54 protein-coding genes (2 of these 54 only partly in view) are annotated in these 55448 nt (G+C 70.6%); 32 read left to right on the top strand and 22 right to left on the bottom strand.

All coding sequences use genetic code 11. The annotated features are described in order from the left end of the window. Positions 1–308, bottom strand: partial view of a PIG-L family deacetylase gene (locus ACWFRJ_RS31605; protein ID WP_453538490.1) — the beginning only. The gene continues 523 nt to the left of window position 1, outside the view; 308 of the gene's 831 nt are visible here — the first part of the coding sequence; the start codon lies at positions 306–308; the stop codon falls past the left edge of the window. Positions 309–753: 445 nt separating this feature from the next. On the opposite strand from ACWFRJ_RS31605, the gene ACWFRJ_RS31600 reads away from it, so the two are divergent. Then, complete coding sequence (locus ACWFRJ_RS31600) at positions 754–1716, top strand: phosphotransferase family protein (RefSeq protein WP_453538487.1); 963 nt, start codon at positions 754–756, stop codon at positions 1714–1716. 117 nt (positions 1717–1833) lie between these two features. Here ACWFRJ_RS31600 and ACWFRJ_RS31595 read toward each other — a convergent pair whose 3' ends face one another. Further along, positions 1834–3114 (bottom strand): YeeE/YedE family protein, encoded by a 1281-nt coding sequence (locus ACWFRJ_RS31595; protein WP_453538484.1) that lies wholly within the window; start codon positions 3112–3114, stop codon positions 1834–1836. A gap of 682 nt (positions 3115–3796) precedes the next feature. Between ACWFRJ_RS31595 and ACWFRJ_RS31590 the strand changes: the two genes are divergently transcribed. The 5 genes from ACWFRJ_RS31590 (at position 3797) to ACWFRJ_RS31570 (ending at position 8884) form a co-directional block, all read left to right on the top strand. Next, a complete protein-coding gene (locus ACWFRJ_RS31590; RefSeq protein WP_202120919.1) occupies positions 3797–3949 on the top strand; it encodes a hypothetical protein in 153 nt (50 codons plus the stop codon). Positions 3950–4028: 79 nt separating this feature from the next. Continuing rightward, the gene (locus tag ACWFRJ_RS31585; protein ID WP_453538481.1) at positions 4029–5255 is read left to right on the top strand and encodes a hypothetical protein; all 1227 of its coding nucleotides are present in this window, start codon (positions 4029–4031) and stop codon (positions 5253–5255) included. Positions 5256–5370: 115 nt separating this feature from the next. Continuing rightward, positions 5371–5919, top strand: coding sequence for a hypothetical protein (locus ACWFRJ_RS31580; protein WP_453538478.1), 549 nt, complete (start codon positions 5371–5373; stop codon positions 5917–5919). Continuing rightward, positions 5916–7190 carry an MFS transporter gene (locus ACWFRJ_RS31575; RefSeq protein ID WP_453538475.1) on the top strand — a complete coding sequence of 425 codons (1275 nt, stop codon included), beginning with the start codon at positions 5916–5918 and terminating at the stop codon, positions 7188–7190. Before ACWFRJ_RS31580 ends, ACWFRJ_RS31575 begins: the two co-directional genes overlap by 4 nt. Positions 7191–7222: 32 nt before the next feature. After that, entirely contained in the window at positions 7223–8884 is a 1662-nt protein-coding gene (locus ACWFRJ_RS31570) for a flavin-containing monooxygenase (protein ID WP_453538473.1), read from the top strand. A 76-nt stretch (positions 8885–8960) separates the two neighbouring features. On the opposite strand, the gene ACWFRJ_RS31565 is transcribed toward ACWFRJ_RS31570, so the two are convergent. Beyond that, positions 8961–9893, bottom strand: a complete 933-nt coding sequence (locus tag ACWFRJ_RS31565) for a hypothetical protein (protein WP_453538470.1) — start codon at positions 9891–9893, stop codon at positions 8961–8963. 280 nt (positions 9894–10173) lie between these two features. Here ACWFRJ_RS31565 and ACWFRJ_RS31560 point away from each other — a divergent pair, with 280 nt between their 5' ends. Further along, positions 10174–11163 carry a helix-turn-helix domain-containing protein gene (locus ACWFRJ_RS31560; protein WP_453538468.1) on the top strand — a complete coding sequence of 330 codons (990 nt, stop codon included), beginning with the start codon at positions 10174–10176 and terminating at the stop codon, positions 11161–11163. A 1-nt stretch (position 11164) separates the two neighbouring features. Here the strand turns inward: ACWFRJ_RS31560 and ACWFRJ_RS31555 are convergent, their stop codons facing one another. The 3 genes from ACWFRJ_RS31555 to ACWFRJ_RS31545 form a co-directional block, all read right to left on the bottom strand. Further along, positions 11165–12496, bottom strand: coding sequence for a phosphatase PAP2 family protein (locus ACWFRJ_RS31555; RefSeq protein WP_453538627.1), 1332 nt, complete (start codon positions 12494–12496; stop codon positions 11165–11167). A gap of 275 nt (positions 12497–12771) precedes the next feature. Beyond that, positions 12772–13431 (bottom strand): fasciclin domain-containing protein, encoded by a 660-nt coding sequence (locus ACWFRJ_RS31550; protein WP_453538625.1) that lies wholly within the window; start codon positions 13429–13431, stop codon positions 12772–12774. Between the two features lie 77 nt (positions 13432–13508). Further along, positions 13509–15164 carry a molybdopterin-dependent oxidoreductase gene (locus ACWFRJ_RS31545; RefSeq protein ID WP_453538466.1) on the bottom strand — a complete coding sequence of 552 codons (1656 nt, stop codon included), beginning with the start codon at positions 15162–15164 and terminating at the stop codon, positions 13509–13511. A gap of 152 nt (positions 15165–15316) precedes the next feature. Here ACWFRJ_RS31545 and ACWFRJ_RS31540 point away from each other — a divergent pair, with 152 nt between their 5' ends. Further along, on the top strand, positions 15317–16012 hold the full coding sequence (locus tag ACWFRJ_RS31540; protein ID WP_453538463.1) for a hypothetical protein: 696 nt from the start codon (positions 15317–15319) through the stop codon (positions 16010–16012). Between the two features lie 27 nt (positions 16013–16039). Here the strand turns inward: ACWFRJ_RS31540 and ACWFRJ_RS31535 are convergent, their stop codons facing one another. Continuing rightward, positions 16040–16804, bottom strand: a complete 765-nt coding sequence (locus tag ACWFRJ_RS31535) for an AraC family transcriptional regulator (protein ID WP_453538460.1) — start codon at positions 16802–16804, stop codon at positions 16040–16042. A gap of 107 nt (positions 16805–16911) precedes the next feature. Between ACWFRJ_RS31535 and ACWFRJ_RS31530 the strand changes: the two genes are divergently transcribed. From ACWFRJ_RS31530 to proP, 4 genes are all read left to right on the top strand, one after another. Further along, positions 16912–18177 (top strand): CynX/NimT family MFS transporter, encoded by a 1266-nt coding sequence (locus tag ACWFRJ_RS31530; protein ID WP_453538457.1) that lies wholly within the window; start codon positions 16912–16914, stop codon positions 18175–18177. A gap of 117 nt (positions 18178–18294) precedes the next feature. Next, complete coding sequence (locus tag ACWFRJ_RS31525) at positions 18295–19407, top strand: ABC transporter substrate-binding protein (protein WP_453538454.1); 1113 nt, start codon at positions 18295–18297, stop codon at positions 19405–19407. A gap of 56 nt (positions 19408–19463) precedes the next feature. Beyond that, positions 19464–20417: a LysR family transcriptional regulator gene (locus ACWFRJ_RS31520; protein ID WP_453538451.1), complete on the top strand. Its 954-nt coding sequence runs from the start codon at positions 19464–19466 to the stop codon at positions 20415–20417. A 222-nt stretch (positions 20418–20639) separates the two neighbouring features. Next, positions 20640–22172, top strand: coding sequence for a glycine betaine/L-proline transporter ProP (gene proP, locus ACWFRJ_RS31515; protein WP_453538448.1), 1533 nt, complete (start codon positions 20640–20642; stop codon positions 22170–22172). Positions 22173–22233: 61 nt separating this feature from the next. Here proP and ACWFRJ_RS31510 read toward each other — a convergent pair whose 3' ends face one another. Next, positions 22234–22746: a carboxymuconolactone decarboxylase family protein gene (locus ACWFRJ_RS31510; protein WP_453538445.1), complete on the bottom strand. Its 513-nt coding sequence runs from the start codon at positions 22744–22746 to the stop codon at positions 22234–22236. Positions 22747–22874: 128 nt separating this feature from the next. On the opposite strand from ACWFRJ_RS31510, the gene ACWFRJ_RS31505 reads away from it, so the two are divergent. Further along, positions 22875–23723: a cyclase family protein gene (locus ACWFRJ_RS31505; RefSeq protein ID WP_453538442.1), complete on the top strand. Its 849-nt coding sequence runs from the start codon at positions 22875–22877 to the stop codon at positions 23721–23723. Continuing rightward, positions 23720–25387: a thiamine pyrophosphate-binding protein gene (locus ACWFRJ_RS31500; protein ID WP_453538439.1), complete on the top strand. Its 1668-nt coding sequence runs from the start codon at positions 23720–23722 to the stop codon at positions 25385–25387. The genes ACWFRJ_RS31505 and ACWFRJ_RS31500 overlap by 4 nt, the downstream gene beginning before the upstream one ends. Positions 25388–25455: 68 nt before the next feature. Here the strand turns inward: ACWFRJ_RS31500 and ACWFRJ_RS31495 are convergent, their stop codons facing one another. Continuing rightward, entirely contained in the window at positions 25456–25908 is a 453-nt protein-coding gene (locus tag ACWFRJ_RS31495; RefSeq protein WP_453538436.1) for a winged helix-turn-helix transcriptional regulator, read from the bottom strand. A 129-nt stretch (positions 25909–26037) separates the two neighbouring features. Here ACWFRJ_RS31495 and ACWFRJ_RS31490 point away from each other — a divergent pair, with 129 nt between their 5' ends. Next, on the top strand, positions 26038–27279 hold the full coding sequence (locus tag ACWFRJ_RS31490; protein ID WP_453538622.1) for an MFS transporter: 1242 nt from the start codon (positions 26038–26040) through the stop codon (positions 27277–27279). Here ACWFRJ_RS31490 and ACWFRJ_RS31485 read toward each other — a convergent pair. Then, complete coding sequence (locus ACWFRJ_RS31485) at positions 27263–28429, bottom strand: hypothetical protein (RefSeq protein WP_453538434.1); 1167 nt, start codon at positions 28427–28429, stop codon at positions 27263–27265. The genes ACWFRJ_RS31490 and ACWFRJ_RS31485 overlap by 17 nt on opposite strands. After that, on the bottom strand, positions 28429–29502 hold the full coding sequence (locus ACWFRJ_RS31480; RefSeq protein WP_453538431.1) for a hypothetical protein: 1074 nt from the start codon (positions 29500–29502) through the stop codon (positions 28429–28431). The genes ACWFRJ_RS31485 and ACWFRJ_RS31480 overlap by 1 nt, the downstream gene beginning before the upstream one ends. 278 nt (positions 29503–29780) lie before the next feature. Here ACWFRJ_RS31480 and ACWFRJ_RS31475 point away from each other — a divergent pair, with 278 nt between their 5' ends. Continuing rightward, positions 29781–30692 (top strand): LysR family transcriptional regulator, encoded by a 912-nt coding sequence (locus ACWFRJ_RS31475; RefSeq protein WP_453538428.1) that lies wholly within the window; start codon positions 29781–29783, stop codon positions 30690–30692. Positions 30693–30722: 30 nt separating this feature from the next. Here the strand turns inward: ACWFRJ_RS31475 and ACWFRJ_RS31470 are convergent, their stop codons facing one another. Then, on the bottom strand, positions 30723–31838 hold the full coding sequence (locus tag ACWFRJ_RS31470; RefSeq protein WP_453538425.1) for an FAD-dependent oxidoreductase: 1116 nt from the start codon (positions 31836–31838) through the stop codon (positions 30723–30725). A gap of 136 nt (positions 31839–31974) precedes the next feature. Here ACWFRJ_RS31470 and hisD point away from each other — a divergent pair, with 136 nt between their 5' ends. Continuing rightward, complete coding sequence (hisD, locus tag ACWFRJ_RS31465) at positions 31975–33336, top strand: histidinol dehydrogenase (protein WP_453538422.1); 1362 nt, start codon at positions 31975–31977, stop codon at positions 33334–33336. Between the two features lie 180 nt (positions 33337–33516). Continuing rightward, positions 33517–34926: an amino acid permease gene (locus tag ACWFRJ_RS31460; protein ID WP_453538419.1), complete on the top strand. Its 1410-nt coding sequence runs from the start codon at positions 33517–33519 to the stop codon at positions 34924–34926. A gap of 4 nt (positions 34927–34930) precedes the next feature. Here ACWFRJ_RS31460 and ACWFRJ_RS31455 read toward each other — a convergent pair whose 3' ends face one another. After that, a complete protein-coding gene (locus tag ACWFRJ_RS31455) occupies positions 34931–35107 on the bottom strand; it encodes a substrate-binding domain-containing protein (protein ID WP_453538416.1) in 177 nt (58 codons plus the stop codon). 141 nt (positions 35108–35248) lie between these two features. Here ACWFRJ_RS31455 and ACWFRJ_RS31450 point away from each other — a divergent pair, with 141 nt between their 5' ends. Genes ACWFRJ_RS31450 through ACWFRJ_RS31435 form a run of 4 tightly spaced genes read left to right on the top strand, consistent with a single transcriptional unit; the run spans position 35249 to position 38387 of the window. Next, positions 35249–35596 carry a hypothetical protein gene (locus tag ACWFRJ_RS31450; protein ID WP_453538413.1) on the top strand — a complete coding sequence of 116 codons (348 nt, stop codon included), beginning with the start codon at positions 35249–35251 and terminating at the stop codon, positions 35594–35596. Between the two features lie 39 nt (positions 35597–35635). Further along, on the top strand, positions 35636–36214 hold the full coding sequence (locus ACWFRJ_RS31445; RefSeq protein ID WP_453538410.1) for an IS607 family transposase: 579 nt from the start codon (positions 35636–35638) through the stop codon (positions 36212–36214). Next, positions 36207–37847: an IS200/IS605 family accessory protein TnpB-related protein gene (locus tag ACWFRJ_RS31440; protein ID WP_453538407.1), complete on the top strand. Its 1641-nt coding sequence runs from the start codon at positions 36207–36209 to the stop codon at positions 37845–37847. Before ACWFRJ_RS31445 ends, ACWFRJ_RS31440 begins: the two co-directional genes overlap by 8 nt. A gap of 18 nt (positions 37848–37865) precedes the next feature. Next, positions 37866–38387 carry an ester cyclase gene (locus tag ACWFRJ_RS31435; RefSeq protein WP_453538405.1) on the top strand — a complete coding sequence of 174 codons (522 nt, stop codon included), beginning with the start codon at positions 37866–37868 and terminating at the stop codon, positions 38385–38387. Here ACWFRJ_RS31435 and ACWFRJ_RS31430 read toward each other — a convergent pair. Further along, entirely contained in the window at positions 38381–39097 is a 717-nt protein-coding gene (locus ACWFRJ_RS31430; protein WP_453538402.1) for a TetR/AcrR family transcriptional regulator, read from the bottom strand. The genes ACWFRJ_RS31435 and ACWFRJ_RS31430 overlap by 7 nt on opposite strands. Positions 39098–39201: 104 nt before the next feature. Here ACWFRJ_RS31430 and ACWFRJ_RS31425 point away from each other — a divergent pair, with 104 nt between their 5' ends. Next, positions 39202–40320, top strand: a complete 1119-nt coding sequence (locus ACWFRJ_RS31425; protein ID WP_453538400.1) for an FAD-dependent oxidoreductase — start codon at positions 39202–39204, stop codon at positions 40318–40320. A gap of 122 nt (positions 40321–40442) precedes the next feature. After that, positions 40443–40619 carry a hypothetical protein gene (locus ACWFRJ_RS31420; protein WP_453538398.1) on the top strand — a complete coding sequence of 59 codons (177 nt, stop codon included), beginning with the start codon at positions 40443–40445 and terminating at the stop codon, positions 40617–40619. Between the two features lie 27 nt (positions 40620–40646). Here the strand turns inward: ACWFRJ_RS31420 and ACWFRJ_RS31415 are convergent, their stop codons facing one another. Together ACWFRJ_RS31415 and ACWFRJ_RS31410 are read right to left on the bottom strand one after the other, a co-directional pair. Beyond that, the gene (locus tag ACWFRJ_RS31415) at positions 40647–41582 is read right to left on the bottom strand and encodes a M56 family metallopeptidase (RefSeq protein WP_453538395.1); all 936 of its coding nucleotides are present in this window, start codon (positions 41580–41582) and stop codon (positions 40647–40649) included. Next, complete coding sequence (locus ACWFRJ_RS31410) at positions 41579–41968, bottom strand: BlaI/MecI/CopY family transcriptional regulator (protein ID WP_453538392.1); 390 nt, start codon at positions 41966–41968, stop codon at positions 41579–41581. Before ACWFRJ_RS31410 ends, ACWFRJ_RS31415 begins: the two co-directional genes overlap by 4 nt. Positions 41969–42078: 110 nt before the next feature. Between ACWFRJ_RS31410 and ACWFRJ_RS31405 the strand changes: the two genes are divergently transcribed. From ACWFRJ_RS31405 to ACWFRJ_RS31390, 4 genes are read left to right on the top strand one after another with little or no spacing between them, the layout of a single operon-like run. Beyond that, on the top strand, positions 42079–42684 hold the full coding sequence (locus ACWFRJ_RS31405; protein ID WP_453538389.1) for a phosphatase PAP2 family protein: 606 nt from the start codon (positions 42079–42081) through the stop codon (positions 42682–42684). Then, positions 42681–43391 carry a phosphatase PAP2 family protein gene (locus ACWFRJ_RS31400; protein WP_453538386.1) on the top strand — a complete coding sequence of 237 codons (711 nt, stop codon included), beginning with the start codon at positions 42681–42683 and terminating at the stop codon, positions 43389–43391. The genes ACWFRJ_RS31405 and ACWFRJ_RS31400 overlap by 4 nt, the downstream gene beginning before the upstream one ends. Further along, positions 43366–44028: a response regulator transcription factor gene (locus tag ACWFRJ_RS31395; RefSeq protein WP_453538383.1), complete on the top strand. Its 663-nt coding sequence runs from the start codon at positions 43366–43368 to the stop codon at positions 44026–44028. Before ACWFRJ_RS31400 ends, ACWFRJ_RS31395 begins: the two co-directional genes overlap by 26 nt. After that, positions 44025–45383 carry a sensor histidine kinase gene (locus tag ACWFRJ_RS31390; protein ID WP_453538380.1) on the top strand — a complete coding sequence of 453 codons (1359 nt, stop codon included), beginning with the start codon at positions 44025–44027 and terminating at the stop codon, positions 45381–45383. Before ACWFRJ_RS31395 ends, ACWFRJ_RS31390 begins: the two co-directional genes overlap by 4 nt. Here ACWFRJ_RS31390 and ACWFRJ_RS31385 read toward each other — a convergent pair. Continuing rightward, positions 45361–46179, bottom strand: coding sequence for a COG4705 family protein (locus tag ACWFRJ_RS31385; protein ID WP_453538377.1), 819 nt, complete (start codon positions 46177–46179; stop codon positions 45361–45363). The two genes, ACWFRJ_RS31390 and ACWFRJ_RS31385, sit on opposite strands and share 23 nt — an antisense overlap. A 92-nt stretch (positions 46180–46271) precedes the next feature. Here ACWFRJ_RS31385 and ACWFRJ_RS31380 point away from each other — a divergent pair, with 92 nt between their 5' ends. Further along, on the top strand, positions 46272–47327 hold the full coding sequence (locus ACWFRJ_RS31380; RefSeq protein WP_453538374.1) for a sodium-dependent transporter: 1056 nt from the start codon (positions 46272–46274) through the stop codon (positions 47325–47327). Here the strand turns inward: ACWFRJ_RS31380 and ACWFRJ_RS31375 are convergent, their stop codons facing one another. Both ACWFRJ_RS31375 and ACWFRJ_RS31370 read right to left on the bottom strand, forming a co-directional pair. Further along, complete coding sequence (locus tag ACWFRJ_RS31375) at positions 47328–48734, bottom strand: ATP-binding protein (RefSeq protein WP_453538371.1); 1407 nt, start codon at positions 48732–48734, stop codon at positions 47328–47330. Position 48735: 1 nt separating this feature from the next. After that, a complete protein-coding gene (locus ACWFRJ_RS31370) occupies positions 48736–49431 on the bottom strand; it encodes a response regulator transcription factor (protein ID WP_453538368.1) in 696 nt (231 codons plus the stop codon). Between the two features lie 160 nt (positions 49432–49591). Here ACWFRJ_RS31370 and ACWFRJ_RS31365 point away from each other — a divergent pair, with 160 nt between their 5' ends. Then, on the top strand, positions 49592–50845 hold the full coding sequence (locus ACWFRJ_RS31365) for a glycosyltransferase family 4 protein (protein ID WP_453538365.1): 1254 nt from the start codon (positions 49592–49594) through the stop codon (positions 50843–50845). A 65-nt stretch (positions 50846–50910) separates the two neighbouring features. Here the strand turns inward: ACWFRJ_RS31365 and ACWFRJ_RS31360 are convergent, their stop codons facing one another. Continuing rightward, positions 50911–52296 (bottom strand): hypothetical protein, encoded by a 1386-nt coding sequence (locus ACWFRJ_RS31360; protein WP_453538362.1) that lies wholly within the window; start codon positions 52294–52296, stop codon positions 50911–50913. A 113-nt stretch (positions 52297–52409) separates the two neighbouring features. Between ACWFRJ_RS31360 and ACWFRJ_RS31355 the strand changes: the two genes are divergently transcribed. Both ACWFRJ_RS31355 and ACWFRJ_RS31350 read left to right on the top strand, forming a co-directional pair. Beyond that, the gene (locus ACWFRJ_RS31355; RefSeq protein WP_453538359.1) at positions 52410–53681 is read left to right on the top strand and encodes a molybdopterin-dependent oxidoreductase; all 1272 of its coding nucleotides are present in this window, start codon (positions 52410–52412) and stop codon (positions 53679–53681) included. Then, on the top strand, positions 53681–54160 hold the full coding sequence (locus ACWFRJ_RS31350) for a hypothetical protein (protein ID WP_453538357.1): 480 nt from the start codon (positions 53681–53683) through the stop codon (positions 54158–54160). The genes ACWFRJ_RS31355 and ACWFRJ_RS31350 overlap by 1 nt, the downstream gene beginning before the upstream one ends. On the opposite strand, the gene ACWFRJ_RS31345 is transcribed toward ACWFRJ_RS31350, so the two are convergent. Together ACWFRJ_RS31345 and ACWFRJ_RS31340 are read right to left on the bottom strand one after the other, a co-directional pair. Then, complete coding sequence (locus ACWFRJ_RS31345; RefSeq protein ID WP_453538354.1) at positions 54112–54795, bottom strand: class I SAM-dependent methyltransferase; 684 nt, start codon at positions 54793–54795, stop codon at positions 54112–54114. The genes ACWFRJ_RS31350 and ACWFRJ_RS31345 overlap by 49 nt on opposite strands. After that, positions 54792–55448: the 3' portion of a TIGR04282 family arsenosugar biosynthesis glycosyltransferase gene (locus tag ACWFRJ_RS31340; RefSeq protein ID WP_453538351.1), read on the bottom strand. 18 nt of this gene lie beyond the right edge of the window; 657 of the gene's 675 nt are visible here — the last part of the coding sequence; the start codon falls outside the window, past its right edge; it ends in the stop codon at positions 54792–54794. The genes ACWFRJ_RS31345 and ACWFRJ_RS31340 overlap by 4 nt, the downstream gene beginning before the upstream one ends.

Below are 55448 nucleotides of genomic sequence, written 5' to 3'. Positions count from 1 at the left end.
GCGTCGTTGCTCGGCCAGCCGATCATCCCGGAGTCGGCATAGTCCAGCATCTCCAGATCGCTGACCTTCAGGACCTCACAGCTGGCCTCGAGTTCCTGACGGCGCATCAAGGCGACGGCCGCCGGATCATGGCCCGGCTCGCCCGGCTTGACACCCCCCGGTCCGTCACCGCAACCGCCGTCGGTACACGTCACGAGAACCGTGCGGACGCCTTCCGCCGCGTACCGCGCGAGGATCCCTCCGGTTCCGGTGGCCTCGTCGTCGGGGTGGGCGTGTACTGCCATGAGCGTCAAGGGCCGGTCGGTCATAAAACAGTCCTCCTGCGGGAATACGTCTTGGTCCGAGTGCGCGGCGGGCGTACCGCGCTTCCGAGAGCCCGGATCCTGGCGGGCGGACGACCTTGTGGTCTCCGTCTTCCCGTCCGTGTGGCGCCGGTGCCTCGGTCGATGCAACCGTGCAGGCCGGACCGGATGTTCCCGGCGCGGCCGCTTGGTTTTGCCCGGCCACCGCACGCGCCGTGCAGGACGGGCCCCGGCCTGTCTCTCCTCCACGTACGTGGAGACCACGACGTAGGCATCCCGCCCCCCGGGTGTCGACACGCGGGCCGAGGCGTACGGGATGTCCCGCCGGTCGTCAGGGACGTACCAGATCGCCACGACCACCACCGCCCGCACCCGGTCCACCTGCCCGGGGCTCGGCCACCGCCTCCCAAATGACTTTCGCGCGCAGTTGTCCGGATGATGAGGTGGCGCCATGAGCAACCACGATGAGGCGGTGGCTGTCCGGCCGTTGACCCTGGCTTGGGTGAGCCGGCACCTGGAGGCCGGTGAACGGGTCGTCAGAACCGAGGCGCTGCACGGAGGCATCACCGCCGAAATGCGGCGGCTGACCGTCGGCACGCGGGACGGTGGCACCCGGGACCTGGTGCTGCGGAGCTTCGTCGACCCGTTCTACGTGAGGCAGGCCGAGGACTGGCTGAACCGGGAGGTGGGCGCTCTGACCCTGCTCGCGGGGAGCGGTGTGTCGGCTCCTGGCCTCGTCGCGGTTGATCTGGCCGCCGCGCAGTGCGAGTATCCGTCGCTTCTGATGACACATCTGGAAGGCCGGACGGTCCTTGAGGACGAGGGAGTGGAGACGCGCGTTCCTGCGCTGGCTCGTCAGCTCGTGGCGATCCACGCGCTGCGGCCCGCCGTGCGGCCCCGGAAGTATGTGGCGTTGACGACTGCCGACACGGTCGTGGTTCCGAAGGGCGCCGACGCGGCGGCATGGGCCGCGGCGATCGATGTGATCCGTAAGCCCACGCCGCCCTACGAAGGGCGATTCCTGCACCGGGACTTCCAGCCCGGCAATGTGCTGTTCGACGTGCCGCCTTCAGGGCCGGGTGGTGCCCGGATCGCCGGAGTCGTCGACTGGGCGGCGACCTCCTGGGGCCCCGCGGATCTCGATGTGGCGCACTGCTCGACCAATCTGGCGCTGCTGCACGGTCCGGCGTGGGGTCTGCGGTTCGCTGAGGCGTACGAGGAGGCCGGCGGGGTGCTGGCCGCGGCCGTGAGCGAGCGGCTGTACTGGCAGGTGCGGGACGCGTTGGCGTTCTCGGAGGAAGTGCAGTGGGTGGCGCGGCCGTGGCGGGAGGCAGGCAGGACAGAGCTGACGACACACGCCGTGGGGGAGCGGCTGGACGCCTATGTCATCGCTCTGCTGGACGCGCTGGGCTGAGCCGAGGTGAGTGGTCCGGGTCGTCGCTCGATCCCACGGCCTGGTCCACCGCGTACCGCGTACGTACTCAGCCCCGTCCACCGCCTACGCCCCCACGAGGCGGGGTGCGTCGAAGAGTCAGCAGACGCTGTCCGTCGGCTTCGGGTTGCCCAGGCCGAACAGCGGGCGCAGGCGCAGGCCGGCCCAGGTGCCGAGGATGGCTACGACGGCCCAGATCCAGCCGTGCAGGGACCCGGAGGCGATGCCTGCGAGGTAGGCGCCGATGTTGCAGCCGCCCGCGAGACGGGCGCCGACGCCCATCAGGATGCCGCCGATGACGGCGGCGAGCGCGGTGCGGGCGGGGATGTTGCGGTGCAGCTGCCAGACGCCACCGGCTGCCGCGGCGACGGCCGCGCCGACCATGATGCCGATGTCGGTGAGGCTGTTCTTGTCGGCGAGCACCGGCCCCGACAGCTGGGCCGCGCTGTCGGGCTGTTGCCAGAAGGCCCAGGCCTCAGGCGCGCCGCCGAGTACGCCCACGACCTTCGAGCCCCACAGGGCGAACGCGCTGGTGACGCCCCACGCGCCGCCCGAGACGAGCAGCACGCCGGCGCCGAGCACCGCGAGGACCAAGGCACCGGCGGCCAGCGGCCAGGAGCCCCGCACCGTACGGCGCAGGGCACCGCGCGCCGATGGCGGGGTGCCGACCGGCGGGGGAGTGCGGCGGGCCTGCACGGCGCGGGCGATGAACCAGATCGCGGCGAGAGCCACGATCGTCACCGCCCAGGAGCCGAACCAGCCGACGTGATCGGACAGCACATACGGGTCGAGCGCGGGCAGATTGTTCCAGAGGCCGAACTGCCAGGCGGCGAGCGTGGAGCCGGTGATGAAGCCGAGGAGGGTGAGCACGATGGTGCCCTGGCCGGAACCGACGGCGAAGAGGGTCCCGGAGGCGCAGGCACCGCCGAGCTGCATGCCGATGGCGAAGAGGAAGGCGCCGATGAGCAGCGCCACTCCGACCGGCCCCGCACTGGGTGCGGGCACCGAACCGAACAGGCCGCTTCCGGTGCCGATGATCAGGGCGAAGAGCGTCGCGGTGGTGCCGAGCAGCAGGGTGTGGGCGCGCAGCCCGGTGCCGTTGCCGACGGCCACCAGCTGCCGCCAGGCGGAGGTGAAGCCGAACCGGGAGTGGAACAGGGCGAACCCGAGTCCGATGCCGAGCAGCAGCAGGACGCCGGGCTTGGCCCCGTGCTCCGCGAAGACGTAGCCGGTGAGCGCGACACCGATGGCGCCGGCGACCGCCAGCGGTACCCGCCGGACCGGTGGCAAGGCCTCGGTCGCAGGGGCCGGGGCGGAGGTGGGGGAAGGGGCGAGCAGGGCGGACCGGGGCGGCGCCCCTGCATCGGCAGCGGTGGTCAAGGGGGTCTCCGGGAACGGCAGAGGGGATCGGACGGGCGGTGCTCGCGTGAGCGCGGAGCGAGGCGTCAGCGGCGACAGAGCGCGTCGTCGACGCTCCACGGCGTGGCCGCGAAGAGCGCGAGAGCGAGCTGACGAGCGGGTCCGAACATGCGCCTCACCTTAGGCATCCCGTACAGATCCTGGAACGCCGTCTCACATAGAGAGCACGCGAACGAGACGGCGGCGGGGTGGATCGGATCGGCCTCCGGGCCGGGCGGGAGCCTGAGATCCGCCTGAGAGCCGTGGTGACGAGAGCCCGGTCAGGCGACGCGGGTCAGGCGACACAGGCTCTGCCGACGTGCGTACCGGCCCGGTGCTCGCCGCTGCCCGTCCGGCGGCCGGAGGCGGGGAGTCAAGCCACGTCGAGCCGGCGGAACAATTCGACGGAAGGCGCGCACCGATCTCAGGAGTGCCGCACTCCGGAGTGCGAAATCGCAGGTGAAGGGCCTGTCGGGAGGTCGCTCGCGACGGATCGCTTCGCCGTTCCGCTATCCGTTCGAGTGATACGGGTACCCATTTCGAGCCACCCAGCTTGACCATCCCTTGACATGCGATTGACCATGTCTTTACCTTCGATCGGCGGTCGATGAAGATCCATTTCGTTGCCCGTTCCGCAATTCCCCGGCACTCGAGGAGGTCCGTCATGGACAAGCTCATCAAGCAGATGACCCAGGACACCAACTGGTCGAAGTGGGTGGCCGCCAACTCGGCGCAGGGCGCCAAGGACGGCTGCATCAGCGCCACCCCGAAGGCCGGCTGCATCAGCGTCGCCGGCAAGAGCGGCTGTATCTCCTGACCCTCATCCCCCCACGCCGGGGTCGCCGCCGTCCCTTCTCGGCGGCGGCCCCGGCCCTCCAGCCCCCCATGGAGAACACATGAGCCCGCTGCCAAGCCCGCACGTCGTCGACCGGGTCCGGGACATCCCGATCTACCGCGCGTCCGTCGCCCGGCGGGACTTCCCGATCCTGGAGAAGCCCGAGATCGCCCGTGGCTTCCCGGACAACTGGATGACGCCCCACCTCGCCGCGGCGCTGGAGTCGGGCGAGGCGGAGTTCGTCCTGTCGACCGGCACCAACCACGCCAGGATGCAGCTGATCCGGCCGCCGTACTTCCTGCTCCGCTCCTACTACCGGCTCTGGAGCGAACACCCCGACCTGCGCGCCACCTGGGAGGCGGGCGCCAAGCGCATCTCCCTGACCACCGTGCTCGCCACCGAGCACGTCGCCCGCGTCAACGCCAAGAACCCGGGCGCCACCCCGGGAGAGCGCTGGCTCGACGACCGCACGCTCTACCTCAACAACACCCTCGACCCGGCCGACTGGGACCGGGCGGAGGTCCGCCGCATGCTCGCCGAGATCCGTGGGATCAGCGACGCCCACCCCACCGGCACCTACCATCTGGACTGCTCGGGCTACCACCTCGCCCACCTCGTACAGAAGGTGGACGCCTGGGGCCTCTGGGACGAGTTCCCGCAGCCGGGCAGCATCGTCCACGCCTACGAGTACACCCCGCTGAACGTACGCGCCCTGCTGCACCGGCACTTCGACTGCCCCGTCGTCGACCTCTTCGGCAGCACCGAACTGGGCTATCTCTACTCCAGCGACCCCGAGACCGGCCGCTACCGGCCGCACCTGGACGACATGAGCGTCGAGCTCATCCCCGTAGCCCCCGGCAGCGGCATCCACTGCCTCATCGTCACCAGCCTGCGCAACCCCTTCATGCCGCTCGTGCGCTACCGCTCCGGCGACTGCGTGCGCACCTTCGACGGCTCCACCGACCCCGAGCGCATCGCGGCCTTCTGCGGCAGGGAGAAGGAGCTGCTCGACGCGCCGGGCGGACCCGTCGCCCAAGCCGACCTCGACGCCCGCGTCCACGACGCCTCCGACCGTGTCTTCCTCGCCCAACTGCGCCTGTCCGAGACGTCCGACGACGTCACCCTGCGCTACTCGACCTTCGACGGCAGCCCGCTCGACGCGGCACCGGCCGAGCACCTCGAAGGGCTCGTCGCCGAACTCACCGGCCGCCCCTGCGCCCTGGAGCACCGGAGCGACCTGCCGATCGGCCGCTCCGGCAAATATGTCTGGCTGGCGCGTCCCTCCTGACCGGCGCCGGACAGGAGGGACGCGGTGCGGCCGCCCGCACCGGGCAGCCCCGCCCCTCCTCCTATCCGCCTTCGCCGACCCTCGTCCCCCTCACGCCCGAACAGGACCCCGCATCGTGACCACCTCAGCCACGTCAGCAGTCCCCGCCCCCACCGCTGAAGACCTCCTGGGCAGCGCGCTGCACGGGGAGGTCGTCGCGTACTTCACCGCGAAGACGGAGCACGACCGCGCCCATGTCGAGCACCAGGTGCGCGAATGCCTGCGCTACCTGTACCTGGTCTCCCGCCACCCCGACCGGCTCGGCGGACTGTTCCTGCCGGTGGAGCAGGAGATCGACGAGATCTGGCACTTCCTCATCCTGCAGACCCGCGAATACCGGGAGCTGTGCGAACAGCGCCTGCCCGGCGGGGACTTCATCCACCACCGCAGCATCGCCTACACCGACTACCAGGACGGTGACCAGGGCGACGCACGGGCCGACGAGGGACGCCGGGTCGCGGCAGAGGAGGCCCTGCGCTGGATCCCGTTCTACGCCGCCGCGTTCGGCCCGTTCGACGAGGACGCGCTCCCGCACTGGACCATCGTCCGCTTCCTCCACCAGGAGATGGACATGAGCCTGGCCGAGATCTCCGCCCTTGACCCCTCCGACGGGCCCACCGCGTGACATCGGAGGCCCGCACCCCGCAGTTCGCAGGACCCGGGGTGCAACGCCGCATCCTGACCGTGCTCGTCGCCTCGCAGGCGCTCGGCGGCGCCGGAATGGCCGCGGGCATCACCGTCGGCGCGCTGCTCGCACAGGACCTCCTCGGCTCCACCGGCCTCGCCGGACTGCCCGTGGCCCTGTTCACCGCGGGAGGCGCACTCGGCGCCCTGCTCATCGGCCGGATCTCCGAGCGGTGGGGCCGCCGCCCCGGGCTCGCCCTCGGGCACGCGACCGCCGCCCTCGGCAGCATCGGCGTGATCGTCGCCGCCTGGTCCCGCACCGTGCCCCTGCTCCTGACCGCCCTCTTCGTGTACGGCGCAGGCACGGTCACCGGCCTGCTCGCCCGGTACGCCGGAACCGACCTCGCACCGCCCGAGAAACGCGGCCGCGCCACCGGCACCGTGCTCCTGGCCACCACGCTCGGCGCGGTGGCCGGGCCCGCCCTGGTCGGCCCCACCGGAACCCTGGCCGACTCCCTCGGCCTGCCCCGCCTCACCGGCCCTTTCCTCCTTGCCGCCGTCGCCTACACGGCCGCCGCCCTCGTCATCGCCCTCTGGCTGCGCCCCGACCCGCTCCTGCTCGCCCGGAGCCGCCACCACCAGGACGCCGCAGGGCCGAAGGCAGGCGAGCAGCGCGTACGCCGTATCGGACCCGGGGTCGTCACCGGAGCGGCCGTGATGATCAGTGGGCAGCTCGTGATGATCGCCATCATGACGATGACCCCGGTGCACCTCACCCACCACGGGCACAGCACACAGCTGGCCGGGGTCGTGATCGGCCTGCACGTGGGCGCCATGTTCCTGCCCTCACCCCTGACCGGCCTCGTGGTGGACCGGATCGGCAGCCTGCCCGTGGCCGCGTCCTCCGGAGGCGTACTGCTCACCGCCGGGCTCCTCGCCGCCCTCGCACCGCCCACCGGAGCCGTGGGAACCGGCCTGCTCGCCACCGCGATGGTGCTGCTCGGCATCGGCTGGAACATGGCGCTCGTCAGCGGCACCGCGATGGTCGCGGAGGCCGCCCCCGCCGAGGCGCGCGCCTCCACGCAAGGTCTGGTCGACGTGGGGATGTCGCTCGCCGGAGCCACCGGCGGCATGGTCTCCGGCCTCGTCGTGGCAGGGGGCAGCTACCCGCTCCTTGCCGTCTGCGGGGGAGTGCTCGCGCTCACCGTCATCCCCCTCACGGTCCGCGCCGCCCGCCCTCGGCACACCGCCCCACGCCCGACCGCGAGTTGACGCACCCTTCAGCGACCCGTCAGGAGAACGGCATGCCCAGCGTCCCTCCGCCCCTCACGCCTCCGCCCATCACGCCACCGTCCACCGCCCCGCAGCTCGACGCCGTCGTGGTCGGGGCGGGCTTCTCCGGCCTCTACCAGCTGTATCGCCTGCGTGAACTGGGCCTGTCGGTCCGCGTCATCGAGGCGTGCGACGACATCGGCGGTACGTGGCACCGCAACCGCTACCCCGGCGCGCGCTGCGACGTCGAGAGCACCTCGTACTCCTACTCCTTCTCGCCCGACCTCGACCAGGAGTGGGAGTGGAGCGAGCGGTACGCGACGCAGCCGGAGCTCCTGCGCTACCTCCACCACGTCGCCGACCGCTTCGGGCTGCGTGCGGACATCACGCTGCGCACCCGCGTGACACGTGCGGAGTACGACGAGGACGACCATCTCTGGCAGGTCACCACCGACACCGGGGAGACGCTCACCACCCGGTTCGTCATCCTGGCCACCGGCTGCATGTCGGCCGTCAAGGCGCCGGACATCCCCGGCGCCGCCGCCTTCGAGGGCCGGGCCCTGCACACCGCCGACTGGCCGCACGAGGGCGTCGACCTCACCGGCAGGCGGGTCGCGGTCATCGGCACCGGCTGCTCCGGCGTCCAGGCCATCCCGCTCTTCGCCGAGCAGGCCGCCGCCGTCACCGTCTTCCAGCGGACCCCGGTGTACGCGCTCCCCGCCCACAACCGTCCGCTGTCCGCCGAGGAGAACGCCGAACTGAAGGCACGCTACCCGCAGTTCCGGACCGCCCAGCGGCAGTCCAGGGGCGGCACCGTCTTCGAGCCGCCCACCCGGTCCGCCCTGGACGCCGCCGACGCCGAGCGCACCGCCACCTATGCGTCGGCCTGGGAGTCGGGCCTGCTCAGCGGCCTGCTGCGGACGTACAACGACATCCTCGTGGACGCGGACGCCAACGAGACCGTCGCCGAGTTCGTCCGCTCCAAGATCCGCACGATCGTCACCGACCCCGAGACAGCGGAGACGCTGTCACCGCGCGGCCTGCCCTACGGCACCAAACGTCCCTGCCTGGACACCGGTTACTACGCCACGTACAACAAGCCGCACGTCAGCGTCGTGGACCTCGCCAAGACCCCGATCGTGGGGATCACACCGAGCGGCATCAGGACCTCGGAGCGGGACCACGCCGTCGACGTGATCGTCTTCGCCACCGGCTTCGACGCCATGACCGGCTCACAGATCGCCATCGACATCGTCGGCAAGGGCGGCACGACACTTCGGGAGAAGTGGGCCGATGGACCGCGCAATCACCTCGGCCTCCTGTCGTCCGGCTTCCCCAACCTCTTCACCGTGATCGGCCCGCTGAGTCCGTCCGTGCTGAGCAACGCGGTGGTGGCCATCGAGCAGCACGTGGAGTGGATCACCGACTGCGTCGCACACCTGCGAGAGGGCGGCCTGACCGAGATCGACGCCACCGCGGACGCCGAGGAGAAGTGGTGCGCCCACGTCGCCGACCTCGCCGATCTGACGCTCTACCCGGCCGTCGCCTCCTGGTACACGGGAGCGAACGTGCCGGGCAAACCCCGGGTGTTCCTCGCCTACACCGGAGGCCTGGACCGGTACCGGGCGCAGTGCGACGCCGCCGCCCAGGACGGATACCGAGGGTTCGTCCTGACCGGCTCAGGGGTTCGTTAGCTCCGCGTGGGTCGCATGCGTGTCCCCGTCGTCGTCGGCGCGTTTCGCTAATAACAAGCCCTTCGGGTCGCTCGGATCAGGGCCGGGCTCCGGCCGCCGCGGCGGTGGGCGGGGTCTCGGCGATGACCGCGCGGCGCAGCTGTTCCGGCTTCGGTGGGAGCAGGCGGGTGAGGTCGTAGTGGGTGCGGCCGCGGCGGTAGCTGGTGATCAGGCCGTTCTCTTCGAGGGGGAGTCCGGCCGGGCGGAGTGTGGCCCGGCCGTCGTCGTCGAGCAGTCCGGTGTGGTTGGGGCGCAGGCTGACCCAGAGTTTCGTGGTGCCGTGGGCGCGTTCGACCAGTTCCCGGCGTAGCGGAAGCCATCGGGTGAGTGCGGCGCGGCTCAGCGGTGACAGGGCGAACCAGTCGCGCTCCGTCGGCCGGCTGCTGCCGTGCTGGGGGTGCCGTTCGATGTACAGCGCGCGGTGGTCCGGGGCGAGGTGGGACAGGCGCAGTGCGACAAGTTCGCCGGAGCGCGGGGCCGTGTCGAGGATGAGGGCGAGCACCGCGGTGAGGCGCGTCTTGCCCGGTGAGAGGTAGCCGGCGAGGTTCTGGTCGAGGTGGTTGCGCAGGGCTGCCAGGTCGCCGAACTCCGGTGTGGGCTGCAGCAGCACCGCGCCGCCGCCGAGGCGCAGTCCGGGCAGGCCGATCGCCTCGCGCAGCATGTCCACGCAGTGCTTACGGGCTTCGTTGGTCGGCTGGGATGTGGGTGGACGCCCGCCTTTGACCAGCCGGGCACGCAGTGCGCCGGATTCCGCGATGCGGAGGTAGGGGCCGAGGGCGTCCTGTTCGAGGAGGCGGCGCAGCGAGCGACGGGCGCCGACGGGAAGCGCGTCACGCGACAGGGCCCGCAGCAGTTCGCCGCGGACCATGCCGAGCTGACGGCGGCGGGCCTCGCCGACGGTCAGGTCGTCGAGGAGCCTGTCCAACGCGGTGATCGAGCGGTACTCCGGCACCCCCCGATTCTCGCCCATGCCCTCCCTGGATCACCCCACATCCGGCAACAGGGCGAGAGTTCACCGAAGGACGTTTCGGCGCCGTCGTGATTCCCCCTCGTAGATCACGACGGCGCCCGATCAGGCACCACAGATACTGCTTCTGGTCGGCGGGCCGGGGCAACGTCATTCGGCTGTCCCGGATGCGGGCGGGCTGTCCGGGCTGGTCGGAACCTTGTCCGGATTACGTCCCGGACAGCGGGGACGCGGCCAGATCCACCGTTCCCTCTTGTGTGCCTCCAGCAGCAACATGATGTTCGTGAGGAATCCAGGGGAGTTGTCGCCGTCCGGAGCCCGTGATGCCGCTGGGCTCGTCCAGTTGATGCGGCAGCTCAAGGAGCGTTCGGGGCTGACGTATCGCGAATTGGAGGAGCGGGCCGCCCGGAGCGGCGACGTGCTGGCGCGCAGCACGCTGGCCGACATCCTGCGACGGACGAGCCTGCCGAGACCCGACGTGCTGGCCGCGTTCGTCCGCGCCTGCGGGGACGGGCAGCGGGTCGGGGCCTGGCTGGAAGCCAGGGACCGGATCGCCGCGTATCCGGATATCGCTCCCGTGCCCGCCACGGACCCCGGTCCGGAGGCTGGGGATCCGCCGCCGCGGACCGTGGGCTCCTGGGGCCGGCGGCCACACTGGACCAGGGGGCGCACGGTCGTACTCGCCCTCTCGCTCACGGTCCCGTTGCTCGCCCTGGTCGCCTGGGGGCTGCTCCCCGGCGGCTCCGGTGATCCGGGTACACCGGCTGCCGCGGCCACCGGCGCGGGCGCTCGTACTCTCGGCGGCTGGGTGACCGTCCGCCCCGTCAGCACGCCGGACCTGTGTCTGACCGACGGCCGTGACCGGGACGGTGCCTATGGCAGCGCCGTCGCTGTCCAGCTCCCTTGTTCCCGGGCCACCGTGCCGCGCACCTACCTCGAACCGGCTGGTGAGGGCCTCTACCGCATCCAGTGGCACCATCCCGAGGAGGGCAAAGGCTGCCTGGCGATCATGCGCTCCGGTCCGGTCAAGGGCATGCTCGAGCCGCGCAACGACTGCGGCCAGGCCACCCTGTTCCGTGCGGAAGCCGTCACAGCTGAAGCAGCCACAACTGAAGTAGCCACAACCGAAGCCGGCGACAAGGTCCGGCTTCGTCCGACCGACAGCAGCAAGTGCGTGGGCATCGCCGACAACGACACCGCCGCGGGAGCCGAAGCGATCGAGGAACGGTGCACCGGCGCGGCAGACCAGCAGTTCCTCATCCGGGCGGGATGACTCAGACCAGTTCGGGTTGTGGTTTCGCCTGGACGGCCGGTGCGGCCTTCGGCTCCCACAGCCTGGTGGTCCGTACGTAGCCGTGGATCACCGAGGCCATCGCCAGCAGGAGAAGTGGCCCGAACACCTCGGGATGCCTGGCCATGTCCATCGGCAGATAGCGGTACGCCACCAGGAGCGCGGCGAAGACCGCCGTGCCGTGGGCGACCAGCTGAATGCCCTGCCGGTCCCAGCCGCGGTCGAACGAGCGCAGGGCCGCCTCGACGGTGAGCGCGAACACCACGCCGACGATGAGGTCCACGCCGTAGTGGTAGCCGAAGCCCAGCGTCGCGCTGAGCGTGGCGATGAGCCAGAACGTCCCCGCGTATCGCAGGAGTCGTGGGCCCTTGCGGGAGTGGATGAAGATCGCGGTAGCCCACGCGGTGTGCAGACTCGGGACGCAGTTGCGAGGGGTGATCCCGTCGTACGGGACGGGGTGCGGGGCGCTGATCGGCAGCGGCGTGTTCGGCCACAGGTCGGCCACCGCCCACTGCAGGCCGCCGGTGCCGGAGGTGCCGGGGCCGTAGGCGAAGATCGGGCCGACCACCGGGAAGATCATGTAGATGGCGGGACCGAGCAGGCCGATCAGCAGAAAGGTGCGCACCAGGTGGTGGCGCGGGAAGCGGCGCTCGGCTGCCACGTTGCGCAGTTGGTACAGGGCGACGGCGATCGCGGCCACCGCGAGTTGGGCGTAGACCAGGTCGAGGACGTGGGTGGTGACCGGTCCGCTGGCCCTGAGTATCCGGCCCGCCAGCCATGAGGGGTTGCCCAGCGCGTGGTCGGCCATGGCCACGTACGGGTCGAGGACGGTCGGGCGGGTCTTCGACGTGATGAGCAGCCAGGTGTCGCCGGTCTTGCGGCCGGCCACGAGGAGCAGGCCGAGGCCGACGCCCTTCAGGAGCAGGACGCGTTCCTGGCCGGTGCGGCGTGTGATCGCGACGACCGCGCAGCCCAGCATCGCCCACAGTGCGCCGTTGCCGAAGAACTGGCCCTCGGGCACCTTGGTGTCCGCCGCCCACCGCACCAGTACGAAGATGATGTCGATGCCGATCGCGGTACCGAGCGCGATGAACCGCTGGCGCCAGGTGAGCACCACCATCATCAGCATCAGGCCGCCGTACAGCGGGCCGGGTTTGGGTGCGAACAGCACCTCGCGCGCCTGGTTGGTGATCGGCCCCGGTACGCCGCCGTAGTGGCGGGCGGCGATCTCGAGGGCGGTGAGGAACCCGAGTGCCACCGTGACGGCCGTGGCCCACAGGATTGCCCGTGGCCGTCGCCACGCGGTGAAGTTGATCGTGCGGTCTATTCGTGAAAGCGCCCGCGAAGCCTTGGATATCAATTGTCTGACCGATTTGGTAGGTGATATTTAGATAGATGCCCCTTCGTGCCACATGGTGTGTTTCCGCTGAAGGAAGGGTGATGGGGCGCTCGTTGCGAGGTCGATCATGCCATCGCAAGGGGTGCGGGTGGATTCACCGCATGCGCATCAGGCCCGCGTGGGCCAGTCCCGCCGCCCCGGGTGCGAGGGGCGGCGTACCCGCCCGGTCGGCCCCTCGCACCCGCCCGTCATTACTTCTTCGGCATCAGGACCGTGTCGATGATGTAGACGTTGGCGTTGGCGGTCTTCACGTTGCCGCAGCCCACGTTGGCGGAGTCGTTGACCTTGTAGGACTCACCCGAACCCGAAGTCGTCAGCTTGGACTTCTCCAGCGTCTCGAACGATCCCTTCTCCAGGTCCTTGGGCGCCAGCTTCTGGCCCACCACGTGGTACGTGAGGACCTTGGTGAGCATGGCCTTGTCGTTCAGGACCTTGTCGAGGTCGGCCTTGGGGATCTTCGCGAAGGCGTCGTTGGTCGGCGCGAAGACCGTGAGGTCCTTGGCGTTGTTCAGGGTGTCGACGAGACCGGCCTTCTTGACGGCGGTCACCAGGGTCGACAGGTCCGGGTTGTTGGACGCGGCGGTGGCGACCGGGTCCTTGGCCATGCCGTCGAAGCTGCCCTTGCCGTCCTTGGGCACCGAGGCACAGGCCGGACCGAACGGCTCGTCCATGCTGCTCGCGTCGCCCGCGCTGTCGTTGCCCTTGTCGGTCGCCTTGTCCGAAGCCGCGGACGACTTGGAGTCCGATGACGCCTTGTCCTTGCTGTCGTCACTGGAGCATGCGGTCAGGGCCAGCGGCAGCATCGCCGCCGCGGCGAGAACGAGGGCTCCACGACGGGTACGGCGGGTGATGGCGTTCATTTCTGCTCCTTGATTGATTTCGTGCAGGTAGGAAGGGGGGAAAGGGGGGGGGAGATCCGGGGCGTCGGTCAGTCCACGGTGACCACCACCGAATGCCAGCCACTGGACCCGTCGGGGATCGTGCGGGTCCGCTTCTGGGTCTGTGTCTCGCCCGTCCGGTCCGTGGCCCGGACCGTCAGGGTGTGGCCGCCGCCGGACGCCGCCTTCCAGGCGAAGGACCACTGGCGCCAGGTGTCCCGGGTGTCCTCGGCGGCCAGATCGGCCTGCTGCCAGGCGCCGTCGTCCACGCGCACCTCGACCTTGTCGATGCCGCGGTGCTGGGCCCAGGCCACTCCCGCGACCATCACGGTGTCGCCGGACTTGGGGCGGGCGAACGGCTTGGGCGTGTCGATCCGGGACTGGGTCTTGATCGGCGCCTTGCGCGCCCAGTCCCGCTTCACCCAGTACGGGTCGTAGTCGTCGAACGTGGTCAGCTCGATGTCCTGGATCCACTTGCAGGCGGACACGAAGCCGTACAGGCCGGGGACCACCATGCGCACCGGGAACCCGTGCGCGAAGGGCAGCGGCTCGCCGTTCATCCCGAGGGCGAGCATCGCGTCGCGGCCGTCCATGACGTCCTCGACGGGGCTGCCGATGGTCATCCCGTCCACGGACCGCGCGACCAACTGGTCAGCGGGACCGCCCTTCGACGGCGGCTTCACGCCGCACTGTGTCAGGAGGTCGGACAGTCGCACGCCGATCCAGCGGGCGTTGCCCACGTACGGGCCGCCCACCTCGTTCGAGACGCAGGCCAGCGTGATGTTCCGCTCGATCAGCGGCATGCGCAGCAGATCCGCGAAGGACAGGGTCGTCTCGCGGGAGACGCCCTTGCCGTGGATCCGCAACCTCCATGCGGTCGCGTCGACTTTGGGCACCACCAGGGCGGTGTCGACCCGGTAGAAGTCCTTGTTGGGCGTCATGAACGGGCTGATGTCCTTGACCCGCAGCGCTGCGCCCTTGGGCGTCGGCGAGACGGGCGAGGCCGGGGCGGGCAGCCTGACCTGATTACGGGAGGCGACGGCGTTCTGGCCCTGAGCACCGTTCAGGGAGCGGCCGAGCAGGCCGGCCCCCGTGGAGGCGGCTGCCGCTGCCGTCGCGGCGACGATGAACCCCCGCCGGTCCCAGCCCGTTTTCTCCTCGCCCGTCTTCTCCTCGGAGGGCTCGGAGGACTCAGAAGTCTGATCCGCGTGTGCGGGGGCCTTCGCTGAGCGCGGGCGCGGGCGCAGGCGTCCGACGAGGTAGTAGAGAAGTCCCGCTCCCACCACCGCACCGGCCACCGACGGCAGCGCGTCCGTGAGGCTCGTGGAGTCGGGCCGGCTCGTGGCGGCGAAGGCCCCGATGACGCCGAACAGGAGGACCCCGGCGGAGCCCGCGCGCCGGTAGCGGGCCGCCAGTGCTCCGAGCACCAGCGCGAGGAGGGTCAGTACGGCGAGGATGCCCAGTTGCAGGACGAGTTTGTCGTTCGTCCCGAACTGCCGGATGGCCCAGTCCTTCACCGCGGGCGGCGTGCGGTCGATCGCCGCCCCGCCCACCGCGATCACCGGGCTGGACTCCGGGCGTACCGCGACTGACACGAGCTCGGCCGTGGCCAGGGCGGAGCAGCCGGCCAGCAGACCGCTCAAGGAGCCGAGTCCGACCAGCCGCCATGTGCCCAAGTGCCTCGATGTTCTCGCTTCTTCACTCACACCCGTGATCCGGAGCGCGGGCAGGGCGCGGATTGGTCCGTCACTCCTTTTGGGGGAGAAAATCTTCTGGACCAATCCAGGAGGGTCACGGATCCGAATGACTTCCCAGGCTCCTGCGGGGCAGACCTCGGGGCGGTATTACGATCTTCGGCATGGCGAAGCGGAAGGTGCGGCGGCGGGCGCGGAAGATTCTCGGTGAGGACCCCGTGGCCCTGGTCTGGTGTGAGATCCACAAGCCGATCCCCGTACCGCCCAAGGACGTTCACCGTGCCGCGGGCAAAGGGCGTCTGAAATCGCGCCACCACTGGTTGATGTATGTGGGCGCCGTGGTGTTCTGTTTCGTGGTCGTGCCGGTGATCCTGATCGACATGCTCGGGCGCCAGGTGGAGAAGTTGCTCTCGCCGGGGCGGCGCAGCCGTGCCGGGCGGACCGGCCCCTCGCGGACCGCACCCGATGCGCGGGGCTCCGGCCGTGGCAGCGAACCTGAGAACGACCGCGGGCAGGACCCCGCCGACGGCGTCTTCGACGGTGACTGGCATCTGACCGCGGGCCAGCTCCTGTTGCGCTGGTACGGGCATTCCCCCAGCCCCCAGCGCCTGGTCATGCTGACTCGCGACCGTATCTGTGTGGCCGCGTCGCCCCGCCGTCGGCTGTCGCCGACCAGGGCCGATGACTTCCGGACCGTCACGGAGTTCACCCTCGACCAGGCCCGTATCGAGGGCGAGGCGGGCCAGCCGTGCGGGTTCGCCACCTTCCGGCTCTGCTTCGCCGACGGTTCCTGGCTGGAGGTGGGCCGACTCGGCGAGGCGGAGGACGCCGACCACTTTCTGCGCACGGTCAGCGGCTGATCGGGCCTTCTCCTGTCAGCTTCCCTGTCAGCGCAGCGAGCGCTGGTACTGGCCGGGTGTCTGTCCGACGAGTGTCGTGAACGCGTCGATGAAGGCGCTCGGATTCGCCCATCCGCAGGCGGTCGCCGTATTGATGACCGAGACCTTGCCGGCGAGCAGCAGAAGCGCGTGGTGAACGCGTAGTTGTGTACGCCACTGGGGGAAGCTCATTCCGGTCTCCTGCTGGAAGAGCCTGCTCAGTGTGCGTTCGCTGGCGCCGACTTGATGGCCCAGCTCGCTGAGCGTGCGAGGGTCCGACATCCCCTCCTCCACGAGGGCGACAACGGCGCGGAGCCGGTCGTCGTGGGGCTCGGGCAGGTGCAGGGGCTGTTCGGGCGCGGTGGTGATGTCGTCGATGACCACCCGGCGCAGACGTGAGCGTGCGCCCGCGGAACGGCGTTCGGGGCCGGTCAAGGTCAAAGTGGCCTCACGCGCGAGCGGCGTCATGACGAGCACCGCGGGATGCGCGGGCAGCAGTACGGCCAGGCTCGGCGCCATGAAGACGATGCGCATGTCGGTCCGGCCGTGCGCGCGATGCTGATGCTCGAAGCCCGCGGGAATCCATACGACCCGATTCGACGGGGCGATCCATGAGCCGAGCGAGGTCACGAGCGAGAGCACGCCGGTAGCGGGGTACACCAGATGCCCGCGCGTGTGCTTGTGCTCGGGAGTGCGTTCGTCGTGCCCGAGCAGGAAGACGTGTTCCCGGAGGACGGGTTCGAGCGGCATCGACTCGTGGCGGGTTTTGGGCATCTTCCGTCAGATTATCAGTTGGCCGCCTAGATCCACTCGGATGAACTGGGGTCGCAGCCCGATGTCGACGATCCCCGGTCGACCGGGGATCGAAAGGAAGACCCAGCGTGACCCAGCTCCTCCAAGAACCGACGCCGCGCACACGGCCCGTCCCAGCCGCTCGCAGCAGGCTCCGTATCGCCGTGTTGGCGGTCGGTCTCCTCACGGCCGCGTTCAACCTGCGCATCGGTGTTGCCTCGGTCGGCCCGGTGCTCTCGGACATCCAGGCGGATCTCGGCCTCCCCGAAGTCGTCGTCAGCCTCCTCACGACCATCCCTGTCGTCGCGTTCGGCGCCTTCGCGTTCGTCACCCCGGCACTGAGCCGCCGCCTGGGTCTGCACCGGCTCCTCGGAGCGACGATGATCGCGCTCGCTGTCGGCATCGCCCTGCGTCTGCAGCCCAGCCTCGTCGGTCTCTTCACCGGCACCGTCGTCGTCGGTGCGTCGATCGCGATCGCCAATGTCATCATGCCCGCCGCGATCAAGCGGGACTTCTCGCGCCATGTCGGCCTGATGATGGGTCTTTACGCGACCGCGCTCTCCGTCGGCGCCGCCTTCGCCGCGGGCGCCACGGTGCCGTTGCTCTCGGTGGTCGGCGGCGGTTGGCGACCCACTCTGGCGCTGTGGGCGATCCCCGCCCTCATCGCCTTCCTCATCCTCGTCCCGCAGTTGCGGCACACTCCCGTCCGCGATCCTCGGACCCACGATGTCGCCGACGCCCCGTCGGATGCGGGCGAGCCCTCCGTCCGCGCTCTGACGCGCGATCCTGTCGCCATCGCCGTGACCGCGCTCATGGGTCTGCAGAGCATGAGCTACTACGCGACCCTGACGTGGGTTCCGACCCTGTTCCAGGACGCGGGTATGGACGCGCACACGGCCGGGTGGATGCTGTCGTACTCGGCCTTCCTCGGCATGGCCGCCTCACTCGTGACGCCCACGATCGCCAGGCGGACCCGTCCGACGTGGCTTCCCGTCGCGGTCGCCGTCGTCCTCACCGGTTCCGCCTTCGTCGGTCTGGCCACGGCCCCCATATCGGCGGCGTACGTGTGGATGACGATGCTCGGGCTCGGCCAAGGGGCTTTCCTCAGCCTGTCCCTGACCTACATCGTCTGGCGCTCGCCCGATGCCAGGCACACCGGCCACGTCTCGATGATGGCCCAGGGACTCGGCTACCTCCTGGCCGGTCTCGGCCCCATCGGCCTCGGCGCACTCCACACCGCGACGGGGGGCTGGAGCATCCCGCTCATGGCGCTCATCGGCCTGCTCGTCCTGCAGATGTGGGCAGGCGCGCTCGCGAGCCGTGAACGCCATGTTCTCGACGGCGGCCACGGCTGAGGGGCGGCTAAGGAAAAGGAAAGAGCGAAGGGAAATCGGTTGCCTGTCGGCGACAGTGGTGGATCAATGTCCCGACATGATCAGCGCACATGATCAGCACACGGGAGACGTCGACACATGAGTACGCCACCATCGCCACCTGGAGCGGGACGGGCTGACGGATCGTCCGTCAGGATCGGCGCGCTCGTTCCGCTGACCCGGCCCGGCTGGGTCGGGGCGGGCCGACACCTGCTCGCTGGAATCGAGTTGGCCGTTCGCGAGGTCAATGACGCGGGCGGGATCGGCGGAAGGCCACTTGAGCTGGTGGTCCGCGACACCGCGGCCGACCCGGAGAAGGCCGCGGCGGCCGTGGACGAACTGGCTGGTCTGGGCGTGGCCGCCGTGGCGGGGGAGTACCACAGCGTCGTCGCTCGCGCCGCTGCCACCAGGGCCGACGCCCTTGGCGTGCCGTTCCTCTGCTCGTCGGCAGTCCTCGACGCGCTCACCGAACAGCCCACGGAGTGGGTCGCGCGCCTTTCCCCGCCGCAGTCCCGCGGCTGGCAGACGTACGCGGACTTCCTCCTCGACGCGGGCCACAGCCGCATAGCCGTAGCGACCCAGCCGAGCGTCTACTGGGCATCGGGGACCCGCATCCTGCGGGACCACCTCGCACCGCGCGGCGGCACCGTCACCGAACTCGACACGAGCGCGCTCAGGCCCACGGCCGTGTGCGACGAACTCGTCGCCAGTGGCGCGAGCGCCCTGCTTCTGCTGGTCGGCCTCCCGGATCCGGCAGTGCCGATCGTCAAGGCCGTCCGCGGCGACAAGCGCCTCGCCGAGACCATGATCGGTGCTCCGGCCGGGCAGCCGGAGCTCGCCGAATGGGCGACGTCGCTGGGTGGCGACGGCGCCGCGATCCCGTTCCTGCGCTACCTGCCCGAGCGCCTCGGCCCACTCGGTGTACGGGTCGAATCGGTCCTCCGAGAGCGGTTGGCCGGGGCGCCCTCCTTCGTCGCCTTCGAGGGTTACGACACGGTCGCCGTCCTCGCCGATGTGTTGCGTGCCCAGGGCCTGGACCGGGCGCGCATCGCCGAATCCTGGCCGGGCGTCGCCGTCGAAGGCACCCGCGGGCAGATCCGGTTCTCCCGTACGCCGGGCAGCAGCGTGTGGCAGTGGGACCGGACGCCGATCCAGGTCGTCGATCGGGACCCGGCGGACCTCGACCGCTTCCGGATCCTGCACACCGGCTGAACAACCGGCTCCCCGGGCAGCCACAACGATCGGTTGGGCACGCATAGCCTTGCTCCATGGACACCGAGGCGGTTCGATCGTTCGTCCGCGCGGCCGAGCTCGGCCAGCTGCAACAGGCGGCTGACGAGCTCGGCGTGACGCAGCAGGCCGTGTCGAAGCGGATCGCGACGCTCGAGCGCGGACTCGACGTCCGGTTGTTCACCCGTACCGCCCGAGGGGTCGAGCTGACACTCGACGGCCAAGCCTTCCTCCCGCACGCCCGGAACATCGTCGCGGGTGCCGATCGCGCCGTCACCGCGATCAGACCGGGCTCGCGGGCCCTTCGGATCGACGTGCTCGGCCTGCGGTCGGCGCAGGCCGTCATCCTGCACGACTACTGGCGAGCGCATCCCGAGACCGACCTCGACGTGGTGACCCTCAGGGTCAACGACCCGCGCGTGGCGGTCGCCGCCGTCCAGGCAGGCGACATCGACGCCACGTTCCGCACGATCACCGACCCGGCCGCGCTGCCGCGCGACATGCGGATGATCCACGCGTTCGACTCCCCGCTGGAACTCCTCGTCGGCCCGAGACATCCGCTCGCCTCCGCACGAACACTGACGCCCGCCCAACTGCGCCGCCACCGGATCTGGGTGCCCGGTATCGCGCCACGCAGCGAATGGTCGGAGTTCTACGACCAGCTCGCCAGCGACTTCGACCTCCGCATCGATGCCGCGGGCCCGAACTTCGGCAACGAGGTACTCCTCGACACCCTCGCCGACTCGGCGGACGTGGCCACCCTCGTAGGCTCGCGCGACCGGTACATCTGGCCGACGAACCACGACATCCGCCGCATCCCGATCGTGGATCCGACGCTGGTGTACCCGATTTCGCTCATCTTCTCCGGGCCGAATCCGCACCCGGGCCTCCGGGCGGTCATCAAACATCTCTCAGGCCTGACGGCGGGACCCGAACCGGCTTGGCTCCCCTCCTGGGCAGTGCCGCGGTCCGACACCGAGCCCCTGGACTAGAGCACCGGCACCCGGCGGCCTCACCGAAATGGCGGCCTCACCGAATGGCGGGCGGACAATTTGCCGGTCGCTCTCGGGCAGCCTAATTTTGCGGCGACACGGCTTTTTCTCAGGCAAGGGGAGAAAAGCTCCATGGTGAAAGGCCTTCCGCACAGAACACCCCGACGGCCCCGAGAGCCGGACACGGAATCGACGCGCACCTCGAGTGCGGCGACCGACCGTATGGCGCGTACGTTGCTGCGCCGCCGCAAGAAGGCACTGAGCGCCGACGACGTGATGGTCTCGGACCGCCCGAAGGTGCGGCGCGCGGTGACGGCTGCCGCGCTCGGGAACACCATGGAGTGGTTCGACTTCGGTGTCTACGCCTATTTGGCGGGCACGATCGGAAAGGTCTTCTTTCCGTCCAGTTCGCCCGGGGCCCAGGTCGTCGCCACCTTCGCCACCTTCGCCGCGGCCTTTCTCGTCCGCCCGCTCGGCGGTCTCGTCTTCGGGCCGTTGGGCGACCGCATCGGCCGCCAGCGCGTGCTCGCCGTAACCATGATCATGATGGCTGCGAGCACCTTCGCCGTCGGGCTGCTGCCGTCGTACGCCTCGATCGGTTTCGCCGCCCCGCTGCTCCTTCTCGTGTGCCGCCTCGTCCAGGGCTTCTCCACGGGCGGCGAGTACGCCGGGGCCACCACCTACATCGCCGAGTACGCCCCCGACCAGCGGCGCGGCTTCCTCGGCAGCTGGCTCGACTTCGGCACCTTCGTGGGCTACTCCCTGGGCTCGGGCCTGGTGACGGTCCTTACGCTGACCCTGGGATCGGACGGCCTGGAGAGCTGGGGCTGGCGCATTCCCTTCTTCATCGCCGGACCGCTCGGGCTCATCGGCCTGTACATGCGGCTGAAGCTGGAGGAGACGCCCGCCTTCCAGCAGGAGACAGCCTCCGCCGCCGCGGAGCGAGGCGAAGGGGACGACGACCCCATCGAGCAAGCCCGCCAGTCGGGCAAGGGGCGGCTCAAGGAGATCTTCACCCGCCACTGGCAGGCGCTGCTGATCCGCATGGGCCTCGTGCTGCTCTACAACGTCACGAACTACATGGTGACGTCGTATCTGCCCACGTTCATGACGGCGACCTTGGGCGAGAGCGACACGACGGCTCAGTTGCTGGTGCTCGGCACCATGCTGCTGGTCGCTCTCTCCATCACAGTGGTGGGCCGCAGCTCCGACCGGTGGGGCAGACGCCCGATGTTCATGGGCGGCAGCATCGCCCTTATCGCGCTCGCCATTCCGGCGTTCCTGCTGATCCGGGAGGGCGGCATCCTCCTGCCCGCGTTCGGCTGCGCCATCCTCGGGCTGCTTCTGGTCTGTTTCGCGGGCACGGCCGCCGCGACACTGCCCGCCCTGTTCCCCACCCGTCTGCGGTACGGCGCCCTGTCGATCGCCTACAACATCTCCGTCTCCCTCTTCGGCGGCACCACCCCGTTGCTGGCCTCCTTCCTGGTCGACAAGACCGGCAACACCCTGGTGCCTGCCTTCTACTTGATGGTGGCCGGAGTGATCGGCCTGGTCTCGACGCTCTTCCTGCACGAGACCGCGGGCCGACCGCTGCGCGGCTCAGGGCCCATGGTGGAGACGGACGACGAGGCCCGCGAGATCGTGGCGCGCAGCCGAACGGAGGCCGGGCGCCATGCGCGAGACGTGTGGCTGCGGCTGTGGCACCCGCGCGGGGGCCGGAACGAATCCACGAAGGCCCGTAAGCGGGGGGACTGAAGAGCGGGGGACTGACGAGCGGGGGAGTGACGTGTGACGCCGCGGTGGGCCGACCGGTGCCTCAGACGGGCGGGGTCCGGTCCTCGACCTGCACCTCGAAGGTGTTGAGGAAATCGCAGATGAGCTGGTAGTAGCCCACGGTGATGACGAGGTCCGCGAGCTGATTGACCGTCAAGAACGCCAGAAGCTCCGCGCGTTCGGTCTCATCGAGGGTGTGCCGGGCGAGCAGCCGGTCCGTGGCGGCAAGGACGGCGGCTTCGGGGCCCGAGAGCTCCCCGGCCGAACCGGTCCCGGCGGCGGCGAGCGCCTCCTCCCCGAGGCCGACGAGGCGAGCGATCCTCTCGTGGTGGTGAACCTCGTAGGCCGCTCCGTAGACATGACCGACCCGCACGATGACCAGTTCGCGCAAGGTGTCCGGCAGCGAGTTGCGCTGCAGGACCGACTCCCCGAGCGTCAGCAGGCCCGGCGCCAGGGCCGGTGAGTGCATCATCATCCGGAAGACGTTGAGCGAGCCGTTGGCACTCACGGCCTCCTGCAGTTCCACGGGCAGTGTGGAGAGATCCGGGTACTCCATGTCGGCTCCGTTCGGGAAGTTCGGGAAGTGCGGGACGTTCGGGAAGTGCGGCGAGCCTAAGGGACACCCGCCTCCCGGTCAGCGCCCAGGCGCTTGTGCGGGATTGCCGGTGCCTTCAGGATGCAGGCATGCCTGAGCCAACGTCAGCGTCAGCATCAGCATCAGAAGCAGCGTCGGGGCCTTCGTCACCCTCCGTTCTCGCCGCCCTGGTGGCGGGGCTGCGTGGCGGCGCCATCGAAGTCGTCGACCTCACCGCTCCGTTGTCGTCCACCACGCCCGTCCTCGAACTGCCTCCCCAGTTCGGGCAGACCAAGGTGTTCGAGCTGGAGGAGATCAGCCGGTACGACGCCCGGGGGCCCGCCTGGTACTGGAACAACTTCCGCACCGGCGAGCACACCGGCACCCACTTCGACGCCCCCAACCACTGGGTCACCGGCAAGGACCTCGCGGACGTCGCCTCGGTGCCCGCCCACCAGTTGGTGGCGCCCGCGGTGGTGCTCGACGTCACCGACGAGGTCGCCAAGGACCCCGACTTCCTCATCGAGGTGGAGCACTTGCAGGCCTGGCAGAACCGGCACGGTGCGCTGCCCGACGGCGGGTGGCTCCTGGTGCGTACCGGGTGGGACAGCAGGTCGTACGCGCAGGAGCCGTTCCTCAACGCCGACGAGAACGGTCCGCACACGCCGGGCCTGTCCGCCGCGTGCGCCCGCTGGGTGGCCGAGGAGTCGCCGGTGGTCGGGCTCGGTGTGGAGACGGTGGGCACCGACGCGGGCCGTGCGCCCACGTTCGAGCCTGCGTTTCCCTGTCACTCGTACCTCATGGGCAGCGGCAAGTACGGCCTGACACAGCTCCAGAACCTGGCGGAGCTGCCGCCGACCGGGGCCGTCGTGATCGCGGGGCCGCTGCCCATCGTCTCGGGCTCCGGGTCCCCCGCGCGGGTCCTCGCCCTCGTCGAACGGGCGGGGCGGCAGTCGTGAAGGTCGCCGAAGCGGTCGGGCGGGCCCTGGTCGCGGCCGGGGTCGGGCAGGTCTTCGGCGTGGTGGGCTCCGGCAACTTCCACGTCACCAACGCCATGGTGGCGGCGGGGGCGCGGTTCGTCGCGGCGCGCCACGAGGGCGGCGCCGCCACCATGGCCGACGCGTACGCCCGGATGCGGGGCGCCGTGACGGTGGTCAGCGTGCACCAGGGGTGCGGGCTCACGAACGCCCTCACCGGGATCGGCGAGGCGGCCAAGAGCCGTACGCCGCTCGTCGTCCTCGCGGCGGAGGCGACAGAGCCGCGCTCCAACTTCCATGTGGATCAAGGTGCGTTGGTGGAGGCGGTCGGCGCTCGGAGCGCCCGCGTGACGTCTGCGGCCGACGCCGTCGCGCAGGCTTCGGCCGCAGTGCACCGCGCCGCCCACGAGCGGTGCACGGTCGTGCTCAACCTTCCGCTCGACGTACAGGCACTGGACGTCGCACTGGATGTCGAGGACCCCGACGGGGCCCTGGCCGCCGTCGTACCTCCGCCCCCGCGCCCCGCCGTCGAACCCGCCACCGACGACATCGCCGCCCTCGCCGAGATCCTCGCGCACGCCGAGCGCCCGGTCCTCGTCGCCGGACGCGGCGCGCGCGGTCCCGACTGCCGCCGGGCGGTGGAGGCGCTCGCCGACCGCTGCGGTGCGCTGCTCGCGACGTCGGCGGTGGCCCGCGGACTGTTCCGGGGCAACCCGTGGTCGCTCGATGTGGCGGGCGGGTTCTCGTCCCCGCTCGCCGCCGAGTTGATCCGGGGCGCCGACGTGATCGTGGCCCTGGGCTGCTCGCTGACCATGTGGACGACGCGGCACGGCAGGCTCATCGGCCCTGACACGACCCTGGTCCAGGTCGACGACGACCCCACGGCGCTCGGCGCGCACCGCCCCGTCCACCTCGGAATCACCGGCGACGTGTTCCTCACGGCGGAGAAGACGCACACCGCGCTGGAGAACGACGGCAGCGGCGGCCGCGGCTATCGCACCCCCGACACCGCCGACGCTCTCGCCGCCCGACTGAACTGGCGCGACATCCCGTACGACGACACCGGCACCCGCGACCGCATCGACCCGCGCACGCTCAGTATCGCCCTCGACGACATCCTTCCCGCGCGGCGGGTGATCGGCGTCGACTCGGGCAACTTCATGGGCTACCCGACGATGTACCTCTCCGTCCCCGACGAACAGGGCCTCTGCTTCACACAGGCCTTCCAGTCCATCGGCCTCGGCCTCGCCACCACGATCGGCGCGGCCCTGGCCCGCCCGGACCGGCTCGCGGTGGCCGCGCTCGGCGACGGCGGGGCGCTGATGAGCGCCGTCGAACTCGACACGGTACGCAGGCTCGGACTGCCCATGGTGATCGTCGTCTACAACGACGACGCCTACGGGGCGGAGGTGCATCACTTCGGCCCGCACGGATTTCCGCTCGGCACAGTCGAGTTCCCGCCCACCGACATCGCCGCCGTGGCCCGCGGCTACGGCTTCGATGCGGTGACCGTACGCACGCCCGCCGACCTGAAGGCCGTACAGGACTGGGTCGCGGGCCCGCGGACCGCACCGCTGCTCATCGACGCCAAAGTGGTGCGGGACCAGGGGGCTTGGTGGCTGGAGGAGGCGTTCCGCGGACACTGAGAGGCCTGCCTGTCGCTACTGAGAGGCCGCCCACTGTGCCCGAACCCACCGTGCCCGGCTGAGAACGATCACTGGGTGGAAACCTTGTGGACGGTGGTGTCGTCGGGACTCAGCCGCCGCCCGTCCTCGGACAGCACTTCCAGTGTGCGGAGTTGATGTCCCTTTCGGCGGTCGACCAGCTGCGAGTGCGGTTCGTCGGGGGCGAAGAAGTTCCCTTCGCCCCACTGCCGCAGTGCCACGATGACGGGGAAGAGCGCTTTGCCCTTCGGCGTCAGTACGTACTCGCGGTAGGCGCTGCCGTCCGATGCGGGGACGGATTCGAGGACACCGCCGGCGACGAGGGTGCGCAGACGCGCGGTGAGGATGTTCTTCGCCACGCCGAGACTGCGCTGGAACTCCCCGAAGCGCCGGCTTCCGTCGAAGGCGTCCCGCACGATCAGCAGGGACCACCAGTCGCCGATCGCGTCCACCGACCGGGCGACCGGACATTCGCTGTCGTCGAAGCGCGTCCTGGTCACCATGGCTTCCCTCACTCTCGCTCCAGCATGACGGTTGCAACATGCTACCAAAAAAGCTAGCGTCGCCGTCATTCATTGGTAGCAAGATGAAACCAGATATGCGGGGGAGCACCCATGCCCAAGCCCAAGTCCATGCCCGTGCCTGTGTCTGTGCCCGTGCCCGAAAACGGTGCGGGTTCCGAGTTCGTCCTGTCCCGTGGCGTCGTCATGCTGTTCGCCGTCGCCTGCGGGGCCGCGGTGGCCAACGTCTACTTCTCGCAACCGCTCCTGGTGACCATGGGCCACGACCTCGCCATGAGCCCGGCACTGGTCGGCAGCGTGGTCACCCTCACGCACGTCGGATACGGCCTCGGCCTCTTCTTCCTCGTACCGCTGGGCGACGTGGCCGACCGCAGGCGGCTCATCGTCGCCCAACTGCTGATCCTGGTAGCGGCGTTGATCGTGGTGGCCGCCGCCCGTACGTCCGTGATCCTGCTCGCGGGCATGGCCGCGACAGGGCTTCTCGCAGCCGTCACGCAGACGTTGATGGCCTTCGCGGCATCACTGGCACCCGCCGCCGGGCGCGGCCGGGTCGTCGGCCTGGTCACCAGCGGTGTGGTCACCGGAATCCTGCTCGCCCGCACCGCATCCGGCCTCATGGCCGATCTCGCGGGCTGGCGCTCCGTCTACCTCGCCTCGGCGTCGCTCACCGCACTGCTCGCCCTGGTCCTGTCCCGGGTACTGCCCCGCCGGAGCGACGCACCGCCGACAACCACCCTGCGCTACGGACAGCTCCTGCGCTCCACGATCACCCTGTTCGCACGGGAACCACTGCTGCGGCGCCGAGCCCTCTTCGGACTGCTGATCTTCGCCGCCTTCAGCACCCTGTGGAGCAGCGTCGCGCTGCCGCTCAGCGAGGCCCCGTACTTCCTGCCGCACAGCGCGATCGGGGCGCTGGGCCTCATCGGCGTCGCCGGCGCCCTGGCCGCGACCGTGGCGGGCCGCCTGAACGACCGCGGCCTCTCCCGGCGGACCACCGGAATCGCCCTGGCGCTGCTCGCCGCGTCGTGGCTGCCCCTGGCCCTCACCCGCAGTTCGCTCTGGGCCCTGGTCGCCGGGGTGATCCTGCTCGACCTCGCCGTGCAGGCCGTCCATGTCACCAACCAGACCCTGATATACGCGCTGCACCCGGACGCGGGCAGCCGACTGATCGGCGGATACATGGTCTTCTACTCGATCGGCAGCGCGACCGGCGCCATCGCCGCGACCTCCCTGTACGCGGCGGCGGGCTGGGGCGCCGTATGCGCACTGGGTGCCGCGTTCAGCTGCCTCGGGCTCCTGCTGTGGGCGCTGACCCGGGCGGAGGCGGGATCCGATGTCATGCGGGCAGCTTGATCCGCAAGGGTCCGCAACCGATACGGTCCGCCTCCTTGGCCACATAGCGGGGCAGGAGCGTGCGGATGTCGGCGGCGCGTTCCGTGCCGTCGGCCCGGATGAGGAAGGTGACGTCACCGGTCTGGCACTCGGCCTGGAAGAGGCCGAAGTCGTCCCGCAGGAAACCCGTCCCCTGAGCATCGCCCACAGCCTTGACCTTGGGCCCGCCCTTGAACTTCAGGTCGGTGAAGAGCGCGGCGAGACGCGGGTCCTCGACCGTCATGAGCCGCAGCCGGGGGTGCCCGAAGAGCACGTCGCGGTCGCAGGCCCGTACGGGACCTTCGCCTGCCGTCACCACCGGCGGATTGAACTTGTCGGCCTCCCGCGAGCCCTCGAGGCGCAGCCCCTTGATGCCGCAGAACGCGTCGGGCTTCTCGCCCTTGGAGCGGGTGGGCGCGGGCAGTTCGTCGGCGGGGTCCTTCACCTCGCCCCTGCACCCCTGCTCGGCCATGTAGCCGTTGACGAGCCGGACCACGGCGCTGGTGAGCTGCGCCCGTTCAGTGGTGTCGACCTCGTCGTCGTACGTGGTCCAGCCCGCGTCCATGTCGACCACCAGGGGGCCGTCGCCGTCCGACTGCCTGCCGATGCAGCCTTCCGGAACCGCCAGCCACGCGCGCGTGTCCGACGTCATGCCCAGGAGTCCGCCGCCCAGCGGAGTCATCCGCGCGGACAGGTACTCGTCTGCCCACTTGCCGCTCGAACCGCCGAACCGGGTGTCGAGTTGATGGACCTGGGCCGTGACCCGCCGCCCGCGCGGCGACTTCAGGCGGCACACGCCGGACGGGCCTTCGGAGAAGATGCTGTCCGAGGTGATGGGCACGTCCGACGCCTCGATGTCCCGCTTGCCGCCGAACAGATCCGCCACGTCGTCGTCGCTCAACATGCCCCAGCACGCCGACTTCGACTCGAAGGGGCCCGCCTCCGCCTGCCAGGCCACCCCGGCCCCGCCGATCAGCGCCCCCGCGACAGCGGCGGCGACCGCAGGGCGCAGCCGCCCGCGCGTCAGGCTCCGCCAGTGCCACCAGGGACGTACCGGCTCCGGAGCCACGACAGCTTTCGTCTCGTCCGTCGCGGTCGTCTCGTCCGTCTTGCTCGTCTCCGCCTCGGTCATCAGCGCTCTCCCTCGGTTCCGGCGGGCGCGACAGCCGCGCAGCCCAGTCGCTGCGCCACCGCGGTGGTGAACGCGGCGAAGTGCCCCTTGGCCGCGTACGCCGGTGCGCCCAGCATCAGGAACGTCGTCGGACGCCCCGCGCACTGGGCCCGTACGACCTGATGACCCGACTTCAGGACACCCTTGCCCCGCCAGCCACGCGCGGGCGCCTTGTCACCCGTCAGGTCCTTGAGGAGCGCGTCGAAGCGGGGGTGCGCGACCATCAGAGCGTCGAGGTACTCCACGTCCGGGCGCCCGACCCGTACCGAGCAGGACTGCATGTCGTCGGTGACCGCGCCGACCTGATAGGCGGCTTCCCGCGCCAGCTCCTTGTCCAGATCCAGGTCGAGGCCGTTGATGCGGCACGCCGGATCGGAGTAGAAGGTCTCGCGCTTCTCCGGCAGCGTGAGCACGGGCGATGTGGTGCGCAACGGCTCCGCCGCGGCACAACCCGCCTTCTCCATGCCCTTGTTGGCCGCCTTCACCAGGAGTTCGGTCACCGCGCGCGAGCCGCCGAGGTCGGGGGACCGCTGGACGACATCGTCGGGCTCCTGCCGCGCCCGCGCGTCGAGGGTGACCGCGGTGGGGCGGCCGTCGCGGGTGTCGCACCGCTTCGGAAGGACCAGCAGGCCGCGCGTGCCGTCGACGGCGCCGGGCAGTCCGTCGGGCAGTGGCATCGCGCCGTCGCCGAGGTGGTCGTTGAGCCACGTCAGACGGGTCTCCGCGTCCTTCGGAGCTCGGCCGTACTTCACCGTGACGGTGGTGTCCTGGATCAGCTCGTCGCCGGAGTAGACACGGCTCGAGTGCACGGTCAGGGCGCAGGAGCCCGTCGGCTTCCCCGACATCGGCGACGTCTCCTCGGACGTACGGCTGCGTGCGTCGTCGCCCGAGAACGCCGCGTCACCCAGGATGTCGGGTCCGCTGTCCTGTTCCCAAGCGCCCCAGCAGTACTGGTCCTTGGTGGCCAAGGGGCCCTGGAACGCCCAGGTTCCGACCCCCGCCACCAGAACGACCAGCACGGCGCCCGACGTCACGGCCCGGCGCCGTGTGCGTATGAGCCCGCGTCCGAATGCGCGTGCGCGGCCGAACCGACCCGCCCGACTTTCCCCCGTCACCGCTGCTTCCTCTTCCCCGCCTGGCCCGATGTGGTCGTTGATGGTATCCAGTTGAACTACTGCTCCTGATCACAGGGGGGCCTCGTTGTTTTCTAAGGTGCGGACATGCACAGAACCGCGCCCCGCCCCGCCGCTCCAGAGCCCCGCGGCAGCCGCCGCAGCCGCCTCCCGGTATCCGTCCCGAAGGGGAGTGCGGCATGACGCTCAATCAGCTGCGGGCCTTCGTCGAGGCCGAACGGCTCGGATCCTTCACCGCCGCCGCACAGGCCATGGACATCGCCCAGGCATCCGCGTCCGAGCTCGTCCGACGCCTGGAGACGGAGCTCGAGGCGGAGCTGTTCCTGCGCGGCAGCCGCACCCTGACCCTGACATCGGCCGGGCACGAACTGCTGCCGTACGCCCAGGAGGCCCTGGCCGCGGCGGACGGCGGGACCCGGGCCGTGCACTCCCTGGGATCCCTCGGCGGCGGCACCGCCACCTTCGGGGTGCTGCGCAACGCCGACTACTACCTGCTCTCCAACCTCGTGCAGATGTTCCACGCGCGGTACCCGGCCGTCCGCGTACGGCTCGTGGGCCAGAACTCCGCCGAGACCGCCCTGGCCGTCGCGGCGGGCCAGATCGAGGCGGGCCTGGTCGTCCTGCCCATCGACGACGAGGGGCTCGCCATCACGCCCCTCATGCGGGACGAGGTGCATTACGTCAGCGCGAGCGCCGAGCGCACAAGCGCCCCCGTGAGCATCGAGACTTTCGCGCAGGCACCTCTTGTCCTCTACGACGCCCACTACGGCTGGAAGGACCCCACGCGGCGCCAACTCGCCGAACGCGCCCAGCTCGCCGGAGCCCGCATCGATCCCCTCATCGAGCTCGAACGCGTCGAAGCGGCACTGAAGTTGGCGGCGGCCGGAGTCGGCGACACGATCGCGAGCAAGGCGGTGATCGCCAGCCCTTCCTTCCCCGCAGGACTGCACACCGCGCCCTTCGCCGAACCCCTCTACGACACCATCGCGCTCGTCAGACGCCGCGGCCGTCCGCTGTCCCGCGCCACCCGCGAACTCGCCCGCCTCGCCGAGGACACCATCCGCGAGATCGGCAACGGCCTGCCGACCTGAACCGGCCCGGTTCGCTCTCGCGCTCGGCAGTCAGGAAGGCTGGACCTCGTCGAAGAGGGCGATGGCCTGGGAGGGGTCCGGGCTCACGAGGCGTTCCAGACCGGCCGTCGTGATCTTCGTCCATCTGTCGGCCCGTGCCCACATCCGTTCCTCGAAAGCGCGGACGGCGTCGTCAAGATCTCCCGGGTCGGCGGCGGCGACGGACTCGGCGAGTTCGGCGCCTTCCAGCATCGCGAGGTTCGCGCCCGCTCCCAACGGGGGCATCAGGTGGGCGGCGTCGCCAAGCAGCGTCACTCCACGGACGTGGTCCCAGGTGTGGGACACGGGAAGGGTGTAGAGGGGGCGGTGGACGAAAGCCGCGCCGTGGCGCAGGAGGTCGAGGACGGGGGCGGCCCAGCCGTCGAACAGGGCCAGCAGGCTTGACCGCACGGCCTCGGCATCGGCTGCGTCCGTGTGCCGGTCGAGGTCCACGCGGAACTGGGCGTACACCTTGACGTGGCCGCCGCTGTTGCGCTGGGCGACGAGGGCGCGGTTCACGCCGTACACGGCCACGGAACCGTCGCCGACCAGCCGGGCGAGGTCGGGGTGGCGGGTGTCGACGTCGTCGAGGGAGGTCTCGACGAAGGTGACGCCGGTGTACTGCGGTGTCACGGAGGAGAGGGCCGGGCGGACCCGGGACCAGGCACCGTCCGCGCCGATCACGAGGTCGAACGTCTCCTGTCGCCCGTCCGCGAAATGGACCAGCACGCCATCGCTGCTCCCCGGCACCACCTCCGTGACGTCCCGCCCCCACTGGACGTCCAGATCCCCGAGCAGCAGGTCGCGGAGCTGCCCGCGGTCGATCTCGGGGTTGGCCTGCTCATCCGGATCGGGCCGCCAGTCGCGCAGGACGGTTCCGTCCGTGTCCAGGATGCGCATGGCCTGCCCCTCGGGACGGGACAGCGCCTGGAACTCCGCCAGCAGCCCCGCCTTCTCCAACGCCAGCTGGCCAAGACCCTCGTGCAGGTCAAGCGTGCCGCCCGGGGGACGGGCGTCGCGGGCGGGATCGCGTTCGAGGACGGTCACAGGGCGACCGTGACGGTGCATGACGCGGGCGAAGGCGAGGCCGGCGGGGCCACTGCCGATCACGGCTATACGGGGTCTCATGTTGAGACAACGTACGGCCCCTCACCCAAGGGGGTCCCGCACTTCACCGAAGTTCCCGTGCCACAGGGAAACCCTGTGACACGTGCAGGAATCGCCCCTCTAGTCCTGTGGAACAGCCGCGCCTACCGTCCCGGGTATGCAGATCACGCACGACGAACAGAAGACCCTCGCTCCCTTCCAGTGGCTCAAGAAGCCGGAGGTCGACGGTCCCCCCGCCCAGCGCGACCCCAAGGTGGTCGAGCGCGTCTCCCAGATGCTGAAGGAGATCGAGAGCAAGGGCATGGACGCGGTCCGCGCCTACGGCCAGGAGCTTGACGGCTGGTCCGGCGATCTCGAGATCGGGGCCACCGAGCTCAAGAAGTCGGGGGACGCCCTGCCCGCCGACGTCCGTACCGCCCTCGAGATGGGCTACGAGCGCACGCACCGCTTCGCCTCCGCGCAGCGCGAGCACCTGACCGACTTCGAGATCGAGCTCGCCCCCGGTGTGGCGGGCGGCCAGCGCTACGTCCCGGTGTCCCGCGTCGGCGCCTACCTCCCGGCGGGTCGATTCCCGCTCCTCGCCAGCGCCTTCATGACCGTGGGCGTCGCCAAGACGGCCGGTGTCCCCACCGTGGTGGCGTGCACCCCGCCGTCCGGCGAGCACGGCGCCCACCCGGCCGTGCTCTACGGCGCCTACCTGTCCCGGGCCGACCGCGTCTTCGCCGTCGGCGGCGTCCAGGCACTCGGCGCGATGGCGTTCGGCCTGCTCGGCGAGGCCCCCGTCGACATGCTGGTCGGCGCCGGGAACGCCTTCGTCACCGAGGCGAAGCGGCAGCTCTTCGGACAGGTCGGGATCGACCTCCTCGCGGGCCCGTCCGAGGTGGCCGCCATCGCCGACGACACCGCCGACCCGGTCTGGGTGGCCGCGGACCTGCTCGGTCAGGCCGAGCACGGCCCGAACTCCCCGGCCGCCCTGATCACCACATCGGAGAAGCTGGGCCGGGCGGTCGTCGCGGAGATGGACCGCCAGCTGGAGACCCTCGCCACCCGTGACATCGCCGGACCCGCCTGGCGGGACTTCGGCTCCGTCATCGTCGTGCGCGACCGGGACCAGGCCGTCGCCGTGTCGGACATCCTCGGCCCCGAGCACCTGGAGATCCAGACGGACGACGACGACTTCTACCTGCGCAATCTGACCAACTACGGCTCCGTCTTCCTGGGCCCCTGGTCCACCGTCGCCTACTCCGACAAGGGCATCGCGGGTACGAACCACGTGCTGCCGACCGGCAAGACGGCGCGCTACAACGCGGGCCTCTCCGTCTCCCGCTTCCTCAAGCCCCTCACGTACCAGCGGGCCGCCAAGGAGGGCACGGCCTCCCTCGCGCCCGCCGTCGAGCGGATCTCCGCCTTCGAGGGCCTCGCCGCCCACGGCGCGACCGCCACCATCCGGATCGACCGGATCGGCCGTACGTCCGGAGCGTTCGACGCCGTCCCCGAAGCGCTGCGCGAGCAGCTCTGATCCGGCTCTCCCTCTCACCCCCGTGCCGGCTTCGGCCGAGGGGTGAGGGGCCCGGCGCCCGGAGCACCGCACTCCGCCTGTGACCGCCCGCCGGGCCGCTACCTGCGTCGACCGCCCGGGACGAGTGAGTACCGTCCTGTACCAAGGGCACCCGCGCTCCCACTCCCCGAGGATCTCCCCATGCACCACCCCTCGCCCGACCCAGCCCCCTCGGCTGCGGGCCCCGCACTCCAACAGGGCCTCAAGGGCCGCCAGATCACCATGATCTCCATCGGCGGAGTCATCGGAGCCGGACTCTTCGTCGGCTCGTCCACCGCCGTCGCTGCCGCAGGGCCCGCCGTTCTGATCTCGTTCCTGCTGGCTGCCGCCCTGGTGGTACTCGTCATGCAGATGCTCGGGGAGATGGCTGTCGCCCATCCCGACACCGGCTCCTTCTCCACCTACGCGGACCGCGCGCTCGGCCGCTGGGCGGGCTTCTCCATCGGCTGGCTGTACTGGTGGTTCTACATCCTCGTCATTCCCATCGAGGCCATCGCCGCGGGCGAGGTCATCGCGGGCCTCACCTCGGTGCCGAGCTGGATCCCGGCGCTCGCCATGATCGCCCTGCTCGCGGGGAGCAACCTCCTCGCCGTCCGCAACTACGGCGAGTTCGAGTACTGGTTCGCGCTCCTGAAGGTCGTCGCGATCGTCGCCTTCCTCGTGCTCGGCGCGCTCGCGATCTTCGGGGTCCTGCCGGGATCGGACGCCCATGGCGTGTCGCACCTGTGGAGCGACGGAGGGTTCGCCCCCAAGGGCGGCGTTGCCGTGCTCGCCGGTCTGCTCACGGCGATGTTCAGCTTCCAGGGCAGCGAGATCGTCACGATCGCCGCCGCCGAGTCCGAGGAACCGAAGAAGAACATCAAGAAGGCCGTCCGCGCCGTCGTATGGCGCCTCGGACTCTTCTACGTCGGCTCGATCTTCGTCGTCGTCAGCCTGGTCCCGTGGAACTCCGACGCCCTCGCCGACGGCTCCTACCAGGCGGTCCTCGACCGGATGAACATCCCGGGCGCCGGGCTGATCATGGACGTGGTCCTCGTCGTGGCCGTGAGCAGCTGCCTCAACTCCGCCATCTACACCGCGTCGCGCATGGCGTTCTCCCTCGCCCGCCGGCAGGACGCCCCGGCGGCCCTCGCCGCCACCTCGACGTCCGGAGTGCCCCGCAACGCGGTCCTCGCCTCGACCGTCATCGGCGTCGCCGCGGTCATCGCCAACTACCTTCTGCCGAGCGTCTTCACGTACCTCATCGCGTCCAGCGGTGCGATCGCCCTGATGATGTACATGGTCATCGCCATCACCCAGTACGCCACGCGGCGCAAGGAGCCCGAGCCGGGTGAGGTGCGGATGTGGGCGTTCCCGTATCTGACCCTCGCCACGATCGCCTTCATCGCCGGGGTCCTCGTCCTCATGGCGGTGCTTCCCGGCCACCGACTCGAACTCTGGCTCTCCCTGGCCCTGGCCGCGATCCTGGTCACCGTCGGAGCCCTGCGACAGCGGCGGCACGGCGACCGGTCAGCCGACAGGGGGAGTGTCTCGTCGGCGAGGCTCGGCTGAGAGGTCAGGGGAGCCGGGCGTGCGTGGCCCGGGGCACGAACTCCGTCGGCAGGACGAGGCGTTCACCCTGGGGATCGGCGTCGCCGTCGATGCGCCGCACCAGCAGGCGCGCCGCCTGACGCGACAGTTCCCGCAGGTCGTGGCGGACCGTGGTCAGCCGGAACACCTCCCAGGCCGCCATCGGGAGGTATCCCGAGTACCTGACTGGCGCTCTCGGTCTGCCTCGCTGGATGGCCCTGACATCCAACGCGATCACGGCCGGGACATCTCCTACATCGTCGACAACTACGAGCCGGACTCGATCGTCCACACCAGCCTCGGCATGGTGGTGGGTCGCGACGGCGTGATCGAAGGCACGACGATGCGCGTGGGCAGCACGCCTGGGCACATCGGCCAGGCCGAGGACGTGGTGTGGGAGGCCCGTGGGGACGACGCCTTCCTCAGCTCGCACCTCGTCTTCTCCGCCGACGAGCACCTGATCGACGGTCGGAACATCCGCATCCGCAAGCGCACTGTCGCCAACTGCCTCTACCGCCGGGGCCGGATGGTCGAGGAGCGGGTGGTCCGCGATGAACTCGGCACCTGTCTGCAGCGCGGCATCGACCCGGACGAAGCGGCCCGCGCGCTCCATTTCCGGGGGTGCCAACTGCTGGCCATGAAGGCTTGTTGAGCATGCGTAACCGTGCGGGAGTGGTGGCGTTATCAGCTTATGAATCTGACGGAGTGGGCGCGGGTGCAGGGGGTGAACCCCCATACGGCATACCGCTGGTTCCGTGAGGGCACCTTGCCGGTGCCCGCGCGCCGGGTGGGGTCGCGCACCATCCTGGTGAACATCGACGCGCATACCTCACCCACCGTGACCGGTGGTGTGGGGCTGTATGCCCGGGTCTCCTCCCACGACCAGAAAGCAGACCTTGAGCGGCAGACGGCTCGCCTGTCGGCGTGGGCTGCGCAGGCCGGGCACACGGTTGTCCGTGTCGAGTCCGAGACCGCTTCCGGCATGAACGGAGCGCGGTCGAAGGCGAAGCGTCTGCTGGCCGATCCCGCGGTGACCGCGGTCGTGGTCGAGCACAAGGACCGGCTCGGCCGGATGAACGTCGAACTGATCGAAGCGACCCTGTCCGCGTCGGGTCGCCGTCTCGTCGTCCTCGATGACGGCGAGACTGAAGATGACCTGGTCCGCGACATGGTGGAAGTGCTGACCTCGTTCTGTGCCCGCCTGTACGGACGCCGCTCCGCGAAGAACAGAGCGAAGAAGGCGCTGGAAGCGGCGGCTTGTGATGACTGAGAGGAAGCACCTGCGCCCCATCGAGGCGCCGTTCGTTGCCCTCGGGCCGTCCGGGGCAGCGATCCGGGACCGCCTGGGGCACCTCACGCCCGAGGACGACAAGGTGTTGCGGCTGATCGGCGATCATCAGGGCCGCCTTGCCTCTGCTGACCTCAAGACGCGTTGTGAGGCCGGGAAGGATCACGACAACGATGCGTGGGCAGCCCGCAAGCGGGATCTCACCGTAAAGTCGTCGTCGCGGATCGCCGGGACGATCACGAAGGCCACGCACGACCAGTACGGGCTGGCCCGCCGCTGCCTGCTGGCGTACATCCAGAATCTGGAAGCCGGGATTCGTATGCTGATGCACCGGCTGTCGCAGCCCATCGGCTCGAAGGGCACGAAGAGGGCGCCGGGAGGATACCGGTCGAGGGGCGAGTGGTTCCACAAGTCCCGCCGCCTGGCGACGCTTGAGCATCGCTTGGAGCAGGCCCGAGCCGACTGGGAGTCGGGACGGGTGCGTGTCGTGCGCGGCAGCAAGAAGCTCTTCAAGAACCGCCACAACCTCCAAGCCGCACAGCTCACTGAGCACGATTGGCGTGATCGGTGGGAAGCGGAGCGCTGGTTCCTCGCCGCTGACGGCGAGATGGGCAAACGCTTCGGCAACGAAACGATCCGCGTCTCCCCGGGCGGCGAGGTCAGCATCAAGCTGCCCGCCCCGCTCACCCACCTGGCCAACGCCAAGCACGGGCGGTACGTCCTTGCCTCCAAGGTCACCTTCCAGCACCGGGGCGCCGAATGGCGTGACCGCATCGAAGGAAACCGGGCCGTGGCCTACCGCATCCACCTCGACGTGGCAAGAGGCCGCTGGTACCTCACGGCGTCATGGACCATTTCACCGGTCAAGACGATCCCGCTTCAGACGGCCCGCGCTCAGGGCATGGTCGGCGTGGACACCAACGCCGACCACTTCGCCGCCTACTGCCTCGACCAGCACGGCAATCCTGTCGGCGACCCTGAACGCTTCTTCTACGACCTCACCGGGCCGGCAGAACATCGCGATGCACAGGTGCGGCACGCCATCAGCCGGCTCTTGCACTGGGCCAACCGGCGCGGCGTCAAGGCAATCGGCATCGAGAACCTGGACTTCGCACAGGAGAAGACCCGCGAGAAACACGGCCGGAAGAAGCGGTTCCGGCAGATCATCTCCGGCATCCCCACCGGCAAGCTCAAGGCCCGTCTCGCCTCCATGGCCGTCGAGCACGGTCTGTCGATCGTCGTCGTCGATCCGGCGTACACGTCGATGTGGGGCGATGAGCACTGGCGCAAGCCTCTGACCAGCAACAAGCGAAAGATGTCCCGTCACGACGCAGCGAGCGTAGCGATTGGACGACGCGCCCTCGGGCACTCGATCCGGCGACGGACGGCACCGCCCCACGACGACCAGAGTGATCGTTGTGGGCATCGGACCGCCCAGGCCGCACCGAGTGCCCGAGGGCGTGAGGGAACCCGCCCACCCGTCACGGAGCGTGCACACGATGCACACCGCCGGACCGGGCAACAGCGAACGCGGGCAACCAGCGCATCCAACACCGTTCGGGATGCGCGCAGTTCTGGGAGCTGGCAGCAAATGTCACTCCCGGACACTGTTTAGGAACGGTACAGCGGGTCGATGACCGAGGAGCCGCCGAAGGACGTCCTGCTGGCCGGTGTCAGCGGACCCCGGCCGGACGAGTTCCGGCCCGAGTGCGAGATGGTCCTCGAGTTCATCGACGAGGTGTGGACCCAGCGCCGACTGCAGAAGGTCAACGACTTCATGGCGCGTGACCTCTTCCTGCACACGATCGGCGACCGGACCGTCATCCGCCCGGAGCGCTACCAGAGCGATCTGATGGCCATGGTCGGTGCCTTCCCCGACGCCCGGTTCGAGGTGCGGGACGTGCAGACCAACTTCTCGCCCCGGTACGCCGGTCTGCGGGTCGCCGTCACGTGGACCATGCACGGCACCTACCGGGGTACGCCCGCCTTCGGTCAGCTGACCGACCAGCCGGTGACCATGCTCGGCGTCTCCCAGTTCCTGATCCAGGACGGCCGGATCGTACGGGAGTTCCGTGTCTACGACGAGATCTCGCTGCGGGCCCAGATCAACGGCACGCGGGGCGACGGCCCCGCGGTGGAGGCCAACATCTACTGAGCGGCGCCTGAAGTCGATGGCCGGTGCCGCTCGTAGCGAGCGGTGATTCCGGTGACGATGAGGTCGATCCCGGCGAGGAACTCGTCCCGGTCGTCGTGATCACGTAGCTGATCCGCGACGCCCCGGGTGAACGGGTACTCGTCGGGATCGAGGTTTGCCCACGCGGTCGCGGCGGTGTCGAGGAACTCGGCCCGGCCCGTGTCCGGTTGGCGTGCGTGGTGTGAGCGGGCGTCGGCCGCGTTCTGTCCGGCCACTCCGACGACGTAGTTCAGCAGCGCGGATACGGCGGTGAACTGCGCGGTGTGGGGTACTCCGAGTGCCTGGACCTGACGGCCGAGGTGCTCGAAGACCCGCAGCATCGGTGACTGGCCCGGGGCGCGGGAGAGTTGAGTGCCGATCCACGGGTGGGTCTCGATCGCGTCGAACACGCCGAGCGCGAGGGCGCGGATCTGCTCCTGCGGCGTGGAATCGGTATCGCCTGCGGGTACGGTGCCGGCGACGACGGCGTGGGTGGCGGCGCCGAGAAGCTCGTCCTTGCCCGTGACGTGCCAGTAGAGCGCACCGGGCCCGGTGGCGAGGTGCTCGGCGAGCGCGCGGAACGTGAGCCCGCGCTCGCCCGCCGTGTCGAGCAGTCCGATCGCCGCCTCGACGATGCGCTCACGGGAGAGCGGTTCCTCCCGTCGCTCTGTACGACGTGCCCTGGTTGCCATGCGCACATCCTGACACAGCTCTGGAACCTTGTTCCAGCTTGACATCTCTGGAACGCCGCTCCAGTCTGAATGGAACAGCATTCCAGAGAGAAGGAGCCGCCATCATGAACGCCTCAGTCACGATCATCGGCGCAGGGCTCGGCGGTCTCACGCTCGCCCGCGTCCTGCACGTCCACGGAATCCAGGCCACGGTCTACGAGGCGGAGGCCTCCGCGACGGCCCGCGCGCAGGGCGGGATGCTCGACATCCACGAGGACAACGGCCAGCCCGCTCTCCAGGCGGCGGACCTGATGGACGAGTTCCGCGGTCTCGTCCTCGAGGGCCGCGAGGCGACACGGGTCCTCGCGTCGGACGGGACCGTTCTGTTCGACGACGACAGCGAGCGCGGGCGCCCCGAGGTGCTGCGCGGTGAGCTGCGACGGATCCTGCTCGAATCGCTGCCCGCCGGAACCGTCCGGTGGGGCCACAAGGTCAGCGGCGTCCGTGCCATCGGCGGTGGGCGCCACGAGGTGACCTTCGCCGACGGCACCACTGTCGACACGGGCCTGCTGGTAGGCGCTGACGGCGCGTGGTCGCGGGTCCGGCCGCTGCTTTCCGACGCGAAACCCGAGTACATCGGCAGATCGTTCGTCGAGACCTATCTGTTCGAGGGCGACACCCGGCACCCGGCCAGCGCGAAGGCGGTCGGCGGCGGGTCGCTGTTCGCGCTGGCCCCGGGGAAGGGGATCCAGGCGCACCGGGAGAGCGGCGGGACCCTCCACACCTACGTGGCGCTGTCCAAGACGCAGGACTGGTTCGCCGACATCGACTTCACCGATTCCGCCGTGGCCGCCGCGCGGATCGCGCGGGAGTTCGACGGCTGGGCGCCTGAGCTCACCGCGCTGATCACCGACGGTGAGACCCCGCCGGTCCTGCGCACCCTCCACGCCCTGCCCGTCGAGCACCGGTGGGAGCGCGTGCCGGGGGTCACCCTGCTCGGCGACGCCGCCCACCTCGCGGCTCCGAACGGCGAAGGCGCCAACCTGGCCATGTACGACGGCGCCGAACTCGGGAAGGCGATCGCCGAGCACCCCGATGACGTCGAGACCGCGCTCACCGCGTACGAGCAGGCGCTGTTCCCCCGCAGTGCCGCGGCCGCCGTCGACGGCAACGAACTCCACGAACTCCTCTTCGGCGACGAAGCACCGGACAGCCTGATCGACATGTTCAGCGGAGGCGAGTAGCCCCGGTGCGGGGTTGACGGCGTGGGGTTGACGGTGTGGGTACGGTGGTGAGGAAACGCATCAACGCCCGTCCAGAGTTGCGAGTTGGGCGGGCCGAGCGGGGGAAGAAAGGTGCGTGCCCGATGGCGATCGGGCTCCTCTCCACCGTTTCCGCCATTGCCGCTGTGTTCTACGGCGGCACGGTCTCGATCCTGGCTCTCACCGCGACCTTTGCCCGGCGCCGGACGCTGCGACGCGAAGCGCGCAGCACCCTTGCCGTCCTGATGCCGGGAAGGGCGATGGAGTCGCAGAGCGAGTGAGTCGACAACAGGTGAGTCGGTGCTCCGTCAGCGCGGAACTTCGCCCTGTGCGACCTCGACCTCGTGGTGGAAGGCGATCGCCCCGGTCGCCCCGGCCGCGACGGAGACCGCCGCGCACACGGCGAGGAGGGCGGCGATCCACGGCGCCGTGCGTGAGCGGGCCGGGGCGGGGGAGAGCAGGGCGGCGACGCGCTGCGGGACGGGGCCCGAGGTCGCCGCCGGGGCGAACCCCGGGCGGCCGGAGCGGGTGGCGTGGCCGGCGAGGGCGGCGCGGGCGATGGCGCGTGCGGTCAGACGCCGGTCGCCTGTGGCCAGGGCGGCTGATTCGTCGGCGGCTCGTTCGACGGCCAGGCGGATGGCGGAGCGCAGCGGGCCCAGCGCGGGGTGGCAGTGGGCCGTCAGCTCGGCCGCGGCGAGGAAGCGGTGGTGATGGGCTCGGTTGTGGGCTCGTTCGTGGGCGAAAAGGGCCTCGCGCTCGGCCGCGTCGAGGCTGCGCAGCATCGCTGTGGTGACGACGATGCGATGTGTGCGGCCGGGCAGGGCGTAGGCGTCGGGGTGCGGCGAATCGACGACACACAGGTCGCCCGCGGTGGGGCGCCGGTCGGCCTCGCTGGTCGCCGAGCGGAAGTCGTGCAGTTGGCGCAGGGCGGAGCGTCCCAGTTTCCAGGCGCTGACGGTGAGTATCCCGGTGGCGGCGCCGGCCACCGGGAGCACGAGGAGGGCCGAGGGTGCGCGCAGGGGGCGGATGAGTTCGCCGAGCGCGGCGAGGCCCGGGAGCATGAGCAGGCCGGTGAGGACGAGCGTGCCCAGTGCGATCACCGAGGCGCCCGCCAGAATGAGCGAGCTGACGGTGAGGACGCGCAGTGCGCAGGCGGGAGTCAGGCGCTGCACGGTGTGGCGCGCAAGGGGCGCCGCCGCGAACGGCACCGCCAGCGTGATCAGGAGCAGGGCCAGTGTGATCATGACGTGTTGCCCTCGTCGCCCTCGTTGCCGTCCAGGAGCTGGCGCAGCAACTGTTCGTCATCGGGGTCGAGTTGGTCGACGAACCGGGCGAGCGCCGACTCGCGGTCGTTCTCCCGGTCGAGCTCCGTGTGCATGCGCCGTGCCGTCAACCCCGGGGCGTCCTGCACCGGAACGTAGGCGAAGCCGCGGCCCTGGCGCTCGCGGTCGACGATGCCCTTCTCGAGGAGGCGGGTCAAGATCGTCGTCACTGTGGTCCTGGCCAGGCCGCCCGCGAGTTCGCCCTGCACCTGCCCAGGGGTGCGCGGCCCGTCGGCGGCCCACAGGGTGGCCATGACCGCGGCTTCCAGTTCACCCGACGGGCGGCGCTCGTCGTCCGTGTGGCTCATGGGAACGTTCCTCACCCCATCCTCACCCCGCTATCGTCTACAGTCGAGTAGACCGTCTACAGAATTGTAGTCGATCGCAACAGTCGCGGCGCGGACGAAAGAGGCCAGGGATGACGACAGGCTTCGACGGGGCATCGATCGACGGACCCGCGTACACGGATGTGGTGCACCTGGCGGCTCGCGCGCCCGGCTGGCTCGACACGGCCGTGTCGCTCTGGTCGTCGTACGGGCTCCTCCTCTTCGCTTTCTTCATGGCCCTGTGCTGGTGGCGGGCGCGCCGCGTGAGCGCGGAGGCCGCGATGACGGCGCTCGCCATTCCGATCGTGGTCGTCCTGGCCTTCGGCGTCTCCACCGTCGTGAAGTCGGCGGCCCGCGAGGACCGTCCCTGCACGAGTCTGCACCTGGCCATCATCGAGACGTGCCCGGCACGGGGGGACTGGTCCTTCCCGAGCAATCACGCGACGCTCGCGGTCGCGGCCGCGGTCGCGCTGTGGTTCGTCTCGCGCCGGATCGGCGCCATCGCGGCCGTCGCCGCCTGCGCCATGGCGGTGTCGCGGGTGTGGGTGGGAGTGCATTACCCGCACGATGTCCTGGCCGGGGCCCTCGTCGGTGCCTTGGTCGCCATCACCTGCATGCTCCTGCTGCGCCGAAGCCCGCCGTCCCTCGCCCGGCGCCTGACCGCGTCCCCACTGCGCCCGCTGCTGATCGCGTCATGAAGCGCAGGGACGCCGGGGAGCTGGCCGGCATCGTCGGCCTGGGCGCATGGGTGGTCTTCGGCGTCCTGGCCATGGTCGTGATCGGCCGTGACGGCGATCCGTTCGCGCTTGACGACGCCGTGCTCGCGTGGTCCGTCGGCCACCGGCCGGACGCGGTGGTCGCCCTCGCCCGGGGGGTGACCAACACCGGTACAGGAGTCGTCCCGTACGTCCTCGTCGTTCTCGTGGGGCTGTCGGTGGGGCGCACTGCGCGCCGAAGAGTGTGGGGCGCCGTGCTCGGTCTGGTCTGTCTCGTGACGGGACAGGCGCTGCGCTTCGGCGTGATGAGCCTCGTCGAGCGTCCACGCCCGCCGTACGCGGACTGGGCGACGCACGCCTCGGGCTGGGCGTTCCCCTCCGGCCACACGACGACGGCCGCCCTCACCGCAGGTCTCGTGATCATTGCCGTACAGCTGCGCGCGCCGCGCGGCAGGACACTCCTGACGGTCGTGATCGCATGCTGGGGGCTCCTCGTCGGGCTGACCCGCGCCGACCTCGCGGTGCACTGGTTCACCGATGTGGTCGGCGGCTGGCTGTTCGCCGTCGGCTGGCTGGGGCTGTGCCTGTGCGCCGCGTCCTGGTGGCTGCCCGAGCGGCTCATTCCCCATGCGACGCAGGCGGCACCGCACCCGATGGAGGGCCATGAAGCGCAAGATCCTGGTAGCTGAGGACGATCACGCGCTGCGGGACGTGCTCCTTCGCGGCCTGCGCGACGAGGACTTCGATCCGCTGCCCGCCCCGGACGGCGCCACCGCGCTGCGACTCGCCACCGGGGACATCGCCGCCGCCCTGCTCGATGTCGGCCTGCCCGACGCGGACGGCCGTGACGTGTGCCAGGCGATGCGCGCGAACGGGCTTGCCTTCCCCATCATCTTCCTCACGGCCCGCCACCGGCTGACGGACCGTCTTTCCGGGTTCTCTGCGGGCGGTGACGACTATCTGCCCAAGCCGTTCCACCTCGCGGAACTGATGGCAAGGCTCCGTGCGGCCCTCAAGCGCGCGGCACCCGTACACCCCATGACCACCGGCGACCTGAGTCTGGACGCCGTCCGCCATCGATGCACCCTGGGAACGGTCGAAATCGCCCTGACGCCAACGGAGTTCCGTCTCCTCGCCGCCCTGATGGCCGCGTCCGGAGCCGTCGTGACCCGCCGTGAACTGATCAGGGCGGGCTGGCCGGACGGCGCCCGGGTCAACGACAACACCCTCGACCAGTACCTGACCCGCCTGCGCCGCAAACTGCGGGGCGCGGGCAGCACACTGGCCATCGGCACGGCCCGCGGCGTCGGCCACCGCCTGTCATGACCGCTCTCCCGTCCCGCCTCGTGCCCCGCACCTTGCGCGGACGCCTGTCCCTGGTGGCCCTCACCGCGGCCATGCTCCTGATCGTGATCCTCACGGTCGCTTTCAACACGGTCGTCCGCAGGCACCTGATGCGCCAGGCGGACGACGAACTGCGCACGCGGGCCGCGGCCGTCGCCACCACCGTCGACACCGGCGGCCCGCGCGTGAGAGTCCACGAAGGCACCCACGACGAACTCCTCGACAGCAACGTATGGATCTACGACGGCGCACGCCTGGTCGAACAGCCCCCCAACGCCACCGCGGCGAGTCCTACGACGCGTGCCGCCCGCGAACTCACCACCGGCGGCGGACGGAGCTGCGCCACCACGGGAGACGACGGTTCCATCCGCCTCTGCTCCCAGCGCCTGCCGGGCCCCGCCGTCGACGCCACCGTCGTCACGGCCCTGGACCTGGCTCCCTACCAAAACTCGGCGGACACCCTGCTGCGTGGATCACTCGTCCTGGACGCCGTGATGCTCGCCTGCACCTACACACTGACCCGCCTTGCCGTGGGCCGCGCCCTTCGCCCCGTGGGCACCATGACCGAACAGGCCACCCAGTGGAGCGCCGTCACCTCCGGGGAACGCTTCGGCTCACCGGACCGCCCGGACGAACTCACCCTGCTCGGCGCGTCGTTGGACGCCCTCCTGGACCGCATCCGGACCTTGCTCCGCCATGAGCAGCAACTCACCGCGGAACTCTCGCACGAGCTGCGTACCCCGCTCAGCCGCATCATCGCCGAACTCGACTGGTGGCGCTCCCGCCCCCGCACCGCCGCCGACACCCTGGCCGTCCATGACGTCATCGCCCGGTCCGCCGCATCCATGGACACCATCTGCGACACCCTCCTGCGCGACGCCCGGGAGGGCACACCCGCCACACCCGGCACGGTACGCGTGCTGCCCGCCCTGCGCCGCCTGACCGAACAGCTCGGCGACACGGGCCACTTGACGCTCACCGTCACCGAGGAGCCCCCGCTCGTGGAAGCGGGGGTCACCACGGCCCTGCTCGAACGTGCCGTCAGCCCGCTGCTCGCCAACGCAGTGCGGTACGCCCGTACGCACGTGACGGTGCAGGTCGGCCACGAACCCGACGGCGTACGCGTCGCCGTCACCGACGACGGCCCCGGTGTGCCGCCGTCCTTCGCAGAAGAACTCTTCGTGCCCGGCCGTCGCGCCGAACCCGGTGACGGACACGGCGGAGCGGGCCTCGGCCTGCCGCTCGCACGGCGCCTGGCCCGCTCCGCGGGTGGGGAGGTGCACTACGACGCGGGGCACACTCCCGGGGCCCGGTTCATCCTCGGGCTGCCTCGGTGACGTCCTTGCGTGTCGTCGCCAGAAAGACGACCAGGGCGAGGATCACCGCGAGGAACAGCACGCTCGTCACCACCGTGCCGAGGCCGAGCCCGCCGTCCCCCGTGGGCTGCGAGAGATAGTCCCCGGCGGAGGCGCCGAGCGGGCGGGTCAGGATGTAGGCGATCCAGAAGCTCCACACGGCGTTCAGGCCGAGCGCGCCGTGGGCCACGGCGACGGCGGCGATGGCCAGGGCGAACAGCACCGCGGACAGCCAGTAGCCGAGGGCCATCCGCTCGGCGACCAGATCTCCGGCGGCGGTGCCGAGCGCGAAGGTGAACAGGACCGCGAGCCAGTAGAAGGACTCACGGCGCACGGTGTCGACGCTGCGGATGGACAGGCTGCGCTCGCTGCGGTACCAGAGCGCGAAGACGACGGCGAGACCGAGAGCGAACACCGCCGTGCTCGTCTCCAGGGGCACGCCCATGTTGTCGGTGAGGTTGTCGCTGATCAGCGTGCCGACGATGCTGATCAGGGCGACCGCCGCCCAGTAGACGCCCGCGCTGTAGGCGCTCGTACGGAACTGGGCGATGAGTACGACCGCGAGCAGGGCGCTCATCAGGAGGGAGACGCCGGTCAGGCCGAGTCCCAGCTTCTCGTTGAGGAGATCGGCGGCGGTCTCGCCGACGGTGGTGCACAGGACCTTGATGATCCAGAAGTAGACGGTGACTTCGGGAACCTTGTTCCAGCGCGGGCGGCGGCCGAAGGACGTCGCCGTCGCATCGACAGGGAACTGTTCCTGGGTGCTTTCGGATGTCATGCGGCCGACGCTGCCACCGGGATCCTGAACGGTTCCTGACTGCCGTGTGGCACAAGCCGCGCACCGTGACCGGAGTGCGGAACATGAGGGGCATGGACTCCCGATGCGACCGGGTCACCGGCGTGCTGCGCCGACGCCTCGGCATGGCCGTGTGCCTCGCCTATCTCGCCGCCTTGCTTCTGCCGGGCCCGGGCGAATGGCTGCGCCACCCGCACGCCCTGCCGCTCGGCCACGGACTTCGGCCGCATCTGCACACCACCGCTTCCCTGCTGGCGTTGGTGCTGTTCTCGGCGGGGATCCAAGTACCGGTCCGGTCGCTGGGGCGCCTGCTGCGCTGGCCGAGCATCCTGCTGGCCGGGATCACCCTGCACGTCGTGGCCCCGCTGCTGATCATCCCGCCGCTCGTGTTCCTGCTGCGCGGCTCCCCGGACACCGACGGAGGCAGTGGTCTGGTCACCGCGATGATTCTCGTCGTGGCGATGCCGGTCGCCGCGGGCGCCACGGTCTGGGCAGGCAAGGGACAGGGCGATCAACCGGTCATGGTGGGCCTTGTCCTGCTCTCCACCCTGGTCAGCCCGCTCACCATCCCGCTGGTCGTCAGGGCCCTTGCTCCGCTGCTCAAGGGCGGCTACGAGAGCACACTGGCGCAGGCCGGACGGAGCCTGGACAGCGGATTCACCCTCACCGCGGTGGTACTGCCGTGCGTGGCGGGCGTGCTGTGCCGCTGCTCTTTGCCGGAGCGGTGGGCCGAGCGGCTCTCGGCCGCCGTCGTGCCCGTGGCGCTCGTGGGTTCGCTCCTTCTGACCTACGTCAATGCCAGTGGCGCCCTGGGCTCGTTCCTGGCCCGGCCGCGCCCGCTGCTCTTCGTGGCGGCCGTCTCGGTGGCCGCGCTGGTGTGCGCGTTCTCCTTCGCCCTCGGCCGTCTCACGGCCCGTGTTCTGCGCCTGGACGCTCCGGTGGCCTCCTCGCTCACCCTCGCCTGCGGAATGAACAACAGCAGCGCGAGCGCCGTCCTGCTGACCACCGCGCTGCCCGACAAGCCGCATCTGCTCCTGCCGGTCCTGGCGTACGGGCTGTTGCAGAAGACGGCAGCGAACCGGGTCATTCGCGTGCGCGTCCAGCGTGAACCCTGTGCGGCCGCGTCGTGATCACTCCGCCCCTTCCCGTGCCCGGCCCTGACCACGGATGGCGCCAACGGTGAATCCGATGGCCGCGCCGCCCCCCGGGCGCTCCTCGGCGAAGACCGTACCGCCGTGCGCGTCGGCCACCTTGCGCACGATGGACAGGCCAAGTCCCGATCCCGGCAGACCGCGTGCGGCCGGGGCCCGGTAGAAGCGGTCGAAGACGCGGCTCCGGTCCTGAGCGGTGAGGCCGAGGCCCCGGTCGAGGACCGTGATACGGCCGTCTGCGACGGTGATCTCGATGGGTCCTGTGCCACCGGGGTCGAACTTGGCGGCGTTGTCGACCAGATTGGACACCGCCCGTTGCAGCGCGCCCGGGCGCCCCACGACGAGCGTGTCGTCCGCGTCGACGGTGATGGTGCGCGCGGTACGCCGCCGGGCGATCACGGCGACGTCCTCGGCGATCTCGGCGAGGCCGACCTCCCGCAACGGCTCGTCGTCGTGCGCGCCCGCCGCGAGGTCCACCAGTTCGTTGACGAGTTCGGTGAGCTCGCGCGCCTCCCCGGACAAGTCCGCGATCAGCTCCTGGCGTGCGGCGGCGGGCAGTTCATCGATACGGGTGAGGAGCGCGATGTTCGTGCGCAGCGACGTCAGCGGGGTCCGCAGCTCGTGCCCGGCGTCCTGGACCAGGCGGCGCTGGTCCTCGACCGACTGCGCGAGACGGTCGAGCATGCGGTCGAAGGAGTGGCCGAGACGGGCCACCTCGTCCCGCCCCGCTACGGGCACCCCGGCCTGGAGGTTGCCGGTCTCCGCCACGCTCTGCGCGGCGGCGGTCAACCGCACGAGGCGCCCGGTGATCCGCCGGGCCAGCCACCAGCCGGCGAGCGCCGACGCCCCGATCACCGCCGCGGCGAGGAGCGCGGTGCGCCGCTGCAACTCCTCCAAGAGGTCTTCGGTGTCGCTGAACTCCTGCGCGACCTGCACGGCGCCGCGTCCACCGCCGAGCGAGACGGTGGCGAGGCGGTACTGACTGTCCCCGAGGCCGACGGTCCTTCGGGTCACGGCCCCCGCCGTATGTGAGGAAGCGATCCGCCGGTCGGCGCCCCGCACCGGCAGAGGCGGGCTGCCGCGGTCGGTGATCTCGCCCGTGGGGCCGAGGACCTGTACGTCGGTGCGGGTGCTGCGGGTCAGGTCGTCGCGCAGGCCGTCGTGGTCCGGGTCCACCGATGCGTAGTCGAACACGGTCAGTTGCCGCTGGTGGACCTGGCCCCGTAGATCATGGACGACCTCGTCGAACACCTCCTGCTCCTCCACCCGCACCAGATGGGCCGCCGCGTCATAGCTGAGGAAGCCCACCGTCAGCGTCACGGCCACGGCCACGGCGGCGAACAGTACGGCGAACGTGGTGCGCAGACTGGTGGGGATGACGCGCACCTCACGCCTCTCTCAGGACGTAACCGACGCCCCGCACCGTATGGATCAGGGCGGGCACGTCCGCGGTGTCGATCTTGCGGCGCAGATAGCCGACGTACACGGCGAGGTTCTTGGATCCGGGGCCGAAGTCGTAACCCCAGATCCGGTCGTAGATGGTCGGGTGGTCGAGGACGATGCCGTTGTTGCGGGCGAGGAGTTCCAGGAGGTCGAACTCGGTGCGGGTCAGTTCCAGTTCGCGAGCGCCCCGCCAGGCCCGCCGCGCCTGCCCGTCGATCCGCAGATCCGCCACTTCGAGAATGTCCCCGGACGGCGTCTCGTCCTCCGGCCGAGGGCCCGCCCGGCGCAACAGGGCCCGCAGCCGGGCGAAGACCTCCTCGACGTCGAAGGGCTTGGCCACATAGTCGTCGGCGCCCGCGTCCAGGCCCGCGATGCGGTCCTGGGTCTCCACCCGGGCGGTGAGCATCAGGATCGGCGTACGGTCGCCCTCCGCGCGCAGCACCCGGCACACCTGAAGGCCGTCGATGCCCGGCATCATCACGTCGAGGACCAGCACGTCGGGGCGCCGCAGATGCCCCTGGGCCAGCGCCTGGACGCCGTCGTCAACGGCCGTCACGTCGTAGCCCTCAAGGGTCAGTGCGCGCTTGAGGGCCTGGCGGATGGCTCGGTCGTCCTCGGCGAGCAGCAGGGTGTGGGCCACATCAAGGAGTGTGCCAACACCTGGGAGTGAACGCGGCCGACACCGCAGGGGATTCTTACCTCCCTCTCACCTGGGCGAGGAAACGCCCTTACCCCTTTCCGCCAGCGTGTCGCCATCGCCAGTGGCCCGCCGGACGCCGCTGAAGGGGGAAGGTTCCCGCATGAAGATCGCGTTCCTGCTGCACAACGCCTATGCCATCGGCGGCACCATCCGCACCACGCTCAACCTCGCGTCGGCGCTCGCGGACGTCCACGACGTCGAGATCGCCTCGCTGATGCGCCACCGGGAGACGCCGCGCTTCACCTTGGACCCGCGGGTGAGGCTCGTGCCGCTGGTCGACACCCGGATCGGCACAGCCGACGGCGGGCTCCCGGCATTCGCCGAACCGGCCTGCGACTTCCCCCTGGCCGACCGGCGTCACCACCAGTACACCCGGCTGCACGACCTGCGGGCGCGCGACTACCTGACGGCCAGCGACGCCGATGTGATCATCGGTACGCGGCCCGGACTCAACGTCTATCTGGCTCTCTTCGCACCGCACCGCGCCCTGCGCATCGCCCAGGAGCATCTGCGGCACGACGCGCACAGCAAGAAGCTGCGCCGGGTACTCGCCCGGCACTACCGCACACTCGACGCGGTGGTCACCACCACCGAGGCCGATGCCGCGACCTACCGCGCCCGTATGGTGCTGCCGGGCGTACGCGTCCTGTCCATCCCCAACATCGTTCCCGACCAGGCCACCGCCGCCGCCGACCACACGGCGAACGTCGTGGCCGCGGCCGGTCGCCTGGTTCGCGGCAAACGGTTCGACCTGCTCATCGAGGCATTCGCCGACGTCGCCCCCAAACACCCCGACTGGCGCCTGCGCATCTACGGCGGTGGCACGGAGAAGGAACCGCTGCAGCAGCTCATCCACAGCCACGCTCTGGGCGAGCACGTGGCGCTGATGGGGCCGATGGCCCCGATCGAGGCGGAGTTCGCCCGGGCGTCGATCGTCGCATCGGCCTCCGACGCCGAATCCTTCGGCATGACCCTGGTCGAAGCGATGCGCTGCGGCGTGGCGGTGGTCAGCACCGACTGCCCCCTGGGCCCCGCCGAGATCATCCGGGACGGCGTCGACGGCCGCCTCGTACCCACCGGTGACGCCAAGGCCCTGGCCGACACCCTCCTGGAACTGATCGACGACGGGCCCCGCCGCCGTGCCCTGGGTGCGGCGGCCGTGGAGAGCGCCCACCGCTTCGACGCCGAACGCATCGTGCGCCGCTACGAACTCCTGCTCAGCGAACTGGCGGCGACCCGCCACCGACGCGCCTGGCAGCGCACCCGGGCACAGCTGGCCGCCCGCGCCCGGGGACTTGTGCGCCGCCTCAAGAAGAGCCGTCCCCGTCCCGTCCGTGTCCCGGCCATCGACTGAGCCGCCACCCGGCCCTGGCCGCCCCGGTCGTTGCTGCCACCGGCTCGGTCCTCGCCCTGCAGGGCTCACCACCCCGTGAACAGCAAGTGATTGATCGCGAGGGCGAGTACGGCCTGCGCGGTGAGCCAGTAGCGCCGGCCCGCCGTCGGCAGGAGTGCCGTCGCCGCGAGCAGGAACGTGGCGAACGGCAGCCAGATGCGTTCCGTCTCCGCCTTGCTCATTCCGGAGAGGTCGGCGGCGAGGAGGGCGATGAGGGCGGTCAGGACGAGCGCGGCCAGGCGGTCGGTGGGTGTGGTCCGGCCGGTGCGCAGACGGCTGATCGTGCCGGGGGCGGTGGCCGCCGTCCTGCGCAGGGCCGCCACCGTCGCGAGGCCGACCACCAGCACCGTGCAGGCGAGGTTGGCCCAGACGAAGTAGCCGAACGGTCTGATGCCGCCCGCCCCCTGGTAGTAGCGCTCGACGAGCAGGTGGTACGCCTCCCACCAGCTGAAGCCCGCGAGAGTGAAGGCGAGCGGGACGACGGCTGCTCCGGCGAGCAGGAGCGGGAGCGGGCGCAGGGTGCGCGTGATCAGCAGGACGGCGGCGGCGACGAGGGCGAACAGGACCAGGCCGTACGAGAGGTAGCAGACGAGGCCGAACAGCAGGCCCGAGCCGAGCGCGGCGGCGGCGGGGGAGCGGACCGCGCGCGTCGCCGCGAGGGCGAGCAGGGCGATCGTCCAGGCCGTGACGGCGGCGAAGTAGCCGTCCGCGGAGACGCCGACCCAGATGGCGGCCGGTGCCAGGACGAGGAAGGGCGCCGCCCGGCGAGCGGTCGCCTCGTCGGCCAGTGTGCGCACGGTGATCAGGACGGCCGCCACGGCGGTGCTGCCCACGGTGATGCAGAAGGCCCCGGCCCAGGCGCCGCCGCCCAGGCCGACGCGGTCGAGGAGGACGAACGTGAGAGTGGCGCCCGGCGGATGGCCCGCCGTATGGGCGGGCCAGTGGTCGGGGGAGTCGATCAGGATGTGCCGGGTGAAGTCCCGCAAGGCTGCCGGGATGTCCTCGAAGCGGTCGATGACCTGGAGGTATTCGTACTTGGTGGTGAGCCGCTCGGCCACGCCCCGGTGGAAGCCGTCGATCAGCGCGAGCGACCAGATCCAGGCCATGGACGCGGCCCAGGCGGTGAGGAGGAGGGACCGCCAGGAGAGCCGGGCGGCGAGCGCGGGGGCGTACGCGATCACCGCGACGGCGACCGCGAGCGCGGCGGGTGTGCCGGGACCGACGTGCGGGTCCCATCGGGCGTACAAGGGTGGCCAGTTGAGGTGCAGGGTGCCGTCCGCGTGCTCGATCGAGGTGCCGATGACGACGGCAGCGGCGACGAGCAGCGCCGCGATCCCTGCCGCGGCCAGGTCGCGGCGGCGGCCGGTGCGCTCGATGCGGTCGGTGCGCTCTGCGCGCTCTGTGGTGCTCACGTCTGCACGGTAGGCGCAGGTGGAGCGGTTGCCGGGCCTCCTGGGCGCGACGTCAGCATTTCGTCATGAGTCGTGAGCCCGCTGGGGGACAGGGTCCGGCATACGGTCGATCCATGCCCCCCGCACCACGTGTGACCTCTCCTGCCGACCCCGGTTTCTGGCGCAGTCCGCTGCGCGGGCCCTGGCTCACCTCGGTGCTCGGCGTCGTACTGCTGGTCGGTATCACTGTGCTGTTCGTGACCGGCCTCCTTTCGTACGCCGCGTACAACCCGAACCTGTCACCCGTCAACGACAAGACACCCGACAAGGGACTCCTCGGCTTCTACCTCTTCGCCTGGCCGACCGACCCGCACTGGCTCTACCGCCTCAACCAGGGCCTGCACGTCACGGTCGGCGTCACGCTGATCCCGGTGCTCCTCGCGAAGCTGTGGTCGGTGCTCCCGAAGCTCTTCACGCTGCCTCCCGCGCGGTCGGTTGGGCACGCCCTGGAGCGGGTGTCGCTGCTCCTCCTCGTCGGCGGCGCCCTCTTCGAGTTCGTCACCGGCGTCCTCAACGTCCAGCTGGAGTACCTCTTCCCCGGCTCGTTCTACCCGCTGCACTTCTACGGCGCCTGGGTGTTCTTCGCCGCGTTCGCGGCCCATGTCGCGCTGCGCCTGCCCCAGGCCGTACGCGTTCTGCGGGAGCCGGGGTGGCGCGCACGGCTGCGTGATCCGCGGCCCGAGCCGATCGACGAAGGGGGTCTCGTGGCGCCCCGTGCCGCCGAGCCGACCCTGTCGCGGCGGGGAGCGCTCGGCATGGTCGGTGCGGGCTCCGCTCTGCTGTTCGTGACGACGGCGGGGCAGACGGTGGACGGGCCCCTGCGCCGTACCGCGCTGTTCGCGCCGCACGGCGGCGGTGATCCGGGGAGCGGTCCGAACGGCTTTCAGATCAACAAGACGGCCGCGAAGGTGGGCGTCGAGCCGCGGGACACGGGTGAGCTGTGGAGGCTGGTCGTCAGCGGACCGCGGCACGATGTCAGTCTGTCCCGGAGCGAGCTGCTCCAACTGCCGCTGCACAGCGCCGCGTTGCCCATCGCCTGCGTCGAGGGCTGGTCGACGTCGGACCAGCGGTGGCGCGGGGTACGGCTGCGGGACCTCGCCGCCCTTGCCGGGTTCGAGGAGGACCCGCCCGGCGTGCTCGTGGAGTCCTTGCAGCGGCACGGGGCCTTCCGCAAGGCCGCGTTGCGCGACAACCAGGTCCGCGACCCGCGCTCCCTCCTCGCGCTGCACGTGAACGGGCAGGACCTGTCGCCGGACCACGGCTACCCGGCCCGGATCATCGTTCCTGCCGCGCCCGGCGTGCTCAACACCAAGTGGGTGTCCCGTCTGACCTTCGGGGAGCTGTGATGAGCCGACTTACACACCGATTGCACCGGTGGTACGGCGAGGGGCCGCTCCAACTCCTCGTGCTGCTCGCCTCGTTCGCGCTCGCCGGGTATGCGGGGGTGCGCCTCCTGGACGGTGATTGGCTGATGATCGCCGTCTGGTTCGCCGGTGCCGCGCTGGTGCACGATCTGCTGTTCGTGCCCGCGTACGCACTCGCGGACCGGGCGCTGCGGGCCGCCGCCCGAGGGCGGCGGAACCGCGGGGAGTGGACCAACTTCGTGCGCGTCCCGGCTTTCCTGTCCGGGCTGTTGCTCCTTGTGTGGTTCCCGCTCATCACCGGACAGGTGGAGCGCTATGAGTCCGCCACCGGGCTCCCGGCCGGTGCCTTCCTCGTCCGCTGGCTGACCGTCACGGGCCTGCTGTTCGCGGGATCCGCGCTGTGCCGGGTCCTTCAGACGCGGCGCAGGGCGAGGAAGGAGCGGTCGCCGGTGGTCCACTGATCGGCCGGGCGCCAGCCGAGTGGACGGGCGTGACGCAGCAGGGCGGGGGTGCCCAGACGGGCCCAGGGGAACAGCTCGCCCAGGGCGCCGTGCCCGTCGTCCACGTGCACCTCCACCCGTTCGTCGACGTCCATCGGTGCGGTCTCGGCAATCAACAGGCCGTCAGAGGTGAGGAGTTGAGCGACGCGCGCGAGCAGCGCGGCCGGATCGCCGCCGATCCCCACATTGCCGTCGATGAGCAGCGCGGTCCCCCAGCGGCCCTCGCCCGGCAGTGCGTCGAAGACGGAGCGGAGCAGCGCGGTGCCGCCGAGCCGGAGCGTGTGGTCGACGGCCGCCTGGCTGACGTCGACCCCCAGGACGCGGTGGCCGCGCTCCGCGGCGCCCGCCACCAGGCGGCCGGGCCCGCAGCCGATGTCGAGGACACTGCCCTCGCAGCGACGCAACGCGGAGAGGTCCGCCGCGTCGGCACTCGCACACCAGCGTTCGACGTCCAGGGGCAGCAGCCAGCCGTCGCTGCGGCGCAGGAACAGCGGGCCGTGGCCGTTGCGCAGGGCGTTGGTGTACGGATCCGCACGCCAAGGGGTGGCCGCTCGGCCGGTCCTGCGCAGGGCCGTGTCCGGCAGTGCGGTGCTCATCGGCCGCTCCCGCCGTTACGGCCCGTCCGCCCGGCAGGCGTCGCGAGGCGGGCGAGCGCGGCGGCGAACCGGCTGTCCGGCGCGGCGACGGCGACCTTCCCCGCGTCGTCGGCCGTGTCGACGTCACGCAGCCGGGGCAGCTCGCGCACCCTCAGCCCGGCGCCGGTGAGCCGGGCCCGTTGCAGGGCGCCGGTGTCGGGCCTCGACATGGGGACGCCGCGCAGCAGCTCCGGATCGGGCTCGGCGAGGCCCAGTGCCCAGAAGCCGCCGTCGACGGCGGGGCCGAACCAGGCGTCGCAGTCCCGCCAGGCGTCGGGGCCGAGCGCGGGGGCGAGCAGGCCGGGGGTGATCTGGGGGGTGTCCATGCCGACCAGGAGGGCCGGCCCCGAGCAGCCCGCGAACGCCGCGGCGAGCCGCTCGTCCAGGCCGCCCGCGCACTGGGGCACCACCTCGATGCCGGAAGGCAGCCAGGGGCCCGGCTGCCCGTCGAGCACCAGGACGCGCCGGTGGGCGGGCGCCGCGAGGACGGCGTCGAGTGTGTCGGCGAGCGAGGCCGCGGCAAGACCGGCGGCCTCCTCGGGGGAGTAGGGCGGGGTGAGGCGGGTCTTCACCCGTCCCGGCAGCGGCTCCTTGGCGATGACGAGCAAGGTCGT

The sequence above is a fragment of the Streptomyces sp. NPDC055239 genome (assembly GCF_053606205.1).
Note: the sequence above shows the minus strand (reverse complement) of the source record. Positions and strands in the feature narration are given on the sequence as shown.

Bases quoted from the DNA above. Each gene is read 5' to 3' on its own strand.
- ACWFRJ_RS31540 (WP_453538463.1), top strand. From the start codon at position 15,317: ATGGCGAAGCGGAAGGTGCGGCGGCGGGCGCGGAAGATTCTCGGTGAG.
- ACWFRJ_RS31445 (WP_453538410.1), top strand. From the start codon at position 35,636: ATGAATCTGACGGAGTGGGCGCGGGTGCAGGGGGTGAACCCCCATACG.
- ACWFRJ_RS31380 (WP_453538374.1), top strand. From the start codon at position 46,272: ATGGACTCCCGATGCGACCGGGTCACCGGCGTGCTGCGCCGACGCCTC.
- ACWFRJ_RS31525 (WP_453538454.1), top strand. From the start codon at position 18,295: ATGAGTACGCCACCATCGCCACCTGGAGCGGGACGGGCTGACGGATCG.
- ACWFRJ_RS31450 (WP_453538413.1), top strand. From the start codon at position 35,249: ATGGTGGTGGGTCGCGACGGCGTGATCGAAGGCACGACGATGCGCGTG.
- ACWFRJ_RS31535 (WP_453538460.1), bottom strand. From the start codon at position 16,804: ATGCCCAAAACCCGCCACGAGTCGATGCCGCTCGAACCCGTCCTCCGG.
- ACWFRJ_RS31410 (WP_453538392.1), bottom strand. From the start codon at position 41,968: ATGAGCCACACGGACGACGAGCGCCGCCCGTCGGGTGAACTGGAAGCC.
- ACWFRJ_RS31365 (WP_453538365.1), top strand. From the start codon at position 49,592: ATGAAGATCGCGTTCCTGCTGCACAACGCCTATGCCATCGGCGGCACC.
- ACWFRJ_RS31355 (WP_453538359.1), top strand. From the start codon at position 52,410: ATGCCCCCCGCACCACGTGTGACCTCTCCTGCCGACCCCGGTTTCTGG.
- hisD (WP_453538422.1), top strand. From the start codon at position 31,975: ATGCAGATCACGCACGACGAACAGAAGACCCTCGCTCCCTTCCAGTGG.
- ACWFRJ_RS31600 (WP_453538487.1), top strand. From the start codon at position 754: ATGAGCAACCACGATGAGGCGGTGGCTGTCCGGCCGTTGACCCTGGCT.
- ACWFRJ_RS31505 (WP_453538442.1), top strand. From the start codon at position 22,875: ATGCCTGAGCCAACGTCAGCGTCAGCATCAGCATCAGAAGCAGCGTCG.
- ACWFRJ_RS31485 (WP_453538434.1), bottom strand. From the start codon at position 28,429: ATGACCGAGGCGGAGACGAGCAAGACGGACGAGACGACCGCGACGGAC.
- ACWFRJ_RS31400 (WP_453538386.1), top strand. From the start codon at position 42,681: ATGAAGCGCAGGGACGCCGGGGAGCTGGCCGGCATCGTCGGCCTGGGC.
- ACWFRJ_RS31455 (WP_453538416.1), bottom strand. From the start codon at position 35,107: ATGGCGGCCTGGGAGGTGTTCCGGCTGACCACGGTCCGCCACGACCTG.
- ACWFRJ_RS31520 (WP_453538451.1), top strand. From the start codon at position 19,464: ATGGACACCGAGGCGGTTCGATCGTTCGTCCGCGCGGCCGAGCTCGGC.
- ACWFRJ_RS31585 (WP_453538481.1), top strand. From the start codon at position 4,029: ATGAGCCCGCTGCCAAGCCCGCACGTCGTCGACCGGGTCCGGGACATC.
- ACWFRJ_RS31570 (WP_453538473.1), top strand. From the start codon at position 7,223: ATGCCCAGCGTCCCTCCGCCCCTCACGCCTCCGCCCATCACGCCACCG.
- ACWFRJ_RS31495 (WP_453538436.1), bottom strand. From the start codon at position 25,908: ATGGTGACCAGGACGCGCTTCGACGACAGCGAATGTCCGGTCGCCCGG.
- ACWFRJ_RS31565 (WP_453538470.1), bottom strand. From the start codon at position 9,893: ATGGGCGAGAATCGGGGGGTGCCGGAGTACCGCTCGATCACCGCGTTG.
- ACWFRJ_RS31420 (WP_453538398.1), top strand. From the start codon at position 40,443: ATGGCGATCGGGCTCCTCTCCACCGTTTCCGCCATTGCCGCTGTGTTC.
- proP (WP_453538448.1), top strand. From the start codon at position 20,640: ATGGCGCGTACGTTGCTGCGCCGCCGCAAGAAGGCACTGAGCGCCGAC.
- ACWFRJ_RS31435 (WP_453538405.1), top strand. From the start codon at position 37,866: ATGACCGAGGAGCCGCCGAAGGACGTCCTGCTGGCCGGTGTCAGCGGA.
- ACWFRJ_RS31490 (WP_453538622.1), top strand. From the start codon at position 26,038: ATGCCCGTGCCTGTGTCTGTGCCCGTGCCCGAAAACGGTGCGGGTTCC.
- ACWFRJ_RS31430 (WP_453538402.1), bottom strand. From the start codon at position 39,097: ATGGCAACCAGGGCACGTCGTACAGAGCGACGGGAGGAACCGCTCTCC.
- ACWFRJ_RS31590 (WP_202120919.1), top strand. From the start codon at position 3,797: ATGGACAAGCTCATCAAGCAGATGACCCAGGACACCAACTGGTCGAAG.
- ACWFRJ_RS31415 (WP_453538395.1), bottom strand. From the start codon at position 41,582: ATGATCACACTGGCCCTGCTCCTGATCACGCTGGCGGTGCCGTTCGCG.
- ACWFRJ_RS31350 (WP_453538357.1), top strand. From the start codon at position 53,681: ATGAGCCGACTTACACACCGATTGCACCGGTGGTACGGCGAGGGGCCG.
- ACWFRJ_RS31425 (WP_453538400.1), top strand. From the start codon at position 39,202: ATGAACGCCTCAGTCACGATCATCGGCGCAGGGCTCGGCGGTCTCACG.
- ACWFRJ_RS31385 (WP_453538377.1), bottom strand. From the start codon at position 46,179: ATGACATCCGAAAGCACCCAGGAACAGTTCCCTGTCGATGCGACGGCG.
- ACWFRJ_RS31460 (WP_453538419.1), top strand. From the start codon at position 33,517: ATGCACCACCCCTCGCCCGACCCAGCCCCCTCGGCTGCGGGCCCCGCA.
- ACWFRJ_RS31470 (WP_453538425.1), bottom strand. From the start codon at position 31,838: ATGAGACCCCGTATAGCCGTGATCGGCAGTGGCCCCGCCGGCCTCGCC.
- ACWFRJ_RS31440 (WP_453538407.1), top strand. From the start codon at position 36,207: ATGACTGAGAGGAAGCACCTGCGCCCCATCGAGGCGCCGTTCGTTGCC.
- ACWFRJ_RS31475 (WP_453538428.1), top strand. From the start codon at position 29,781: ATGACGCTCAATCAGCTGCGGGCCTTCGTCGAGGCCGAACGGCTCGGA.
- ACWFRJ_RS31395 (WP_453538383.1), top strand. From the start codon at position 43,366: ATGAAGCGCAAGATCCTGGTAGCTGAGGACGATCACGCGCTGCGGGAC.
- ACWFRJ_RS31345 (WP_453538354.1), bottom strand. From the start codon at position 54,795: ATGAGCACCGCACTGCCGGACACGGCCCTGCGCAGGACCGGCCGAGCG.
- ACWFRJ_RS31390 (WP_453538380.1), top strand. From the start codon at position 44,025: ATGACCGCTCTCCCGTCCCGCCTCGTGCCCCGCACCTTGCGCGGACGC.
- ACWFRJ_RS31405 (WP_453538389.1), top strand. From the start codon at position 42,079: ATGACGACAGGCTTCGACGGGGCATCGATCGACGGACCCGCGTACACG.
- ACWFRJ_RS31510 (WP_453538445.1), bottom strand. From the start codon at position 22,746: ATGGAGTACCCGGATCTCTCCACACTGCCCGTGGAACTGCAGGAGGCC.